Below are 57,671 nucleotides of genomic sequence, written 5' to 3' on the forward strand. Positions count from 1 at the left end.
TGAAGCTGTAAGGTCGAAAAACGACCTTACAGGCACGAACTGGGCCGCGCATGAAGCCGTAAGGTCGAAAAACGACCTTACGGGCACGAACTGAGCCGCGCAATACGGCCACATGGAAGGAGGGCATTCCGAAGATGACGGAAAGCCGCCAAGCCGCCCTTGAGACACTGCTGGCGGATTCGTCGCCGGCCGATCGTCGGCTTTACTACGGCGACGACGGCCAGGAGGCGTTCTGGGCGAACGTCCGGACGTCGCCGGCATACGAGCTTCCCGTACGGGAAATCCGGGAAGAAGGGGAGCGTCTCCGAAGGGAGCCGACGCCGGAATTGACGTACGGCCTGTTCTCGATCTATGCGAGGCGGGGAACGCGCCTGGAATATGAAAGCGTATACTTCGAACGCCGCCGCCGGTTGAACACGTTCGCGCTGCTCGCGCTGCTGGAGCCGGAGGAGCCCGCCTGGAGCGAGGCGCTGTGCGACGCGATCTGGACCGTCTGCAACGAATACACGTGGTGCCTGCCGGCGCACGTGAAGGGGAGCAGCGCCGACATTCGGGCGACGATCGATCTGTTCGCCGCCGAGACCGGGTTTACGCTCAGCGAGATCGGGCTGCTGCTGGAGGACCGGCTGCCCGCGCTGCTGCGGGAGCGGATCGCCGAAGAGACGGAAGCGAGGCTGTTCCGCCCCTATCTGACGATGGGGCCGCATTCCTGGGAGAGTGCCCGCCACAATTGGTCCGCCGTCTGCGCGGGCTCGATCGGCTCGGCGGCGCTGCTGTCGGTTCGGGAGCCCGGGCGGCTCGCGGAGATCGTCCGGAAGGCGCTGGGCAGCATCGAGTGCTTCTTGAGCGGATACGGCGAAGACGGGGCGTGCCTGGAGGGCCTCGGCTATTGGAATTACGGCTTCGGGTATTTCGTTTATTTCGCGGATTTGTTGAAAAAACGGACGGACGGAGCGATCGACCTGTTCCGGAGCGAGAAAGTCCGCACCATCGCGGCGTTTCAGCAGAAAGCCTATCTGGACGGCGACCGGACGGTCAATTTCTCCGATTCCGTTCCGCAGGCGCGGGTGCATATCGGGCTCGCCCATTACTTGAGGAGCGTGTACGGCGAGGAAGTGGAGCTCCCCCCGCTGACGCTGCGAGCCGCCTACACGGACGACCCTTGCAGCCGGTGGGCGCCCGCTCTCCGCAATCTGCTCTGGTTCGATCCGCGCAAGGGAGGGGAAGATTGGCGGGCTTCCGATTACTACTTGCCCGACGCGCAGTGGCTCGTGTCCCGCCATACTACCGGTTCCGGCCGATTCGGCTTCGCCGCGAAAGGCGGAAACAACGGCGAGCCGCACAACCATAACGACATCGGCCAGTTCATCTTGCTGGCGGACGGCGAGACGTTCGCCGCCGATCTGGGCAGCGGGGAATATACGCAAGCCTATTTCGGCGAAGGAAGGTACGCATATGGCTGCAACGGCTCGCAGGGGCATTCGGTGCCGATCGTGGACGGGAGGCTGCAGTCGGAAGGAGCGGAGAGCGCGGCCGTTGTGCTGGAAGCTTCGATCGGCGACGGCGAGGACCGGCTGAAGCTCGAGATGGCCTCGGCTTACCGGCTGTCTCATCTGAAGTCGCTCGTCCGCAGCTTCGTCTGGCGGAAAACGGCGCTTCCGTCCCTGGAGCTGACGGACGAATTCCGGTTCGAGCGCAAGCCGGACGGCATCGTCGAACGGATCGTCACGCGCATTCGCCCGGTGCTGGCCGAAGGAGAAGTGCTGCTCCGAGGAACGGGCGGCCGCTCGCTGGCGATCCGGTACGACGGCGCAAACCTCACGCCGCGCGTCGAGAGCCGTTCGTACCGCGATCATTTTGGCCGAGACGCCCGTTGGTACGCCATCGATTTCACGCTTGCCGGCACGGACTTGTTCCAAACCGTCAGGCTGCAATTCCAATTTCTATGACCGGGAGGAACGATCGGATGTCGAATACGGCGGCATTGGACTGGTTGGAAGAAGCATGGAGGCAAGCGGGCGCCAAAACGCTCCGCAACGGCGCAAGGATCGGCTCGAACTTTCCCCATGCGAGCCAAGGCGGGGTTTACGTCTGCGAAGAGCCGCATTGGTGGACCGCCGGCTTCTGGCCGGGAATGCTCTGGCTGTTCTATCGGGAAAACGGCGAGGAGACGCTCCGCCGTCTGGCGGAGGCGTGCGAGGAGCGGCTGGACGACGTGCTGCGGGAGTATACGAAGCTGGACCACGACCTGGGCTTCATGTGGACGCTGACGAGCGTCGCTTCCTACAAGATCACCGGGAACGCGGAGTCGCGCCGCCGGGCGCTGCAGGCGGCGAACTATTTGGCCGGCCGCTTCAATTTGAAAGGGCGGTTCATCCGCGCCTGGAACCCCTGGTCGGCGGGGCAGGACAACGCCGGGATCGCGATTATCGATTGCGCGATGAACGTGCCGCTGCTGTTCTGGGCGACGGCGGAGAGCGGGGACCCGCGCTACCGCCATATCGCCGAAGCGCATCTGGATACGGTGCTCGAGCGGTTCGTCCGCTCCGACGGCTCCGTCTATCATATCGTCCGTTTCGATCCGCTTACGGGCGACTTCGTGGAAGGAATCGGCGGCCAAGGCTACGCGCCGGAATCGGCCTGGTCGAGAGGGACGGCCTGGGCGCTCTACGGCTTGACGCTCGGCTACCATCATGCCGGCAAGCCGGCTTATTTGGACGCCGCCAAGCGGGTCGCGCATTTTTTCCTGGCCAATTTGCCGGAGGATCGCGTGCCGCATTGGGATTTCCGCCTGCCCCCCGAAGTGACGAAGTATCGCGACTCGTCGGCAGGGGCCTGCGCGGCCAGCGGCCTGCTGCTGCTCGCGGAGAAGGTCGGCCGGACAGAGGCGGAGCTTTACCGGGGCGCGGCGATCCGGATGCTGGAATCGCTGTACCGCAACTACGGGGCTTGGGACGATCCGAACGAGGAAGGCTTGATCCTGCACGGGACGAGCCATTATCCGGAAGGCAAAAACGTCGACGTGCCGCTCATTTACGGAGACTACTTCTTCGTGGAAGGGCTGTCGCGCCTGCGGGGCAACGATACGATTTTCTGGCAATAGACGGACGCTGCGGGAAGGCGGGCGTAATCGATCGGCAGCCTGATCTTGAAACCGGACAACGGGAGAGGGAACGACCATGGACAAGACGAGTTTGGCGATCGCGGACAACCCGCTGCGGACCCGGGACGATCTGAAGCGGGCGTTCGAGACGCTGTGCGAACCGCTCACAAGCCGCTACAGCGAAGGCCGGGCGAGATTGCGCCTGGGGGCGACCGGTGCGAGCTTCCCGCCCGAGGTCGCCGAGATGGAAGGCTTTTCCCGCGTATTATGGGGAATGGTCCCCTACCTGGCCGGGGGCGGCAGCCCGGAAGGGCTATGGCAGACGTGCCTGCAAGGCATCGTGAACGGCACCGATCCGGATCATGCGGAATATTGGGGCGACACGCGGGATTATGACCAGCGGCTGGTCGAGATGGCTGCCTTCGGCTTCGCGCTCGCGCTCGTTCCGGAACGGATCTGGGAGCCGCTCGGCGAGCGGGAGAGAAGCAACTTGTACGCTTGGCTGAATCAAATCAACCGCCGTCCGGTGTACGACTGCAATTGGCTCTTTTTTCAGGTGCTGGTCAACATCGGGTTTCGGAAAAGCGGGCTGCCGTACGACAGGGAGCAGACGGAGCGGAATTTGCGCCGCATCGACGATTTTTACATCGGGGACGGCTGGTACGCGGACGGGGTCGGCGGGCATAGCGATTATTATGTTCCGTTCGCCCTCCATTACTACGGCTTGCTGTACGCCAAGCTGATGGAAGCGGAAGACCCGGAGCGGGCGCGCGTCTACCGGGAGCGGGCGGCGGCGTTCGCCGGGCCGTTTCTGGCCTGGTTCGCGGAGGACGGCTCCGCCGTGCCGTACGGCCGCAGCCTGACGTACCGCTTCGCGCAGTCCGCCTTCTGGAGCGCGCTGGCGTTCGCGGGCGGCGGCGCGGTGCCGATGGGCGCGCTCAAAGGGCTCGTGCTCCGCAACCTGCGCTGGTGGTTCCGGCAGCCGATCCTGGATGGGAACGGCGTGCTGACGATCGGCTACGCCTATCCGAACCTCGTCATGGCCGAGCAGTACAATTCCCCCGGTTCTCCTTACTGGGCGCTCAAAACGTTCCTGCCGCTGGCGCTGCCGGAAGACCATCCGTTCTGGCGGGCCGAGGAGCTGCCCCTGCCGAAGACGGCGCCGCTGTCCGTCCAGCGGCCCGCCCATCTCGTCGCCTGCCGGCAGGAGGACGCCGATCACGTCGTCCTCTTCAACGCCGGCCATCCGTCGACGAACGAGCACGCGCACACTTCCGCCAAATACGAGAAGTTTGCGTACTCGACGGCGTTCGGCTTCAGCGTGCCGAAGGCCGAATGGGGGCTGAGCCAGGGGGCCTTCGATTCGATGCTCGCGCTCAGCGAAGCCGGAGACAACTTGTATCGCGTCCGCCGACGCAACGAGGAGACGGCGATCGGAGACGACGGTCATCTGTTCGCCCGATGGAAGCCGTGGACGGACGTGGAAGTGTGCAGCTGGATCGTGCCGGGATTGCCTTGGCATCTGCGGGTTCATCGGGTGACGACGGGGAGGGAGCTCGACGCCGCCGAGGGCGGCTTCGCCCTTGGGCTGCAGGGGGACACGAGGCTTGCGGTTTCGGACGGGGAGGCGACCGCGGCGGGTTCGCTCGGGGTTAGCGGCATCCGCAGCTTGCTCGGGTACGAGGCGGCGGACAACGTTCAGGCGCAGGCGAACACGAACGTTCTTCATCCGCGAACCGTTATCCCCACGCTTAAGGCGAGGTTGGGCGCCGGAACGCATTGGCTGGCGGCAGCGGTGCTGGGCCGGCCGGGCGGCGCTCCCGCTGTCCCGGAGAGCGGCTTCCGGGTCGTACCTGAAGCGGACGGCGTCCGCATCGAAAGGGCGGGTGCCCTCGTTGCGCGTCTAAATCGGGTATGTTAAGATAACACTTAAAGAAGGAGGCTGCGCCACAGCCTCCCCGCACAACTGCTTTGGCGGGAATGCCCCCCGAGCGGATCAGAGGAAATAACCCGTCACCTGGCGCGAACCTGGGCGGGTTATTTTCGTTTTAAGTACGTGAGCAACGCCAGGAGAAACATCCCCAGCATCATCACTTCCTGGAACGAAAATTCCATAGGCACCACCTCCTTTCGGAGGCAGCTTCTCCCGCCCAAGCGAGTTGCGCTTCTTCCATGATACCATTTTCCCCCAAGCGCCGCGAGGTTAAGAATTCGACACTCCGACATTCCGACGCGTTCTCGGAATCGGTTCAACCGCCGGATCTCCGTCTGTTTCCTTGTCCTCTCGAATATACTCGCTTCACAAGCCCAATATATCATGATATATTATTATGTATATAATGAATGCGGTTTAGAAACGGAAGGGGTGCGGGCCAAGGATGTCGGGGCCGATGTACGAGAAAATATACGATGCGCTCAAGGAAGAGATCCGGTCGGGGCAATACGGCATAGGCGACCGCGTACCGTCCGAGAAGGAGCTTGCGGATGCGTACAATGTCAGCCGGATTACGAGCAAGAAAGCGCTGGAGCTGCTCGCGGAAGCGGGCATCATCGTCCGCAAGCCGGGCAAAGGGTCGTTCGTGGCGGACCCGGAGGCGCGGCCGGCCGCGGCTTCGCCGTCAGCCGCCAAGAGCGGCGCCAGGGGCGGGGCTGACGCGAAGCTGCTGATCGGGCTCGTCATGACCGATTTCAGCGACAGCTACGGCACGGGGCTCATCTACGGCATGGAGGAAGCCTCCAGGCGGAACGACAGCTACCTCATTTTGCGGCGGACGTTCGGCATTCCCTCGTACGAGGAGGAAGCGATCAAAGGCTTGCGGGAGCTCGGGGTGGACGGGCTGATTATCTTCCCCGCGCAAGGCGAATATTTCAACGCGGAAATTTTGAAGCTGGTCATCGACAAGTTCCCATTCGTGCTGGTGGACCGCCACCTGAAAGGCATCTCGGCAGGCTCGATCAGCACGGACAACGTATCCGCCGCCAAGCGGGGCATCGATTACCTGTTCGAGCTGGGGCACCGGCATATCGCTTTGCTGACGCCGCCTCCGATGGACACGACCGCGGTCGAGGAGCGGATCGAAGGCTTCGTGCAGGCGCATGCGGAGAAGGGCGTCGTCGTCGACCGGGAGCTGTGGCTCGAAGACATTACATCGACGCTGCCAAACGCTTACACCGAGGAGAACAAGGCGAAGGATGTCGAGAAAATCAAGCGGCATCTGCTCGGGCATCCGGAGATTACGGCGATTTTCGCCATGGAGTACAACATCGCCCTGCTTGCCGCCGAGGCGGCCAAGCAACTGAAGCTGGACGTGCCGCGCGAGCTGTCGATCGTCTGCTTCGATTGTCCGGACAACAGCGGCGCGTTCCCTTTTACGCATCTGCGGCAAAATCAGGAGGAGATCGGCCGGCTTGCTTTCGAGCACGTGCTGCGGCTGAGGAAAGGCCAGACCGTTCCGAGCAAAATTGCGCTTGAGGCGGAGCTTGTCCTTGGAGGCTCGACGGCCGAAGCTGCGAAAAAGGTGCATCCGTAGGGCGGACGGGGAGGAGCGTTGGTGGGCGACGCTATTTTGCGTGGTAGGGTCGAAAACCGACCTTACAGCCTCGCTCGCGCGCCGGTTGCGCGCTGTAAGCCGCAGATGCCGGGTTACAACGCGGGCTCGCGGAGTTTGTGCTGCTGTAAGCCGCAGATGTCGGGTTACAGAGGCGGGGTGCGGAGTTTGAGCTGCTGCAAGCCGCAGATGTCGGGTTACAGGGCCGTGCTGCGGGGTTAGTGTCTCTGCAAGCCGCAGATGCCGGGTTGCACATCGTCAGGCAACGGAGCCTTCTTCAAGTACCGGTCCAGGCGGTGCTCAGCAATATGTTCCGAAAAAAAGGGGGTTAAACGGTTTTAGGTAGTGCATTAGGGCGAGTTTTGTAGCATCCTTATCTATGGTTCTCCTTATGATTAGGATTTGGACAGGACTACCTTCCACCTAATTATAAGGTTTTTTTATGCGGATGCCCCAAGAAATCCAATCTTGGGGTATTTTTCTTGCGGAATGGGGCTTGACAAAAGTAGAGCATAAATCGACTTTACAGCTCCGCACGGTTACGCGCTGCAGGGTCAAAAACTTCAGATCCTTGTCTCGTTCAAGATTCGATCAGAATATGCCTTGGCTCCTACGGACCTGGAATCCGTTATTTCACGCCTGGAAGCCTATTCCGAATTGTAACGGACACAGGATCCGTTATAGGCTTCAAACCGTACCCCCAACGAGGAAAATCCGACGCATAGCGGAACCAGGGTCCGTTACAATATCAAAAACGCGATTTTGGGACAAATAACGGCCCCTGTGTCCGTTAGCGTTCGGGGCCCTGCTCTGCTCGCCCGGTCATGCTCCATGAAGCCCTACAGACGCCAAAGGCGTTCAGACGGTCGAGAAAGTCCCGACCGTCGGCTTGGGAAAAAAAGCCGGACCAATCATTGGCAGCTCGAAAACCGACCTTACAGCCTCGCCGATAATCGTCCCCCTGCGCCCGTCGGGGCTTTTTTTTGTTTTTAAGCATATAAAATAATATATTGATATGTAAAAATAAACTTTATCCCGAAATAAATATATTGACATAAGGTTGTTATGACATTATATTTATCCTTGTAAGCGTTTTACATAAGCGCGAAGGGGATGATCTTTATGAAGCGGGCAAGAAGAAGGTTCGCGTGGCTGGCCGCCGTTCCGCTGCTGTCGGCTCTCACATTCCCGGTCGGACCCGGCAAGACGGAAGCTTTTACATCGGCCAACGCGACCGCGGCGATGAACAGCTTTCTGAACTCGTTCTACGATTCCTCTCAGCAATACTTCTACACGAACAGCGATCATCAGATTCACGCCCACGCCTCGGGGCCCCAGAACGGGCTTTACACCGATTACTGGTGGGAAGCCCAGCTGTGGCAGACGGTCATGGACGCCTACGAACGGACAGGGAGCCAGACGTATTACGATCTGATCGGCGATATTTACGACGGCTTCCGGAACGCTTATCCCGACTGGAGCGCGAATCCGTTCAACGACGATATCGGCTGGTGGGCGCTGGGCGCGCTCCGGGCATACGACATTACGGGCGACACGCGTTACAAGACGGTAGCCAAAGACATGTTCGACCACCTCTGGCAATCGTGGAGCAGCGACTTCGGCGGCGGCATCTGGTGGAACACGATCGGCCACGAGCCGCAGAAGAACGTCGCGACGAACGCGACGGCGGCCGAGATCGCGATGAAGCTGTATCGCATCTATAACGATTCCTCCTACTTGACCAAGGCGGAACAGCTTTACGATTGGGTCGAGGATACCCTCTATGCGGGCGATGGCTACGTCTACGACCAGTACCGGCAGGGCGAAGGGCTGAAGGACTGGGAGTTCACCTACAACTTCGGCATGTTCGCCGGCGCTTCGCTTGCGATGTACGAAGAGACGAACGACAGCCATTATTTGCAAAACGCCACCGACAGCGTGGATTGGGTCATCGATCATATGACGGCCGACGGGAGCAGCTTGTTGTACGAGGGAGAGGACGATACGGCGCTTTTCAAAATGATTTTCGCCCGCAACGTCCGCAACCTGATCGACGGGGCCAATCAGACCCAGTACGAGAGCTTCCTTACGTTTAACGCGAGCCAGGCCTGGAACCACCGGCGCGCGGCCGACGGCCTCATCGGGCCGGACTGGACGATGACGCCGGGCGGCGGCTTTATCCAGAGCAGCGCGGCGGGGGCGGGCGTCTCGATTCTGTTCCTCGCGAATCCCGACGGCGGGAGCGGAACGGTCGTCGGACCGGGCCCCTACGAAGCGGAGAACGCGCTGCGAACGGGCGTGCCGAACGAGCAGAACGCTTACGAGAACGCGGGGTACAGCGGAAGAGGCTACGTCGCCGGGTGGAACGCGAACGACACCTACGTGACATTCCCCGTCAACGTCCTGGCCGCCGGCAGCTACGATTTGACGTTCCGGTACAGCGCCGGAGCGGGCAACGCGTCGAGGGAGCTGAAGGTGAACGGAACGACGGTGCAGGCGGCGCTCGCTTTCGCCGGAACGGGCAACTGGACGACGTGGAACACGGTGACGGTGGGCGTTCCGCTGAGCGCAGGCACGAATCTTGTCCGCCTGGCGTTCGAGAACGCGTCCGGAAGCTCGAACTACCTCAATCTCGACAGGCTGACGGTTCAGCAAAATCAAACGTACGAAGCCGAAGCCGGCACGCTTCACGGCCTTGGCACGGAAGCGACTTACGCCGGATATACGGGAACGGGCTACGTGGCGGGCTGGAACGGCGACGGCCAATGGGTGGATTTTGCGGTCCAAGCGGACCGGGACGGCCTCTATATGCTGACCTTCCGCTACGCGGCCGGAGCGGGGGCGGCAAGCCGCTATCTTTATGTCAACGGCGCGAGCGTCGCGGCCAATCTGGCCTTCGCCGGAACGGCAAGCTGGTCGTCCTACGCGACCGTCACGGTCGGCAACGTTCCGTTGCACGCGGGCGGCAATACGGTCTCCCTGATCTACGACAGCTCCAAAGGCAGCGCCAACGATTTGAATCTCGACAATCTGAAGGTGACCTCCTGACCCTGCATGAAAGGATGAGCGACTTTGAACCTTGCGAATAACGCCCCCGTCTCCATCGCGCCCGAGTCTCTGAGAACGAGAGCCGAGACGGCGCAGGAAGAGCTGCTCTACAATTTCTGGAACGAAGAGCTCGGCATGATGAATCAGGTCGCTCCCTACAAGCCCGGCTGTAACGACCATTTCATTTACTGGTGGCACGCTCATGCGATCGACGCGCTCGCCGACGGCTACGAACGGACGAGAAACTCCGCTTACCTGGAGCGGATCGACCGGATCGTCGAAGGGGTTCGGAAGCTGAACGGCGGCACGCTGCTGCACAACTATTACGACGACATGGAGTGGATGGCGCTGGCGCTGCTTCGCGTCTACGACGCCGCCAAGCGGGAGAAAGACCGCAAGGACGTCGCCGTCCTCTGGGCGAGCATCCGGACCGCCTGGAACGGACACATGGGCGGCGGCATGGCCTGGAAGAAGGACCAGCTCGATTACAAAAATACGCCGGCCAACGCGCCCGCTTCGATTCTGGCGTCCCGCCTGTACCAAAGGTTCGGCGATCGGGAAGACCTCGAATGGGCGAAGCGGATCTACGACTGGAACAAGGCCAACCTCGTCGATCCGCAGACCGGCTTCGTCTGGGACGGCATGAACCGGCTCGGCGACGGCAAGATCGATTACGACTGGGCGTACACGTACTGCCAGGGCGTGTTCGTCGGGGCGGGCCTCGAGCTGTACCGCATCACGGGCCGGACGGACTATCTGGAAGACGCGATGCGCACCGCGCGGACCGCGATCGGACGCTTCGCCGACCCGGACACGGGGCTGCTTCCGGACGAAGGCAAAGACGATTGCGGCCTGTTCAAAGGCATTTTCGTCCGCTATTTGCGGGAGCTGCTGCTGCTCCGTCCCGAGCTGGCCGACGTGCGCCGGCTGATCGAGCGGAATGCCGACGTCCTGTGGCGGACGGGCCGCAGCGAACGCGGGCTGATCGCCAGAGCCTGGACCGGTCCCGTCGAGCCGCAGGTTCAGCTTTGCGCCCAGCTCAGCGGCTTGATGCTGCTCGAGATGGCGGCGGCTCTTCCGTTCGTCGCCCAAGAAGGCTAACATACCTAAACCTACCCGAAGGAGGCTGGCCGAGCATAGAACTCTCGCCCTCAACGTTAACCGCCCTGGAAGCGCTGTCCGACCGCATTCGCGAGCGGACGGCGGAGCGCCCGAGGCTGGCCCTCATTTTCCGCAACGCGCTGTCGAACACGCTCAAGACGACGGTGAAGCGAATGCCCGACGGGACGACCTTCGTCATTACCGGCGACATCCCCGCCATGTGGCTCCGGGATTCGGCCGCGCAGGTCCGGCCGTTCCTCGCCCTCGCGGCGGATTCTCCCGAGCTGGCGGACATGATCGAAGGGCTGGTGGCAAGGCAGATTGCCTGCCTGTCGGCGGATCCGTATGCGAACGCTTTCAACGAAGGTCCGACCGGTCAAGGCCATCAGAACGATCGGACCGACATGAAGCCGTGGATTTGGGAGCGTAAGTACGAGATCGATTCGCTTTGCTACCCGATTCATCTGGCTTATCTCCTCTGGAAGAAGACCGGCCGCACCTCCCATCTGGGTTCCGGCTTCGCTTCCGCGGCCCGCATCGTCATCGCCACCTGGCGAACCGAGCAGCATCACGGGACGAAGTCGAGCTACCGGTTCGAGAGGCGGGACTGTCCCCCTTCGGATACGCTGGAGCGCGAAGGAAGAGGGGCGGAGGTCGGCTATACCGGCATGACGTGGTCCGGCTTCCGGCCGAGCGACGACGCCTGCAAATACGGCTATCTCGTGCCGTCCAACATGTTCGCCGTCGTCGCGCTGCGGAACCTGACAGAAATCGCCGACTGCGTCCTGCGGGACGAACCGCTCGCGAAGGACGCCGCCGCGCTGGCGGCGGAGATCGACGCGGGCATCCGCGAGCACGGCATCGTCCGCCATCCGGACTTCGGCCCGATGTACGCCTACGAGACCGACGGCTTCGGGCGGCACCACCTGATGGACGACGCCAACGTGCCGAGCCTGCTGTCGATTCCGTATTTGGGCTACGCGCCCGCGGACGATCCGATCTATCTCAATACGCGCCGCTTCGTTCTCAGCCGCGCGAATCCCTATTACTACGAAGGCCGGGCCGCTTCGGGCGTCGGCAGCCCGCACACGCCGGCGGATTACGTCTGGCCGATCGCGCTGGCCATGCAGGGGCTGACCTCGCCGGACCCGGAAGAGAAGCTGCGGATGCTGGAGCTTATGGCGGCTACCGACGCCGGAACCGGCATGATGCACGAAGGCTTCCACGCGGACGATCCGACGCGGTTCACGCGGGCGTGGTTTTCCTGGGCCAACATGATGTACTGCGAGCTGCTTATGGATTACTGCGGCATCCGGATCGGCGATTGACCGGGTTTCAACCGGGGCTCGTCCCCGTTGGAATAGAGCAAAGATCAAAAGGGAGGCTTACCAAATGAGAAAATGGGTATCTCTGATCGCGCTTGCGGGGGTAACGTCCGCCGTTCTGGCAGGCTGCGGAAGCTCGGGCGGCAGTTCGGAAGGATCGCCGGCGGCGTCATCGTCCGCTTCCGGGGCGTCCGCCGCTCCTTCCGGGAGCAAATCTTCGGGCAAAGCGGTGGAGCTGACGTTCTGGGGCGACTGGAGCGGCGAAGGCCAGAAGCAGTTCCAGACGATGGTCGACGCGTTCAACAAGTCGCAGGATCAAATTCGCGTCAAATACGTCGTGCAGCAGGATTTGATCACGAAGTTTCTGACGGCCGCCACGTCCGGCGGATCTCCCGATATCATGCTGTGGGACCGGTGGCGCACCTCGCTGTACGCGCCCAAAAACGTCCTTCACCCCGTAGACGACTTCCTCCAGAAGGACGGCCTGAACAGGGACGACTTCTATGGAGAAGCGCTAAAGGAGCTTTCGTATAACGGCAAGCTGTACGGCCTTCCGCTGACGGTGGACGCGCGGGCGCTGTTCTACAACAAAAAGCTGCTGACGGACGCCGGCGTCTCCGCGCCGCCGACGAACTGGCAGGAGCTGGAGGAAGCCGCCGTCAAAACGACCAAATGGGACGGCAGCAAGCTTCAGGTCGCGGGCTTCTCCCTGGGCGACAACGGCCTTTTCAATATGTATCTGCAGCAAGCCGGAGGCACGATGCTGACGGATGACGGCAAGACGAACTTCAACAACGACAAGGGCAAAGCGGTGCTGGACTACTGGGATCGGCTGATGAATCAGGACAAGGTGTACAAAATCGGCTTCGAGAAAGGACTCGGCGAATCCACCGACGCGTTCGCGACCGGGAAGCTGGCGATGACGTACACCGGCCCGTGGATGCTGACGACGTACAAGAAGTACGGCAAGGATCTTGACTTCGGCGTCGTGCCGCCGCCGGCCGGGCCGAACGGCGACAAAGGCGCTATCATGGGCGGCTTCGGACTTGTCATTCCGGAAGCCTCGAAGCATCAGCAGGAAGCGTGGGAGTTCATCAAGTGGTGGACGGCGAACAAGGACAACGCGCTGCTGTGGGCCAAAACGAGCCTCAACATCCCGGGCTTCAAGCCGGCGATCGAAGATCCCTTCTTCCAGGACGATCCGTTCTGGAAGCCGTTCCTCGAGACGCTCGAGTTCGCGAAGATCCGTCCGCAGCATCCGGGCTACTCCGTCATGGAGACGGACGCGCTCATCCCGAATCTGGAGCTGTTCCAGCAGAACAAGCAGAGCGCCGAAGACACGCTGAAAAAAGCGCAGCAGCAAGGCGACAAGCTTCTGCAGGACAACGCGGAAGCGAAATGACGGGAAGGGAGGGCAGCCTCCCTTCTCGCGATCGTTCATTCGAGAGGAGGAACGCCGATGGCATCTTACGGCAAGCTGACCCGGCACCAGTCGCGCACGGCCTATCTATTCATCACGCCCACCATGCTGCTGTTTCTGGTGTTCACGGTCATTCCGGTCGTCATGGCGCTCTATTTGAGCTTCACGAATTACGACGTGCTCAGCCGGATGAAGTGGGTCGGCACGGACAACTACAAGCGGCTCTTCGGGGACGTCCTCTACTGGACGACGTTCAAGAACGTCGCTTACTACACCGTCGTCTTCGTGCCGCTCAACATTGCGCTGTCGCTTGGGCTGGCCATGCTGTTCAACTTCCGGCGTCCGGGCGTCCGGCTGTTCCGCGCGATGAGCTACATGCCGACGCTGACGTCGGCGGTGGCGGCGGCGACGGTATGGGTGTGGCTGCTTCATCCCGAATACGGCCTGGTCAACACCATGCTCGGCTATGTCGGCGTGACGGGTCCGGCCTGGCTCGCCCAGACCGAGACGGCGATGCTGTCGATCATTCTCGTGACGCTCTGGCAGACGGTCGGCTCCAACATGATCATCTACATCGCGGGGCTGCAGGGCGTTCCCGATTATTTGTACGAATCGGCGAAGCTGGACGGGGCCACCGCCATAGGCCGCTTCCGCTACATCACGTGGCCGCAGCTTCGGCCGACGACGTTCCTCGTCAGCACGATGTCGATCATCGGCGCGCTGCAGCTTTTCGACCAGGCGTTCGTCCTGACGCAAGGCGGTCCCGGCAACGTCACCAAGACGCCGGTGTACCTCATTTACCAGCAAGGCTTCAACCAGTTGCAAATGGGCTACGCGTCCGCGCAGGCGTTCGTGCTCGCGATCGCGATTCTCATTTTCTCGCTGATCAACATGCGCGTTAACAAATCCGAGGAATCGGTCGTATGAGGGGGAAAAACCATGAGCAGCAAATCCGCCGCCGCCATCGGCGTTTCCGCCGTCCGCAGCCCGTCGGTCCGGGCGTCGCGCACGCTGTGGAACGTTCTGTTCTACGCGGTCGCCATCGTCATCTCGGCCTTCATGTTCCTCCCTTTCTTCTGGAGCCTGATCACCTCGTTCAAGCCGGACGACGAAATTTTCTCCATGCCGATCCGGTGGCTGCCGTCGCGATTGACGCTGGAGCACTACCGGAACGCCTTCACGACCGTTCCCTTCGGCCTTTACTTCTGGAATTCGCTCGTGCTGGCCGTCGCCGGCGTCGTCGCCAACCTGTTCTTCGGCTCGCTCAGCGGTTACGCGTTTGCGAAGCTGCCGTTCCGGCTGAACAAGCCGCTGTTCCGAATCTTGCTCGCGGCCATGATGATTCCGGGCATCGTCACGATGATTCCGAGCTTCTACGTGCTGAAGCACTTCCCGTTCGTCGGCGGCAACGACTGGTACGGAGCGGGCGGCAACGGGCTGCTGAACACGTTCTGGGGCATCATTCTGCCGGGCGCTTCGGGCTCGTTCGCCGTCTTCTTCATGCGGCAGTTTTTCCTGACGCTGCCTTCCGACATGATGGAGGTCGCCCGCATCGAAGGGTGCCGCGAGTTCCGCATTTTCTGGAACGTCTACCTGCCCCTCACCAAGCCCGCGCTCGCCACGCTCGGCATCTTCACCTTCCAGGCCGGGTGGAACAGCTTCCTGTGGCCGATGATCGTGCTGAACGATCCGAACAAGGCGACGATTCAGATGGGGCTGCAGGCGTTCTCCTTCAACCATCAGACCGACTTCGGGCCGATGATGGCGGGAGCGCTCATCGCGGTGCTGCCCATTCTCGTCCTGTTCCTGCTGCTGCAGAAATATTTCGTGCAGGGAATTGCCTTCAGTGGCATCAAAGGGTAACGGTATGGGGCAGCCAGTGGCCGGGAAGAGGGGGAGCGGCGTGACGCAGCGGTCTCTAAGAGGGCAGAGAGTGGCGGAAAAGGAGCGGGGAATCACGCTCAGCGGCGTGAAGGCAGCGGCGTGACGGAAGCGGTCCGGATGAGAGCAGAGAGCGGTGGAAATGGAGCGTGACCTTCTGCGAGCGGCGGCGGTTGCGACGGAACGCCGGCGGAATCCGAAACGGCGCCGGGAACTGGCTTGCGAATCGCCGCGAATAAGGTCCGTCCGGTCTTCAAGTCCGCAGGGGATAGAGAAAAGATAGTGCGATCGGGGAGAGTGGACCATGTTGTGGAACGACCGGGCCGAGCAGGCTCAGCAAGCGCTGGAGCGCGAATTGTGGAATCCGTCCATCCGGATGTACAACATCGAGACGCCCTGCCCGAACGGGGCGTGCAACACGATTTTCCACTACTGGTGGATGGCGCATGCGGCCGACGGGCTGGTCGACGGCTGGCTCCGGACGAACGGAGCTCCGCCGTACGGGGCAAGGCTGGCCGAGCTGCACGACGGCGTTCGCGCGAAGAACGGCGGCGTTTATCCGAATTTGCTGTACGACGACATGGAATGGATGGCGCTCGCCTGGCTGCGGGCGTACGAAGCGACAGGCGAAGAGAAGTACCGGGAGACGGTCCGGGTCTTGTGGGAAGACATCAAGACCGGGTGGAACGACGTCATGGGCGGCGGCATCGCCTGGCACAAGGAGCAGCCCGGCTACAAGAACGCGCCGGCCAACGGGCCGGCGGCCATTCTTGCGGCGCGGCTCGCGAGGTCGGGCGGAGGCGCCGGGGAGCTGGAGTGGGCGGTGAAAATTTACCGCTGGCTGCGCACCCATCTCGTCGACCCGGACAGCGGCTTCGTCTGGGACGGGATGAACCGGCAGGGCGACGGCCGGATCGACAAGAACTGGCGATTCACGTATTGCCAAGGCGTGTTCGTCGGCGCCGCCGTCGAGCTTTACCGGGCGACCGGAGACGCCGCCTATTTGGCGGACGCGTCCCGCACCGCGGCGGCCGCCTTCGCGGAATGGGGCGCGACCGGCCTTCCCGACGAGGGCGACGGGGACGGGGGGCTGTTCAAGGGCATTTTCGTCCGCTATTTGACGGAGCTTGTCGTCGAGCAGCGGGCCGCCGGGCATGTTTCGCCTTACGCGGCCTGGCTGCTGCGCAGCGCTTCCGGCTTGTGGGAACGCGGCCGGGACGCGCGGCGGGGCCTGTTCGGCCCGGATTGGGAGCGGGTCCCGCCAGGACGGGTGCCGCTTAGCGCCCATCTAAGCGGCGTCTTCCTGATGGAACGGATGGCCGAGCTGGAGCGGCGGGGCCTTCTGCCCGCGGGCGGATAAGCCGCAACGGCGGTGACTATTGCCTGTGGGCGCATCAGCCGCGGCTTGGCGTTCCGTTCTTCGTCTGGGATGCGCCGCTCTCCCTCTTTTCTGCGGGCATGCAGGTCTCTAGAGATACCTTCCATTTTTTATCCCGGTAACGGACTCGGCAACCCAACAAGCTACTCTCCTTCGGAGGAGGGCAAACGTGTCGCTTGACTTTGAGTATACTCAAAGTCGTAAATTGAACTTTACAGCGAGCAATGGAGGCGCCGCGTAGGCTATAAAGACGATTTTCGACTTTACAGCGAGCAATGGGGTCTCCGCGCGGGCTGTAAAGACGATTTTCGACTTTACAGGGGGCAATGGAGGCGCCGCATAGGCTGTAAAGACGATTTTCGACTTTACAGCGAGCAATGGGGCCTCCGCGCGGGCTGTAAAGACGATTTTCGACTTTACAGGGGGCAATCGGGACGCCGCGGGTGGTGCAATTTCGATATTAGAGCGGGCACTCGGCGCGGTTCGGCGGTCGGACGGCCGTTGCGCCGCCGGACGAGGGCAATAACGAGGGGCTGTCACGCAGGTCTGTTCAATTCCTGCGGGACAGCCCCTTGCGCCTGTCAATAGCCTCGGCGATAGTCCACGAGGTTCGCTTCCGGCGCTCCGTTCTCGATATAAGCGCGCAAGTTGCGGATGAACAGCCCGGCCAACCGCTCCTTGTAGCGGTCCGTCAGACCGCCGATATGAGGCATGACGATGACGTTGTCCATCCCCCATAGCGGATGATCCGCCGGCAGCGGCTCCGGGTCGAACACGTCGAGTCCCGCCCCCGCAATCCGGCCGCTGCGCAGCGCTTCGACCAGCGCGTCGGTGTCGACCGAACGGCCGCGCCCGATATTGACGAACAGCGCGCCCGGCTTCATGCGCGCGAACCGCTCCGCGTCGAACAGCCGGTACGTCTCGTCCGTCGCCGGCAGGATGTTCACGACCACGTCGCTCTCCGCCAAGACGTCGTCCAGGCCTTCGAACGAGGCCATCCCGTCGAAGTGCTCCGTCTCCCGTCCCGAGCGGCGGACTCCCAGCGTCCGCATGCCGAAAGCTTGCGCCAAGCGGGCGACTTCCGTGCCGATCTGGCCCGCGCCGACGACGCCCATCGTCTTCCCCCGAAGCTCGCCGTACGCTTCGGCCTTTTCCCAGCGCCGCTCGGCCTGGTTGCGCACGGCATGGTGCAGGTTGCGCGTAAACGCGAGCAGCATCGCGAACGCGGTCTCCGCCATCGGCGCCGGATGCACGCCGCTGGCCGTCGTGACGACGACGCCGAGCCGCGCAAGCTCGGCAAGCGGCAAGTTGTCGACGCCGGCGGAACCGGTCTGCACCCACTTCAAGCGGGGCATCCCTTCCGCGAGCGCCTCCTGCGCGACGGAATGCCATCCGCAGACGACCTCCGCATCCCGAAGCAACGCCGGATCGATCCCCTCCGGCTTCGCGAACACCGCGTTCCAACCGGGCGCGGCCTCGCGAATTTCGTTCTCCTGTTCGGAAGAAAATCCGAACAAACTGACCAATGTGCACATGACGTTCGCCTCCTCGATTCTATTTTCCATTGTATCTTCCGGAAGGGCAATTCCCAAATGTGCCGCGTCGATGTGCCGCGGTGCGACTTTTGCACTACTTGTTCGTCAAATAGAGAAGGTTTTTGACAATGTCGAGTAGAATTGTAGGGCAGGGAGCGTGAGCGAGCGATGTACAAATTGATTTTGGCCGACGACGAAGCCGACGTCCGGGAAGGCGTGCTGCACGAGATCGACTGGGAGGACGCGGGCTTCGAAGTGGTCGACCGCGCGGAGAACGGGCCGGAAGCGCTGGAGATGGCCGAGCGCTGGCGGCCGGACGTGCTGGTGACGGACATTCGGATGCCGTTCATGGACGGCCTGGAGCTGTCGGAGCGCGTGCGGCGGTCGCTTCCGGGAACGAAGATCATTATTTTGACGGGATACGACGAATTCGAATACGCCCGCAAGGCGATTACGCTCGGCATCGAGGAGTTCGTCCTGAAGCCGTTCTCGGCGCAGGAGCTGCTGCAGGCGCTGCGCAAAGTGAAGGCGGAGCTGGACGCGGAAGCGCTGCAGCGGGAAAACATGGACAGCCTGAAGGAGCATTACCGCCGAAGCTTGCCGCTGCTGCGGGAGCTGTTCCTCGGCTCGCTTATGACCCGGGCGCTGACGGAGCGGGAGATCGACGAGAAGCTTGCGGGATACGGCTTGCCGCTGCGTGAACGCCGCCATCTGGCGGCCGTCGTCCGGCTGGATTTGCCGGCGGATGCCGAGGACGCGGAGCTGCTGAGCTTCGCGGTCCGCAACATCGCGGAAGAGATCGCCGGGCGCAGGGAATGCGGCCTCGTGTTCCAGCATGCCGGCTACGTCGTCCTGCTCGCCTCCGGCAGCGAACGGGAATCGCGCGAGGCGTTGTATGCAAGCGCGCTGGAGGCGCTCGAGGAAGTGCGGCGAAGCGTGGAGAACTACTTGAAGCTGACGGTTACGATCGGCGTCGGCACGGTTGCGGACCGGCTGCAGGAGGTCCGGTATTCGTACGAGGAGGCGGTCGCCGCCCTCGATTACCGGATGCTGCTCGGCAGCAACCGGATCATCCCGATCGGGGACGTGGAAGCCCGCAAGCCCGCGCCGTTTCGTTACGACGAGCTGCAGGAGCAGGAGCTGATCCGCTGCCTCAAGGTCGGCACGCCCGAGGAATTGGCGGAGACGGTGGAGAAGCAGTTCGCTGCGGTCATGGAGGCGGGGCCGGAGGCGTCGCTGCAGAACGTGCAGCTGTTCCTGCTGCAAATCGTGTCCACCCTGACGAAGGCCGCCCGCGACACCGGCATGGACATGCACGAGCTGTTCGGCGGCAACGCGAATTTGCTGGGCGAGCTGGCCCGGCTGCAGCATTTGGACGAGGCGAAGATGTGGGTCGTCTCTGTCTGCGGCAAAATGATGGGGCGGATCGCGTCGGACCGTCAAACCTCCTACAGCAGCCTGGTCGAGCGGGCGAAGGCGTACACGCGGGCGAATTTCGCCGACAGCGAGCTGTCCATCAACCAGGTATGCGCCCATCTGCATATTAGCGCCGGCTATTTCAGCAGCATTTTCAAAAGAGAGACGAAAACGACCTACGTTAATTACCTGCTGCAGCTTCGGATGGAGGAAGCCAAGGAGCTGCTCGCCACCACCGATCTGAAAGCGTTCGAGATCGCGGAGAGAGTCGGCTACGCCGATCCCAATTATTTCAGCTTCAGCTTCAAAAAATATGTCGGCGTGTCGCCGAAGGATTACCGCAGCGGCCGTATGCGGGGTGAAGCGCTGTGATCGGCATCCGCTTCCGGCATTACCGCTTCAAGAGCATCCAGTTTCTGATCGCCGTCTCCTTCACCGCGATCACGGTCGGCGTCGTTTTTTTCGTCAGTTACGTCCTGTACGACAAATTCACCCGCACGGCCGAGAACAACGCGGTCCGGAGCAACGAGCAGATCATCTATCAGGTGACGAAAAATCTCGAATATTACATTCGCAGCATGACGATTTTTTTCGGAGAGGTCGAAGCTTCGGTCCGCGAGGACGGGGATTTCGCCGGGGATCGGCTGCATGAGCAGTTGAACACGATTTTCCATACCCGGGAAGATCTCGTGACGATCGCGCTGTTCGATCAGTCCGGTCAGAAGTTGACAGCGCTTCCTTCCGTGCCGATGCGCTCGAACACCCACTTGACGACGCAGAGCTGGTTCCGGTCCGCCGTGGAAAATCCGAACCATCTGAGCTTCTCCGTCCCGCATGTGCAGAACTTGTTCAAGGGGCAGTACAAATGGGTCGTGTCGATGAGCAAGGGCATCAAGCTGAAGTCGGGCGGCCGGACGCGGGACGCCGTGCTGCTCGTCGACGTCAACTTCAAGATGATCGACGATCTGACGAGCAGCGTCAAGCTGGGGCAGAAGGGCTACGCCTACATTATCGACGAATCCGCGGGCAACATCATTTACCATCCGCAGCAGCAGCTCATCTACGCGGGAATCAAATACGAGAACGTCGAGCAGGCGCTCAAATATACGTACGGCAGCTATTTGGACGAATCGACGGGGGTTCAGCGGCTCATCACGATCCAGACGGTGTCGAACGTCGGCTGGAAAATCGTCGGCGTCTCCTACATGGACGAGATCGGGACGACGAAGCGGGAGATCGGCGGCTTCCTCGTCTGGCTGCTCGCGTTCGTGCTGCTGTTCGTCCTCGGGATCACGCTGTTCATGTCGGCGAAAATTTCCCAGCCGATCAAGCGATTGGAGAAGTCGATGCAGCTCGTCGAACGGGGGAACCTCCACATCGAAATTCCGATTCGCCGCGACGACGAGGTCGGCCGGCTGTCCCGGCGGTTCAACCTGATGGTGGGCCGCATCCGGGAGCTGATGGACCAGATCATCGCCCAGCAGGAGTCGAAGCGCAAATCCGAGCTGGAGGTGCTGCAGTCGCAAATCCATCCGCACTTCCTCTACAACACGCTCAATTCCGTCGTCCGTCTCGCCGGCACCGGGAAGAACGACGAGGTGATTACGATGATTACGTCGCTGTCGAAATTTTTCCGCATCAGCTTGTCGAAGGGGAAGACCGTGATTCCGCTGGCCGACGAATTGGAGCATATCCGCAACTACCTGATCATCCAGAAAATCCGCTACAAGAACAAGTTCGAGTTCGAACTGGCCGCGGGAGAGGGCACGGAATCGCTGCAAACGCTGAAGCTCGTTCTGCAGCCGATCGTCGAGAACGCCATTTACCACGGCATTGAGCCGTCGGTCGACGAAGGGCGCATCGCCATTCGCGCGGACGTCGTTCAAGGTAAGCTGCGGCTTCAGGTCGCGGACAACGGCGTCGGCATGAGCGCGGAAAAAGCGGCGAAGCTGCTGTCGGACGGAACCGGAGAAGGCGATGGAACCGGCATCGGCCTGCGCAACGTGCACGAGCGCATTCGGCTGACTTACGGAGACGGCTACGGTCTGCAAATCGAGAGCGAGAGAGAGGAAGGGACGATTGTGAGCGTCTGGCTGCCCATTCTGAAGGAGGAACGGTCCGATGAAGCTTAAGTCTGCAAGCCGGTGCGCCGCGGCCGCAGTCCTCGCGCTGCCGCTGCTGCTCGCCGCGTGCTCCCGCCAGGTCGAGATCCGGCCGGACGCCGAGACGCAGAAGCCCGTCGTGCTGCTCGTCAAAGACAAGAACGGCGATTATTGGAACACGGTGAAAATGGGGGCGGAGGCGGCGGCCAAAGATTTCGGGGCGAAGCTGACGTTCGACGGACCGGGCGACGAGAGCGACGTCGCCGGGCAGCAAGCGCTGATCCGCCAATATTTGGCGTACGGCATGGACGCGCTCATCCTGGCGCCCGACGATTATGCGGTGCTGGCCGAGGACGTCGACAACGTCGTCCGCAAGGGGGTGCCGGTCGTGGCCGTCGAATCCGAGGTGGCGTCGGAGCGGGTGAGCAGCTTCATCGGCATCGACAATTACGAAGCGGGCCGGAAAGCGGCGGCGAAGCTGAAGGAGCTGTCCGGAGCCAAAGGGCGATTCGTCATTCTAAGCTCCGCCCCCGGATCGCGCAACGCCCAGCAGAGGGAGAAGGGAATCGTCGACGAGCTGTCCGGCTCGCCGCGGATGCAGGTGGCCGATACGCTGTATTGCGGATCGGACGTCTCTCTGTGCGGCGTGCGGACCCGCGAGGCGCTCTCGGGCGGCGGCCGGCCCGACGGCATTCTGGCGCTGAACGCCGCCGCCGCGGTCGGAGCTGCGAGGGAGATCGAGCGGATGGGGCTGTACGGAACGGTGAAGCTCGTCGCTTTCGAGAATTCGCCCGAAGAGCTGGAGTGGCTGCAGGAGGGCGTCATTCAGGCGACGCTGATCCAGAATCCGTTCACGATCGGCTACCTGAGCGTGAAAACGGCTCTAGAGGCGGCCGGCCGGCAGAAGGTGGAGAAGCGGATCGTCACCGAGACGAGAGTCATCGATTCGGAGAGCATGTTCTGGTCGGACAATCAGAAGATGCTGTTCCCGTTCGTACAGTGAGGCAAGGACATGAGAATTTTCTAGAAAATTGATGAGGATTTTGAATTCGCTTTCAGCTTCGGAGACGCGATAATCAAGCATGTAAAGCTCAGACCACAATTTATCGGGGAGGGTCTTTGAAATGAGCAAAGCAAAGAAATGGATTCCGGTGCTCGTGGCCGGAGCCGTGGCGGTAACCGCCTTGTCCGCTTGCGGCAAGTCGAACGACAACCAGGAGAGCGGCGGCTCCGGAGGAGGCGGCGGCGGAGAGAAAACGATCGGCGTCGCAATCTACAAATTCGACGACACGTTCATGACCGGCGTGCGCAACGCGATCAGCGACGCGGCGAACGGGAAGGCGAAGGTCGACATCGTCGACAGCCAGAATTCGCAGCCGACGCAGAACGACAAGGTGGACCTGTTCATCTCCAAAAAGTACGACGCGATGGCGATCAACGCGGTCGACCGCACGGCCGCCGGCGTCATTATCGACAAGGCCAAGGCGGCGAACATTCCGGTCGTGTTCCTGAACCGCGAGCCGCTGGCCGACGACATGAAGAAGTGGGATAAGGTTTATTACGTCGGCGCCAAGGCCGAGCAGTCCGGCACGATGGAGGGCGAGCTGCTCGTCGATTACTGGAAAGCCCATCCGGAAGCCGACAAGAACAAGGACGGCGTCATCCAGTACGTCATGCTGAAGGGCGAGCCGGGCCACCAGGACGCGGAGCTGCGCACGAAGTTCTCCATCCAGGCCATCGAGGACGCGGGGCTGAAGGTCGAGAAAGTGGCCGAAGACACCGCGATGTGGGACCGCGCCAAAGCGCAGGACAAAATGGCGACGTTCCTGTCGGCGCACGGCGACAAGATCGAAGCCGTCCTTGCGAACAACGACGACATGGCGCTCGGCGCGATCGAAGCGTTGAAAGCCGCCGGCTACTTCAAAGACGGTAAATACATCCCGGTCGTCGGCGTCGACGCGACGGCTCCGGCGCTGCAGGCGCTGTCCGACGGAACGCTGCTCGGCACCGTGCTGAACGACGCCAAGAACCAGGGCGCCGCCACGTTCAAGCTGGCGCTCGCGCTGGCGAACGGCGAGACGCCTTCCAAGGACAACACGGGCTACGACATTACGGACGGCAAGTACGTCTGGATTCCTTACAAGAAAATTACGAAGGACAACATGGACGACGCCAAGTAAGCAAGCGCGAGGCGGGGCGAAGGCCGCTGGCTTTCTTTAACCCCGCCTCGTCCTATGACGGCGTCGGGGATCAGCAATTCGTCTCAGCAAGGGGGAACCAAGATGACGGAACCGACCGTCCTGCTGGAAATGGCCGGCATCTCCAAATCGTTTCCCGGCGTCAAGGCGCTGGACAACGTCACCCTGAAGGTGCGGGCCGGCACGGTCCACGCCCTGATGGGGGAGAACGGCGCCGGAAAATCCACATTGATGAAATGCCTGTTCGGCCTTTATTCGCCGGATGAAGGCGAGATTCGGCTGAACGGGGAGAAGGTGGACATCCCGAATTCGCAAGCCGCGCTGGCGCACGGCATTTCGATGATCCACCAGGAGCTTCATCCGATTCCGCGCCGCAGCGTCATGGAGAACATCTGGCTGGGGCGCTTCCCGATGCACGGCTTGAAGCTGGGGAACCGCCGCCTGCTCAGCTTCGTGGATCACAAGAAGATGTACGCCGACACGCAGCGGCTCTTCGAGGAGCTCGGCATGGACATCAAGCCGAATACGATCGTCGGCACGCTGTCCGTGTCCAAAATCCAGTCGATCGAGATCGCCAAAGCCGTGTCGTTCAACTCGAAAGTCATCGTTATGGACGAGCCGACTTCCTCCCTGACCGGCAACGAGGTCGAGCAATTGTTCCGGATTATCGGGGACTTGAAGCGGAAGGGCGTCGCGATCATTTATATTTCTCACAAAATGGAGGAAATTCTCCGCATCTCCGACGACGTCACCATTATGCGCGACGGCAAAAAGGTCGGTACCTGGCCGGCTTCGGAGCTGACGACCGACTTGATCATCTCGCGCATGGTCGGACGGGATTTGACCTCGCGCTACCCGGATCGGGAGAATAAGCCGGGCGACGTGGTGCTCAAGGTCGAAGGACTGTCCTCGCCGAATCCGCGATCGTTCCAGGACGTGTCGTTCGAGCTTCGGCAAGGAGAGATACTCGGCGTCGGGGGCCTCGTCGGGGCGCAGCGGACCGAGTTGGTCGAAGCGCTGTTCGGGCTTCGCGCCGTCTCGTCCGGACGCATCTCCCTCCGCGGCAAGCCCGTGCGCATCCGCCGTCCGGTGGACGCCATCGCCCATAAGATCGCCTTGCTCACGGAGGAGCGAAGGGTAACCGGCATTTTCCCCGTGCTCTCCGTTCTCGAGAACACGGTGATCGCCAGCCAGCGCCAATACGAGCGGTACGGCTGGCTGAACGACGCGAAGCGCCGGCAGGCGGCCGAGAGCAGCGTGCAGCGGCTTCGCGTGAAGACGCCGTCCGTCCGGCAGGCGATCATGAATCTCTCGGGCGGCAACCAGCAGAAGGTGCTGCTGGCAAGGTGGCTGCTGACCGACCCGGATATTCTGCTGCTCGACGAACCGACCCGGGGCATCGATGTCGGCGCCAAATACGAAATATACACGATCATCGCCGATCTGGCCAAGCAAGGCAAAAGCATCATCATGATTTCGTCCGAGATGCCGGAGCTGCTCGGCATGTCCGACCGCATCCTGGTCATGCGGGAAGGCCGCCTTACGGGAATCGTGGACGGCCGTACGGCGACGGAAGAAGAAATCATGCGGCTTGCCGCTCAGTCCTAATAAGGGGGAGCTACAACATGAAGTCAGCCTCAAGAGACATAGGCCAATTCTTCACCCAATACGCCATTTACATCGTTCTCGTCGTTCTCGTGATCTGCATCTCGCTTTACGATCCGAGCTTCCTGTCGGTGCAGACGCTGCACGATATTTTGCTGCAAAATTCCACGAAGGCGATCATCGCGCTCGGCGCTGCCTTCGTTCTGATCACGGGCGGCACCGACCTGTCCGCGGGGCGCGTCGTCGGCTTGACCGCCGTCATCTCCGCCTCCATGCTGCAGACGTCGGATTACGCCCGGCGCTTCTATCCCGATCTGCCCCATCTGTCGGTGGCGATTCCGATCGTCCTGGCCATCCTCGCGGGGCTCGTCGTGGGGCTGATCAACGGGCTCATCGTCGCCAAGCTGCGGGTGCCGCCGTTCATCGCGACGCTCGGCACGATGGTCGCCGTCTACGGCGCCAACTCTCTCTACTTCGACATGAAGCCGAACCAGTCGCAGCCGATCGGCGGCCTGCGCCACGACTTTACGGTGCTGGGCAGCGGCTTCATCGGCAAGCCGGGTCCTTACTCGATTCCCTATCTCGTGCTGATCGCCATCGCGATCGCGGCGCTCGTCTGGGTCATCTTCAATAAGACGCGGCTCGGCAAAAACATGTACGCGATCGGCGGCAACGTTCAGGCGGCGTACGTGTCCGGCATCAACGTCGGGCGCAATCTGATCTGGATCTACGGCATCGCGGGCTCCCTGTACGGCCTTGCCGGCCTGCTCGAAGCGGCGAAGACCGGCGGCGCCTCGAACAACTACGGCAACATGTACGAGCTCGACGCGATCGCGGCCTGCGTCGTCGGGGGCGTCTCGACGTCCGGCGGCATCGGCACGGTCCCGGGCGTTATGGCGGGCGTGCTTATCTTCGGCGTCATCAACTACGGTTTGACGTTTATCGGCGTAAGCCCGTACTGGCAGCTGATCATCAAAGGGCTGATCATCGTGGCGGCCGTCTCGTTCGACATCAGGAAATATTTGGCAAGACGATGAACCCATCAGCGAATAGCGGCAGAAGCCGCTCTTTTTGTTGCGTGAAGCAGGGGTCCTCTCCCCCGAACGCAGCGGAATCGGCATTCGAACCTCGCGCCCTCAACCATTTTGGCTTGGGCCGTCGAATCGAAGGTTTTTACAACCGATAGGAGGCGGAAATAGGTATGGGCCGAAAGCTGATCTTTTCGTTTATCGCCGTGTCGCTTATCGTGGCGTTGTGCAGCGCCTTGTCCTACGGGTTCATGCGGCAAACGCAGCGTGCGTACGACCGGCTGGCGGAACGTCAGAACGAAATGACGGAGCGGCTGTCCGCCATCTTGACCGGGACCGAGCGCCAGATGGGCTTGCTGTTCCGGTATTTGGCGGAGCCCGGCGAGGAGCCTGAGAAGGAGATGCGGGAAGCGAACGCGCAGCTCTCCGCCGACATCGCGGCGTTGGCCCGCGAATCGGCCGGCTACGGATCGGCAGTGGACGTCGGCAAGCTCGGAGATTCGAATCAGACGTTCGCGCGTCTGGTCGAGAAAGTGGTCGGATACGTTCGCGAAGGCAAGCCCGATATCGCCCGATCCGAAGCCGGGCAGTGGGCCGTGCCGACTTCGGAAGATTTGGCGCGGCAGGCGCTCGAGATCAAGAAGGCCGAATCCGGGGAGCAGCAAGCCGCAATGGACGCCAACCGGAACCGGGTTCGGCTGTTCAACGCCGTGCTCGTCGCCGTCAGCGCGGCCGCCGTTCTGCTCGCGATCGCGATCGGCTGGGCGCTGTCCCGGATGATCGTCAAGCCGGCCAAAAGCCTCGTCGCCGCGGCGTCCCGGATCGCCGAGGGCGATCTGTCCGGCGCGGACGTCGCGGTCAAGGGAAGGGACGAGCTGCACAGCCTCGCGGACGCATTCAACGCGATGAAAGCCAATTTGCGGCTCGTGATCCGGCAAGCGGTCTCCAACTCCGAGCAAGTGGCCGCCGCGTCGGTTCGGCTTCGCGCGAACAGCGATCGCGTGGCCGGGCTGTCGGAGCAGGTGACGGCGGTTATGCAGCAAATCGCGGCCGGGTCGGAGAAGCAACAGCTCCATATGGGGCAGGGCAGCGAGCGGATCGGCCGGATGGCGCTGTCGACGGCCGCGCTCGAAGAGAGCGCCGTGGCGGTTCAAGCCTGCGTGGAACGGGCCGGGGCGGCGGCGGGCGAGGGACGGCTCGCGATCGAACGGGCGGCGGGCCAGATGCAGGCGATCCGCTCCGGCATATCGCGGGTCGCGGAAGCGACGGAACGCCTGAGCCGGCATGCCGGGCAAATCGAGCGGATGGCCGCGCTGATCGTGTCGATCGCGAGGCAGACGAACCTCCTCGCCCTGAACGCTTCCATCGAGGCGTCGAGGGCCGGCGAGCACGGCAAAGGCTTCGCCGTCGTCGCGGAGGAGGTGCGGAAGCTGTCCGGCCAGACCGGGCAGGCCGCCGAAGAAGTGGCCGCCGTCGTCGCGGGCATTCGCGCGGAGATGGCGGACGCGTCCGCCGCTTCAGCCATGGGGGACCGGGAGGCCGAGGCCGGCATCGCCGTCGTCTCGCGGGCGGCGGAAGCGTTCGCGAGAATCGAGGAATCGATCGGGCAGGTAGCCGAGCGGATGAAGGAGAACGCGGTTCGGTCCGCGGATATGGCGCTTCATTCCCGGGAAGCCGCGGAGGCGATGGATCTCGTTCGCGAAGTGACCGACGCGACGTCCGCCGGCGCCCGCGGCGTCATGTCGGACGTCGAATCACAGCACGAAGCCATTCAGGAGATCGCCGCCGCGGCGGCGATGCTGACGGAAGAAGCGGAGCGGTTGCTTCAGAGGATTTCCCATTTTCGCGTTGCCGATGAACGGAGGACGGCGGGTTAATCCGTGAAGCGAAGCTTGTATTTGCCGGTGTCCCGAAGATGCAATCGAACGTAGACGCCGGCAAGCGAATCTTCGCGCAGGGGGAAGGCGTCCCCGGAGAAGTAACGCCTCCAGAGACGGGGGTTCTTATGATAGAGCGCGTTTCCCAACTGCAGAAGATCGACTTTGGCCTGCAACCCCTTGCGGTAAGTTTGGCGGATATCGTCCGCGATCGACTTGCGGGCAAGCGCCAGAAGGGTCGATTTGTCGACATTTTGCGGCAGCTCGTTAATGGATGCGTTGGCTGCGATGCGGATGTCGAACGCAAGTCTTCCGTTCCGTTCGCGCGGCTTGACGCTGTATTTCGGGCGAAGGATGACGATCGACGCGTCGCGGCCTGGGCCGACCGTCACGTCGATGGGAACGCGAACAGTCTCTCTCTCGATCCACCTCAATCCGGGAATATCCTCCTCGGAGAAGGCGGCTTTCCATTTTCCCCGGTAAACCGCATAGATCCCTTTGTCGAAAAGGAGCGGGTGCTCCTTTTCGTTTTCTCTCCATTGCGACTTGTTAATGTCCAGGATCGGAATCGAGGCGGTTACGGCGGGCTCGTTGTAAAGAGCGACGAAACGCTGAAACTGCAGCGGCGTCAAGTAGGAGCGCTGGCGGTAGATTTCCTTCGGCTGGTGCAGGATCGATTCCAGCGGCGACTGCTTGAAAAAGGGAGTGACGCTGAGAATGTCCTCCAGCGGACGATTCGTGGCGTACACCCACTTGGTATAGCGGAGCTCCCGATACCGGTTGGTCAAATCTAACGCTTCCTGCAGCCGGTTGGCCTTCAACAGCCGCTCGTGATAAATGACCGCGGTGGTATGGCCCCAGAAGATTTGCTCCTGCGATGTGGAATACAGATCCGTCATCGCGTTTTGAAGCGTGCGGCCGCGGCCTTTGCCCACCCAGACGGTGCCGGGCGTCGTTCGGACGGAGCCCGATTGCTTGGCGACGTTGGAAAAATCGAGAACCTGCACGTAGGCGACAAATTGCTGCTTCGAGTCGTCGTAATCGATTCCGAGGGTGGTGGCGTAGCTGATATATTGAATCTCTTTGGCGTCCCAGCATCCGGGAAGGAGGATGCCGGAGAGCAAGGCCAGGGCGATCGGATACGCGATCGACTTCACGGTCGTTGTCTCCTCTCTTCAGCCGAAGTCCCGGCGGCAGAGCGCGTCTGCGCGTACGCCCACTTCCCGGGAAGCTTCAGGAAACTTCTCCCGAATTGCTTCCATCTCAGCGGAGAGAGCGGGGCCACATACGGATAGCCGAACGAGTCGAGGGAAGCCAGATAGAGTATGACGGCAAACAAGCCGACGATGAAGCCGTAGAAACCCAGAACCGCCGCAAGGAAATAGACGCCGAGCCGCAGGATGGTCGAGATCCCGGACAGCATCTGGTTGACCAGCGTAGACGAACAGACGGCCGTAATGGAAGCGACGATGATGATGGTCGGCGACAGAATCCCGGCCTGGATGGAAGCCTCTCCGATAATGATTCCCCCGACGACCGTTACGGTCGGACTGATCGTTTTCGGCAGCCGAACCCCCGCTTCTCTGAACAATTCCATGATGATCATCATGAGCATCATCTCCGCCGAGGCGGACAGCGGCGTGCCGAGCCGGGACACCGTAACGGTGGCCAGCAGCGGGAAGGGGAGCTGATCCTGGTTGTAGACGGCAAGGGAGGTCCAAAATCCCGGCAGAAAGATCGAGATGACCAGACCGATGTACCGCAAAATCCGGCCGAACGACGTCATCAGAAAAGGGAGGTGGTCGTCCTCCGGGCTTTTCAGCAACAGAAGAAGGTTCGCAGGACCGATGACCGCTACGGGAGAGCCTTCCACGAGCAAGACGAATCGGCCGCGAAGCATGCAGTCGACGGCAAAATCGGGCCGGCCCGTATAATGGAACTGCGGAAATATGGAGAAGGGCTGACGGCCGAGCAAATCTTCGAGCTGGTTGGCCGATTGAAGGTTCTCTACCGATATCGAAGAAATTTTGTCCCGAACTTTCCGCGGCAGATCGGGCGCGATCGCGTCCTGAACGTAGAGCAGCAGAACCTTCGTTCGGCTTCGCTCGCCGATCGTGAACAGCTCGAAGCGGAGCGAAGTGCTTTTCAGACGTTTGCGCACGAGGGCGACATTCGTCCGCAGATCCTCCACGAAGCCGTCGCGCGGCCCGATGACGGAGATTTCGGCGTTGGATTCTTCCGTCGATCGTTTGGGAGAATCGTCGATTTGGAAGGAAATGAGCTGCATCCGCTCCTCGTTCCGGAGCAGCAGGAGAAGCTCGCCTCCGAATATGCGCTGCTCGATCTCGGACCAGGATAAGTCCAAGGGAAGCTTATCCTGCCGGATAAGCATCGGGACAGCTCCCGGACGTTCGGGACTGCTCGCCGGCAAAGGCCAATGCCGCAGCTCCGGCAGCACGTACCGGTCGATATCCTCGGCGCTGCACAAGCCTTCGCAATAGACAAGTACGGCATCGGTATCCGGCGTCAGGTCGATCTCCCGAATATGGACGTCCTGGCTGTGCGCGAAATGGGCCCGGAGCGAGGAGGCGCCGATGTCGGCTGTCCCCGTGCCCGAATGCTGCCAGTCGTTCATTCGCTAATCCCCCTTTTCTCCGCGGCCGTCATTTTTCGCAACCCCAAACAGGCCGTAACGGCCAGGATGCAGAGCGCCGCCGCCGCCGACACGGGAAAATAATAACGAGCGACAAAGGTTCGGAACAGCACCGGATCGATCGGAAGCGCCCCCGCACCGACGAGGGCGGCTCCGAACACAAGCGTCGTCCGGCTGGCGAGACGCGTGCGCTCCCCGAACAAATCCGCAACGAGATAGACCGCCAAGGAAATGCGAATCCAGGCGCCGCTAAGCCACTGATACAGCGAGAAGAAATCGACATGCTCGATATAGCGGCCGATTTGAACCAGTCTCCATTGCTCCCACGCAGGATATTTTTGTTTGGCGGCTTCGGGAGGACCGAATTCGGCGATCGCTCCGATGAGAGGCCCCGCCGTCAGCATGGCCAGCACGGCGGCGAGAGCGATCATGGACTTGATGGAAGGCGTCTCGCGCATCCGATGGGTGAGCAGCAAGAGGATGACCAGTTCCGCGTAACCTCCGAAAATGTAGATGCCTCCGCTGACGATCGGCCCCCAGCCGCGTTCCAGCACGGGAAGCAGAAGATCGTAATGCTTGTGAGGGGTATTGGCCGTCATGACGAACAGGCCCAGAATGACGACGAAGGGAAGCAGCACGCCTCCGACGATGCCGACGACCTGAATGCCCAGGCGGGCCATCGATACGCAGAGAACGGCAAAGACGACCGATACGAGCCATCTCGGTGTATAAGGAAGATAGACGAGCTGCAGCCAGTCCATCATATCTTTCATCGTAATGATCGCTATCAGCGCCAAGTATAATCCGAGAGCGGCCATAATCGTCCAGGTGAGGATAACATGTCCCCTGCGGTTCAAAAAAAGCTGCAGGCGGTCCGATCCGACCTTGCGCATCGTCAATCCGACGGCCGCCGCCCAAGCAGCGGCGGGCAAGGCGGCCACCAGCACGGATAGCCACGAATCCCTGCCGGCGACATCCAGCATGATCGGGATCAAGATTACGTGATTCATCAATCCCGTCGACAAGAGGATCAGCATGATCAACTGCGTACGGTTTAGCATGCTCGGATCACCCCTTCCATCTGCGTTAGTTTTTCCCAGAAGTGCGTCCGTTTTATACGAACGTCTCTTGCGGCTTTTGGCGCCGGCGCGCAATGCCCGTTCCGGTTGCGCAGGTTGCGTGCGTTCCCCCCTCGCCCGACCCGCAGTCGGCCGGAACGTGTGCATGGCAACGACCGCCCCGCTATAATGGAGAAAGATTGGTGGCTTGCGGCGGCTTCGCTGGCGGAAGGCCATGCGGGGAGCCGGAGGAGAGAGGAGAGATACGGGATGACGCGGCAGCCGATGCCGATTGATCAAGCGCTGCCCGAGCTCAAAGACGCGCTTCGCGGGCAGCGGCAAGCCGTGCTCGTCGCCGCGCCCGGCGCGGGGAAGACGACGCGCGTGCCGCTTGCGCTGCTGGACGAGCCGTGGCTCGCCGGCCGCAAAATCGTCATGCTGGAGCCGAGGCGTCTCGCGGCGCGCAACGCGGCCCGATATATGGCTTCGACTCTTGGGGAAAAGGTGGGCGAGACCGTCGGTTACCGCGTGCGCATGGATACGCGGGTCGGCCCGCGAACGCGCATCGAAGTGGTGACCGAAGGCGTGCTGACGCGCATGCTGCAGTCCGATCCGTCGCTGGAGGAGGCGGGGCTCGTCATTTTCGACGAGTATCACGAGCGGAGCTTGCAGGCCGATCTCGGGCTGGCGCTGTGCCTGCAGTCGCGGGAGCTGTTCCGGGAGGACCTGCGCCTGCTGGTCATGTCTGCGACGCTCGAAGCGCAACCCGTGGCGGAGCTGCTCGGAGGAGCGCCGGTCGTCGAGAGCGAGGGGCGGCTGTTCCCCGTCGAGACGCGGTACGCGGCGCGGCGGGCGGACGGGCCGGTCGAAGCGGCGGTGGCGCAGACCGTGCTGGAGGCGCTCGCCGAGCATGGCGAGGGCGATGCGCTCGTGTTTTTGCCCGGCGCGGCGGAGATACGCCGCGTCGAGGCGAGGCTGCGGGCGGCGCTGGCCGGCCGCCCGGTCGATGTGGCGCCGCTGCACGGCAGCTTGCCGCAGGAGGCGCAGGATCGCGCGCTTGCGCCGAGCCCGGCGGGGCGGCGCAAGGTCGTGCTGTCCACGTCGGTGGCGGAATCGAGCCTGACCGTGGAAGGGGTGCGCATCGTCGTCGACAGCGGCCTCATGCGGGTGCCGCGGTTCTCGCCGCGCACCGGCATGGCGCGTCTTGAGACGGTGCCCGTATCGCTGCCCTCCGCCGACCAGCGGCGGGGGCGCGCGGGCCGGGTAGCCCCGGGCGTCTGCTACCGCCTGTGGACCGAAGAGGAGCACCGGAGGCTCGCTCCGGCCGGCACGCCGGAAATTCGCGAAGCGGACCTGGCGCCGCTCGCGCTCGATCTGGCCGCCTGGGGCGCGGCCGATCCCGCCGAGCTGGCCTGGCTCGATCCGCCCCCGGCGGCGGCCTACGCGCAGGCGCGCGAGCTGCTCGCCCGCCTCGGCGCGATCACGGACGCGGGCGCGCTGACGCCGCACGGCGCCCTCCTGCCGCAGCTCGGCGTCCATCCGCGCCTCGCGCACATGCTGCTTCGCGCCGCGCCCCTCGGGCTCGCGGCGCTCGCCTGCCAGCTCGCCGCCGTGCTCGGCGAGCGCGACCTGCTGCGCGGCGACGCCTCGCGCAGCAGCGATATCGCGCAGCGCGTCAAGGCGCTGCGCGAAGGAAGCGCGCACGCCGACGAGCGCGTGCGCGAACGGCTGCTCGCCGAAGCCGCGGAGCTGCGGCGGGCGCTTGCCTCCGTCGCGGGCGGCGGGACCGGGTCCGCGGCGGAGGCTTGGGCGCCAGGCGGCGGCGATCTCGCCGCCTGCGGCGTCCTGCTCGGCTTCGCGTACCCGGACCGCATCGGACGCCGTCGCGGGCCCGGCCGGTACACGCTCAGCATCGGCCGGGGCGCCGCGCTGTCCGAGGACGACCCGCTCGCCCAAAGCGAATATATCGTCGCCGCCGAGCTGGACGACCAAGGCCAGGAGAGCCGCATCCGGCTCGCGGCCGCGCTCGCGGAAGCGGACTTGGAGGCGCGGTTCGCGGACCTCATCCGCGAGGAAGAGGCCGTTCGCTGGGACGCCGAAGCCGAAGCCGTCCGGGCCCGCGTCATCCGCCGCCTCGGAGCGATAACGCTGCAGGAGCGGCCGCTGGCGAATCCCGACCCGGAGCGAGTGACGGAAGCGCTGCTGGAAGGCGTCCGCTCGCTTGGCCTGGGTGCGCTGCCGTGGAGCCGTTCCGCCCGCCAGCTTCGGGAGCGCGTCCGGTTCCTCGGAAGCCATGCCGACGGCTGGCCCGACTGGTCCGACGAAGCGTTGACGGACACGCTCGCCGACTGGCTCGGACCGTACGTCGGCGGGATGAGAAGCCGCGCCGACCTGCAGCGGCTGAACCTTGCGAACGTGCTCGAAGCTTCGCTGTCCTGGGAGCAGCGCAGCGAGCTGGAGCGGGAAGCGCCGACGCATGTCGTTGTGCCGAGCGGGTCGCGGATTCCGGTCGATTACGCCGATCCGTCCGCCCCCGTGCTGGCGGTGCGGCTGCAGGAGATGTTCGGCCTCGCGGACACGCCGCGCATCGCGGGCGGGCGGGTTCCGCTGACGCTGCATCTGTTGTCCCCGGCCCACAGGCCGGTGCAGGTGACGCGCGATTTGGCGAGCTTCTGGCGGAACGCCTATTTCGAGGTGCGCAAAGATTTGAAGGGCCGGTACCCGAAGCATTTCTGGCCGGACGATCCGCTTCAGGCGCCTGCAACGCGCAGAGCGCGCCCGATGACCTAAGTCGCAGGCGCTTCGACCGGTGTATATGATAGGATGGGAGTAAGCGCCATTGCGAAGGGGAGGAGACGCGCCTTGAAACTCTTTTTCATATTCGGATTGTTGTGGTGGCTGCTCGGCAACCCGTTCCTGGCGCTCATCGTGCTTCTGGTCATCTTGTACGCGCTCGAAAGGCGGTTCCTCGGTCTGACGCCGAGCCTGCTGCGCCCGTTCAAACGACGGAGCGCCATCGCCAAATGGCGCCGCCAGCTGCAGGTCAATCCGCACGACGTATCGGCCAAATCCGAGCTTGCGCGCCTGTATATCGAAGGCAAGAAATTCAGGGAAGCCAAGGACATTCTGCTCGGCATCGAGCCGCAAATGGAACACTCCGCGGAATACTGGAGCGACCTCGGGCTTTGCGAATTGGCGTTGGGCCGGACGGAGGAAGGGGAGCGCGCCATGCTGCGGGCGCTGGCGATCAGTCCTCGCGTCAAATACGGCCTGCCGTATTTGCGCTTGGGCGAAGCGTTCGCGAAGACGGATGCGGAGAAAGCGTTGGCGTATTTGCGGAAATTCCAGGAGATCCATTCGTCGTCCTGCGAAGCCTATTATCGGCTGGGCAGCGTTTACGCTTCGATGGGGCGGACGGCGGAGGCGCGGGAGACGGATCGGGAGTGTCTGGCGATCTATCGTTCGCTGCCCCGGTATATGAAGCGGCGCGAGCGCAAGTGGGCGCTGAGAAGCCGTCTTCGGAGCCGGTAAGCGGGAAAATAGAAAGGGGAGCCTGCCGCTTAGGCCCCCTTTCCGGCTGGAGTTAAGGGATTAATCCGCCGAAGCTTCGTCTTCGGCTTCGCTAGCGACCGCTTCGGAACTCGCTTCTTCCAGCTCCGCTTCCAAAGCGGCTTCTTCGGCGATCTCGGAGGCCGCTTCAAGTTCGGTTACGGCTGCCGCTTCGGCTTCCGCCTCGTCTACCGTCTCTTCCAATTGGGCTTCCGCTTCTTGGGCTTCCGCAACCGCTTCCAGACCTTCTTCGACAATAAGCTCTTCGTTCGCGTCCATTTTTCCCATTCTCCCGGTTTCCCGATTCATAGAGGGACTGGCCCTCTGTCTTCAACTTACCATGAGAACCGGAAAGTGGAAACGGTGTTATTTTAGGGAACGGTGTAGAGTTTCGGCGAAACTCGAATTTGTAAACAAACCGTAATATAAGATGGCTTTTTTCGACAAATCCGGACCGTTCGAAAGCTGTTCATTCCGGTCGGAGGAAGGGGGTTCGGGGCGCAAGCTGCCGGAAGACGGGGCGCTTGGAAGCTGCGGGCCGGCACAAGTGAGCGGAGGCGCTTGCCGGCGAACCGGGCCGGTGCGAGTCGGCGGGGCCGCTAGGCAGGCGATGCGGTTCGAGTGCCGAATGTCTCGCGATGGGGTCCGAGTGCCGAATTGGCTGGCGATGCGGTTCGAGCGCCGAATGGCTCGCGATGCGGTCCGAGTGCCGATTGGCGTAAGGGGACTGCCGGACTGACGGATGCTATGCGTGCCTTCATTTGACATCCGGGATTCCATCCCGTATATTGTGGGGCGAAGACGAGAACGGAGTGGATCGACGATGAGAGGTGCCGGACGAAACCGGCCGCAGCCGGGCGCGGCCAAAGGAAGAGGCGATCGCGGACGCGCGGACGATCGCGGAGGGCGCCGCGACAAGCGCGGCGGACACGCCGGGCGGGCGGAAGCGCGCCATGGGCGGCCCGAACGCCAGGCCGACAAGCACGGAGGTTATGCCGATCGCTCGGGCGGCGCGGCATTCGCTTCGCACGGCCGCGGCCGTACGGCCGAGAGATTCGGCCCTTCCGGCGGCGCGAAAGCGGGACAAGCCCATTCCCGTCGCGCGGTTCCCGGGCAAGGAGCCGGAGCGGCACGTTTTGAACCGCTGAAGCTGGGGAGGCGCAAGGGCGAGTGGATGGAATTCCGTCTCCCGGAGTCGCTGGCGGGTGCGCCCGTTCAGAAGGTGATGCAGCATACGCCGCTTGCACCCAAGCTGGTGTCGAAGCTGCTGCAGACGAAGGGACTGGCGCTCCAGGGCCCGAATTTGAGGCTGCACCTTTTCCCCCGGGAGGAGCGCGATTTTCCGCCCGATTGGATGGAGCTGAACGTGCTGTACGAGGACGAGTTTACGCTTGTCGTCAACAAACCGGCGGGCATCGAGGTGCATCCGAGCGAGAAGGGGCAGCGGCGCACGCTGGCCCATGCGGTATCGGCTTATTACGAGATGACGAACCAGGACTTGCGCATTCGCCATATTCATCGCATCGACAAAGAGACGACCGGTCCGGTGCTGTACGCGAAAAACGAGTTCGCCCACTACCAGTACGACAAGGAAATGCGCGAGAAGAAAATCGAGCGCATCTATTTGGCGCTGGCCGAGGGCGTTCTGCCGCAGGACAAAGGCACGATCGACATGCCGATCGGCCAGGACCGGCACCATTCCACAAGGCGGCGGGTAAGCGAGACGGGAGACCCGGCCGTGACCCATTACGAAGTGGTGGAACGGTTCCCCGACTATACGCTCGTCCGGCTTCGCCTGGAGACGGGCCGAACGCATCAGATCCGCGTCCATCTGTCCGCGATCGGCCATCCGCTGGCGGGCGACGGACTTTACGGCGGCAAAAGGGGGCTCATCTCCCGGCAAGCGCTGCACGGGGAGCGGCTCATTTGGCATCATCCATGGACGGGCGAGAAGCTGTCGGTTCGGGCGCCATTGCCGGACGACTTCGCCGAAGCGCTGGCGCGCTTGCGCCAATAAGTCCCGGCCTTCGACGACCCTGCGTTAAGCCGACATCGTCGGCTTACGGCCCGACCAACCGCCGCCGCGGCCGCTGTAAGCCGCCATCGTCGGCTTACAGCACAGCCAACCGCCGCCGCTCACACCCCGACCCATCCTCCCATCCCAGCAGCTTGCTCATCCTCTCCCCCGGCGGAAGCGTCCCGCATTTTTTGCTTCGAAATACCGCTTCAATTCTTCGGTAATTTCCTTCTGGCGCTCCGGTTCGAACGGAACCCCGTAATGAAAGCCGTAGTTCGGAACGGCTCAGTGCGTTGAGAGGGTCATGCGCAACCAATCTCCAAATTCGACATCATGGGAGATGCCGGATCCTAATCTCCGAAAGTCGCTTTCCCACCGCGAACAGACCGATCCCACGCAGGCAGAAATATTTTCCACAGTGACTTGAATCACACTTGCAACTGTGTTATTTTAGTTGTCGAGAACCGATTGACCAAATTGTTATTTTGGTCAGTCGCAACGACAACGCGAGCCGGACAAAGAAAAGGAGGTCGAACGCAATCGCGCAGGAACGCAAAGCGCCCGATCGGCGCAAGCAGGTGACCGAAGCGGCGGCCCGCTCGTTCGCTACGTTCGGCTATAAAGGCACGACGATGGATCAGGTCGCGAAGCTGGCCAAAGTGGGCAAAGGCACCATTTACACGTTCTATGCCAACAAGGAGGAGCTTTTCAACGAGATTATGACCGGACTGATTCGGGATCTTCGCGAGGTGGCCGAAGAGACGCTGGATCCTTCCCTCCCCTTCGCCGACAATTTGATGAACGTGCTTCACCGGGTGCTGGATTACCGGGATCGCCATGCGCTGGCCGTCAAGCTGTCGCAGGAAGTGCGGGACATCGGAACGCCCGAAGCGAAGGAAGGCCTCGAGACGGTGGAGAGGGCGATTATCGGCTACATTGCCCGGCATGTGAAGGAAGCGGCGGACAAAGGCGAGATTCGGCCCTGTCCCCCCGAACTGACGGCTTATATGATGTTGAAAATGTATTTGGCGCTGACGGCGGAAGGCAATCATCTGCACGAGCCGCTCGGCCGGGACGAGGTGCTGAGGCATTTCCGGGTTTACTGCATAGAAGGGTTGGCGGTCCGCTGACGCTTTCTTTTTTGGACGGGAATGACCGAATGGGGAAAATGGTCATTGGGTATTTTTCGCAAAGGAGAGATAGAGAGAATGCAGGAGAAGAGAAACGGGACAGACGGTGCGATCCGCGGCGAGTTCCGGCGTTTGACCGGAAGCAAGATGGCCATGCTGTCCATGGTCGGGCTGCTCGTCATTCCGCTGCTCTATAGCGGCATGCTGATCGGGGCGTTCTGGGATCCCTACGGCAAGCTGGACGATCTGCCGGTGGCGGTCGTGAACGAGGACAAGGGCGCCCGGATGGAAGGCAAGCAGCTTCAAGTCGGCCGGGATTTGGTCGACGAGTTGAAAGGGAACGAAGACTTCAAATGGTCGTTCACCGACGAGAAGGAAGCGATGGACGGCCTGAAGGACCACCGGTATTCGATGGCGTTCGTCATCCCCGAGGATTTCTCGCAGAAGGCGACTACGCTGCAGGATGAAACGCCGCAGCCGGCCGAAATCCAGTATTACGTCGACGACGGCTACAATTATTTGACTTCCCGGATCGGCTCCGAAGCGTCGGAGTCGCTCAAAACGAAGGTCGGCCATGCGGTGACCAAAGCGTATGCCGAGGCGGTGTTCGAGTCGGTGGGGAAAGCCGCCGACGGCTTCCGCGACGCGGCGGGAGGCGCTTCGAAGCTGGCGGACGGCGCGAAGGAAGCGGAGGAAGGCGCGCAGCGTCTGCGCGACAATCTCGCGAAGCTGGCGAGCGGCGCAACGGAGCTGCACCAGGGCGTGACCAAGCTGGCCGGCGGCGCAACGAAGCTGGAGGACGGAGCGAAGTCGCTGTCCCGAGGCGGCGTGACGCTTGCCGACGGGCTTGCGCAATTGGCGGCGGGCAGCGGTCAATTGAAGAGCGGAGCCGCGGAAGCGGCCGCGGCCGCAGGCAAGCTGGCGGCGGGAGCCGGCCAGTTGGCGGAGAGCGGCCAAACGCTGGCGGCGGGAGCCGAATCGGCGAAGACAGGCAGCGCCAACCTGGCCGACGGAGCCGACAAGCTGGCCGCCGGGCTGAAGCAATACGCCGAAGCGCACGGCGGGATGGCGGACGACGCGGCGTTCCAGCAATTGCTTGCGGCCGCCGAATCCGTCGCCGCCGGCGCGGGACAGCTTAAGCAGGGAACCGCCGGCTTGGCGGATGGGGCGAAGCAGCTGGCCGGCGGCCAGAAGGATCTGGCGGACGGCGCCGGGCGGCTTCAGCAAGGCATCGCCGCACTGCAATCGGGCGCCGGTACGCTCGGCGGCAAACTGGCGGAGGCGCAACAGGGCGCGTCCAAGCTGGCGTCGGGAGCCAAGCAGCTCGCAACGGGCGCCGAGACGCTTCGCTCCGGCCTCGGTTCGGCGGACAGCGGCCTGCTGCAGGTCACCGAAGGCTCGTCGCAGCTGCAAAACGGCTCCCAGTCGCTGGCGAGCGGGCTGATCAAGCTCCAGGACGGCTCGAAGGAGCTGTCGGAGAAGCTGGACGACGCCTCCGCCCAAGCGGCCGAAGTGAAGGGGAACGACAAGCAGACCGACATGTTCGCCGATCCGATCTCGGTCGCCGAGCACAAGCTGGCCGGCATTCCGAACTACGGCACCGGGATGACGCCGTACTTCCTGTCGCTCGGCCTGTACGTCGGCGTGCTGATGTCGACGATCATTATCCCGCTGCGCGACGCCGCCGGCGAAGTGAGAAGCGGCTGGCGCTGGTACTTGTCCAAGCTGCTGCTGTTCGCGCCGCTCGTGGTGTTCCAGGCCGTGCTGGTCGATACCGTGCTGCTCGCCGGGCTGGGGCTGAAGGTGCCGAACGCTCCGCTCTTTTACGGGGTTAGCGTCGTGATCGGGCTGACGTTTATGACGATCGTGCAATTCCTCGTCACGCTCGCGGACACGGTCGGCCGCTTCATCGCCGTCGTCCTGCTGACGCTTCAGCTGGCCTCGAGCGCCGGCACCTACCCGAGCGAACTGCTGCCCGAGTGGCTGCAGCGCATCGGCGAGTGGATGCCGATGACCCATGCGATCAAGGCGCTTCGGCTTACGCTGTCGGGCGGCAGCGCGTCGGAGATCGCGGCGCAGCTGTGGACGCTGGCCGCTTACGCGGCGGTGTTCGTTGCGCTCGTGCTGATCGTGTTCGTCGCGCGCAGCCGCAACGCCGACCGCTGGCGCACGCAGGATTCTTCCGGTTTGGGCGGAACGGCTGGCTTGAACGCTTAAGACAGCGGCATGATCATAGACGAGAAGGAGACCTTTCGCCAATCGGGCGGCCGGTCTCCTTTTTTTTCGTTGAGCTACTTTCGGTTCATCTTCGTTGTTGACGGATTTCCGCAAATGCGGCGCGCCTGTTGAGTCCCATTTTCCCACGCTCTCGTCTAACGCCATCAGCAGCATACCGCACCCCGACGTCGCTCATGCTTCTGACCGAGCGCCGGTTGCGCTGCGAATCGATGTGAAACGCCGCTCGCGCATCCGACCGGATGCCGGTTAAGCCGAGAATCGCTCCTAAACGGCGCTCGTGCCCCCCTTTCGTGTCCAATAATGCGACTAACGTCCCGATTTTGTTCATATTGGTTCAATTTTCCGGTACTTTGGCCGTTATTAAGAAGGGAATGGAATTTTTGCTTTGGGAGGATACGCCACAAGATGAGCAGCTACCAGATGGAGAATAACGGACGGATATCAAACCGCAAATGGTCGATCGCCTACCGCTTCGTGGCGACGCTGTTGTTCGCGGCCCTCGTCTGGGGACAAGCGGGCGGGCTGGCGTCCGCGGAAGACACGGTGACGGCTGTTGAGATTTCGTCCAACACGCCCACCAACACGGTGTATGTGAACGAGGATTCGATCGCCATGACGCTGTGGGCGACGATCAGCGGATCGACGACCAAGAAGGACGTCACATCCGCCGCGACGTGGACGTCGTCCAATTCGGCCGTCAGCGTCACGGGCGGCGTCGTAACCGCCAGCGGCAGCGCCTCTTCGGCGGTCATTACCGGCAAGTACGGCGGCTACACGGCGACCATCGTCGTCAAGGCGATCTATAGGTACAAGTCCATCGAGATCCGGAAGGACGACACCGATATCGGGGCGAAAGCCAGCGTGCAACTGGGCAGCGATCTGAGCCTGAAAGCCGTCGGCATTGCGACGGAAGGCGGAGAGACGGATGTCACTGACGACGCTGCGTGGTCAACGTCCAACTCCAGCGTCGCCTCGGTGGACGGAGGCGAAGTGACGCTGAACGCTCCCGGCACGGCGACCATTACGGTGTCCTACCTGGGCCGTACGGATTCCGTTACGCTGACGGTCGCCTCTCCGTACACAAGCTTGACGCTGGATCAGACGGGACCGATCGAGCGCGAGGTGGACGACAAAGATTTGCAGCTTCACGCGACCGCCCAGCCCAAATCCGGCGGAGCCGACATCGATGTCACGTCGGAAGCGACCTGGACGAGCTCCAATACGTCGGTCGCGACCGTCGACGAAGACGGCCTCGTGTCCTTCGTCGGCGTCGGCACCGCGGACATAACGGCTGCCTATCTCGGCGCGTCCAAGTCCGTGACCGTTGTCGTGCGCACGCCGTACGAGGCTCTTCGCACGACGCCGGACAAGACGCTGAAGCTGTCGGTCCAAGGCGGCAAGACGGAAGTGAAGGCTTACGTGCTGAAGGATGCGGCGACGCAGGAGACCGTGACGACCGCGGCGACGTGGACGTCTTCCGACCTTGTCGTGGCTACCGTAAGCGTGGAGGGCGACAAAGCGTACATTGTGCCCAAGAGCGCGGGAACGACGACGGTCAAAGCGTCCTACAAGGGCTTGACCCGCGAGATCAAGGTTACCGTGTATCCGACGGTCACGTCCATCAAGCTCGCCAAGACGAGCGTGGATACGTATGTGGACGAGACCGGCTCGTTCCCGGCGGTTAGCGGCGAGGCGCTGTCGGGCGACACGGTCGACCTGTCCGACTCCGTCACCTGGTCTTACGCGGACGCTACGAACAACGACGTCGTGTCGATCGAAGATGGCGGGTGGAAGGCGCTCAAGACCGGAAGCGTCAAGCTGCAGGCGACGCTGGCGAACGCCGTCGATGCGAACGGGAACCCGCTCTCCGTCATTTTCACCGTCAACGTCAACAAGAAGGTGCATCTTCTTATTGCGGATACGGACAGCGTCAGCATCATTACCGGCCAGGAAGTGGATTACCCGACCATCCATGCCGTATACGAAGACGGGACCGAGGCGGACCTGACGAACCAAATCTCCTGGGAATCCTCTTCCGTCAACGTTTTCGTCAACGAGACGACATCGAAATGGAAGGGCCTCGTCGCCGCCAAGGCGACCATGACGGGCACGTACCTGAACGCGAAGGTCAAAGTGCAAGCGGTCGTCGAAGACGAGTACATTGCTTATACGATCGATCCTTCGTCGATCGAGCTCACGCTCAAAAAATCGAAAACGATCAAAGTGACCGGCAAGACGAAAAACGGCAAAAAAGTCTCGCTCGGCTCGCGGATCGAATGGACGTCTTCCGACGAATCGCTGCTCACCGTCAACGGAGCCAGCGTCAAGGCGGTCGCCGAAGGAACCGGCAAGCTGACGGCGACGTTCCAAGGGAAAACGCTCAGCGTGCCGTTCACCGTCAAGGCCAAGCTGACCAAGCTGACCGCTTCCAGCTCCAGCCTTCAACTGAGCCCGGGAACTTCGGCGACCGTGAAAATTACCGCGCTGTACGAGAACGGCAAGACGGTCGACGTCACTTCGGCCGCCGTCTGGACCGCCAGCGGCACGAAGGTGGCTTCGGTGAGCAAAGGCGTCGTGACCGCCATCGCCAAAGGCAGCACGACGGTCAAGGCGACATACGAAGGCAAGACGTTTACGGTAAGGATCAAGGTATCCTCGTAAGAATAAGGCCCTTTAGGGAAATGAAAAGAACGGTTGAGCGGGGAGAAGTTCTCCCTCCAACCGTTTTTTTGCTCGTTGCGGAACGCTTTGGATATAATAACCGGGATCGTAGGGCAACGGTGCGACTTACGAATGAATGAATGCGGTATTCAATTTGCTTCTGTATACGACCTGATATTGCAGGCCGTTCGCGACCGCCGCCAGCGGCACATAAGTCTTCTGCGTCTTGCCGACCGTCTCCAGGTAGGCGGGGGCCGTCAGACTGCGTGCGGTTCCGTTCGCCTTCATCGTTTTGGAGCCTACCGTGATCGATACTTCGCGCCCGTCCTTGCGGAAGACGGCGGTTCTCGTCTTGTTGTCCCAGCCGAGCTCGGCGCCCGTCGCGGCGGCGACGTCGCTTAAGGCGAGGAACGTCGTTCCGTTTTTGAGCTTCGGCTTGTTTGCCGTTGCGAGCAGGCGACCGTCTATGTAGATGGCCGGAGCGGCGGGGGAGGCGGGCGTTCCTTTGCCGGCGGCCGGGATGGCCGTGTAGCTGTTCCAGATCGATTCCGCGAACCGCTCGGCGATGGCCGAATAGCCGGCCTGATTGGGATGAACGTCGGTGTCGGTGAAAATGTGCGTGAGCGACAGCTCCTTGCCGACGAACAGGTCGCGAACGTGCACGATCTGAATGTCGACGCCTTCGGACGTCAAGTCCTGCGCAATCCCGTCGAGGCGATCCGCCAGATCGTCGGTCACCTGCTTGAGCCGGGCATAAAGCTCGGCATTGAATCGTTCCGGCAGCGGCAAGTATTGATCCGTCAGCTTGATCGACGCGCCGGGAGCCAATTCGTGGAGAAGCTTCAGCGCCGCGGACAGCTGTTCTGCATAATTATTCAATTTGCTGTCTATTTCCTCATCCAGGGAAGTGAGAGCGTCCTTCGTGTCAAGCAGGGCCAGCTCTCGAATGTAGTCGAGGAAATCGTTGCCGCCGATCGTCATCGCCACCAGGTCCGCCTGGGCGAGAGCCGCGTTTAATTCGGCCGTCCGGGCGGCAATGCCGTTCGCCTGCTCCAGCGCCCGCGGATCGGCGCCTGGGTCGAACGCCTGAAGCTGCGAGGCGGTCAGCGGCTTCTTGTCCTTCGCTCCTTGGAGCAACCGGGTCAAGCCTTCGGTCGTCAAGCCGAGAACGGCGTAGTTGCTCTCTTCCGCCCGGCCGTGAAGCAGAGCCTGATCGAGCAGCCGTTCCCCATAGCCGTAAATGTCCGCCGCGCTGACGATTCCGGGCTCGTAGCCGACGCTGACGGAATCGCCGAGCACGACGATCCGGTAAGGTTGGCCGGCCGTTGCGGCTGCAGCGGCGGCCGGAGCATTCTCCGCCCGCGCTTGCGGTCCCGCGGCGCTCCATACGAGCGTGCCCGCCAGAACGGCCGCGCCCAATAAACGAAATTTTCCGAGCATAACGTTCCTCCTCTTTGTTCTCCCTGGCGCTGCAGGAAACAATCGGTTATCGGCATCATAAAAATATTAAATTGCCATTCCTCGCGCGGTGGTGTTAAAATAATATAACTTACAAAAATGAATAATTATAAAAATAACGGGATGCCGGCCGTTTTGTTCGCGTCATGGCGCCGTGCGGGCGCCGGGCTTCAATGCCGAACGGGCGTTTATATTCGTTGATTGTACCAGATTGTTCAGTCGAATGGTGTTATTTTTGGAACGATTCGGGATGGATAGGCCCGCGGGCCGAGCTGTCCGCGGATCGTTTCCGGCGACTGCGGGCATTTCCCCCTCCTGCCGATACAGTCCGATGGTCCCCCTTCCATAACTCTTCCTAGAGAAAGGTGCGTTCATATGAAAGAGATCGTTAACGGGTTGCCTCCGAAACAGGGCTTGTACGATCCCCAATACGAGAAAGACGCTTGCGGCATGGGCTTCGTCGCCCACATCAAAGGCGTCAAATCGCACGAGATCGTCGAACAGGCCCTTTCCTTGCTGATTAACATGGAGCATCGCGGCGGACAAGGCAGCGAGCCCAACTCCGGCGACGGTGCGGGCATTCTGCTGCAAATCCCTCACGCCTTTTTCGCCGATGAGGCTTCCAGGCTCGGCTTCAAGCTGCCGGAAGAAGGGCAATACGCCGTCGGCATGGTGTTCCTGACCCCGGACGACGCGCAGCGGGCGAAGCATGAAGCGATGTTCGAGTCCATCGTCGAGGAGGAAGGGCTCTCGCTTCTCGGCTGGAGAACGGTGCCGACCCGCGACGACATGCTCGGCATCTCGGCCAAACGGGTGAAGCCGTTCGTCCGCCAAGTGTTCATCGCCAGACCGGCCGGTCTGGCGGACGACCTGGCGTTCGAGCGCAAGCTGTACGTCGTGCGCAAGCTGGCGGAGAAGGCGATCCGCTATTCCGGCATCGAAGGCGGAGAGACGTTCTACTTCAGCAGCTTGTCGAGCAAGAAAATCATTTATAAAGGAATGCTCACGACGGAGCAGGTCGGCCAATTCTACACCGAGCTGCACGATCCGAAGGTCGCGACGGCGATCGCGCTCGTTCACTCCCGCTTCTCGACGAACACGTTCCCGAGCTGGGAGCGCGCGCATCCGTTCCACTACATGATCCACAACGGCGAGATCAACACGCTGCGCGGCAACGAGAACTGGATGCACGCCCGCCAGACGCTGTTCGAATCGGAGCTGTTCGGCGACGACCTGGAGAAGGTCAAGCCGATCATCAACCACGACGGTTCGGACACCGGCAAATTCGACAACACGTTCGAATTCTTGTACTTGTCCGGCCGCTCGCTCGCCCACGTCGCCATGATGATGGTTCCGGAGCCGTGGCAGAACGACGAGCATATGGACGACGACAAGAAAGCATTTTATGAATATCACAGCACGCTGATGGAGCCTTGGGACGGCCCGGCCGCCATGGGCTTCACCGACGGCGTTCAGATCGGCGCGATTCTGGACCGCAACGGCCTGCGTCCCGCGCGTTATTACGTGACCAAGGACGACCTGATCATCATGGCGTCCGAAGCCGGCGTCATCGAGCTTCCGCCGGAAGACATCGTCCTGAAGGACCGCCTGCGTCCGGGCCGGATGCTGCTTGTCGACACGAAGGAAGGCCGCATCATTTCCGACGAGGAAGTGAAGAAGGCGATCGTCACCGAGCACCCGTACCGGGAATGGCTGAACGACCACCTGGTCGATCTGAATGACTTGCCGGAAGCGACGGAGCTTCCGGAGCCGGATCACGCGACCGTGCAGCAGCGCCAGCAGGCGTTCGGCTATTCGTTCGAGGACATCCGCAAAATTATCGAACCGATGGCGAGCAGCGGCGTCGAGCCGCTCGCTTCGATGGGCTACGACGCTCCGCTCGCGGTGCTGTCGTCTCGCCCGCAGCGGCTGTTCAACTACTTCAAGCAGCTGTTCGCGCAGGTGACGAACCCGCCGATCGACGCGATCCGCGAGGAGATCATCACTTCAACGTACACGACGATCGGACCGGAGCGCAATCTGCTCAAGCCGGAACCGGAGAGCTGCCGCCACATTCGCCTTCAGTCTCCGATCGTCTCGAACGAGGACTTTGCGAAGCTGCGCCACGTGCACCGTCCGGGCTTCAAGTCGATTACGCTGCCGATCTTCTTCCCCGCCGACCGCGGCGAAGAAGGGCTCCGCGAAGCGATGCAGACGCTGTGCGAAGCGGCCGACCGCGTCATCGCGCGCGGCCATAACATTCTGATTCTGTCCGACCGCGGCATCGACGCCGACAACGCGGCGATTCCGTCGCTGCTGGCCGTAGCGGGCCTGCACCATCACCTGATCCGCCAGGGCACGCGGACGAAGGTCAGCATTCTGCTCGAGTCCGGCGAGCCGCGGGAAGTGCATCATTTCGCGCTGCTGCTCGGCTACGGGGTCAGCGCGGTCAATCCGTATCTGGTGTTCGAGACGCTGGACGATCTCATTCGCCAAGGCATGCTGCGGAACATCTCGCACGAGAAGGCGGTCAAAAATTATTTGAAGGCCGCAAACAAAGGCGTCGTCAAGGTGCTGTCCAAGATGGGCATCTCGACGATCCAGTCGTACCGCGGAGCGCAAATCTTCGAGGCGATCGGCCTGAAGAACGAAGTGATCGACCAGTATTTCACCTGGACGCCGTCGCGCATCGGGGGCGTCGGCCTGGACGTCATCGCCGAAGAGACGCTCAAGTCGCACAACCGCGCGTTCGAGAAGCAGGAAGGAGCCGTTCGCGAGCTGGATTCCGGCGGCGACTATCAATGGCGCAAAGACGGGGAAGACCATCTGTTCAACCCGAAGACGATTCATACGCTGCAGATGGCGACCCGCTCGAACGACTACGGGCTGTACAAGAAATATTCGGCGCTCGTGCAGGGCGAATACGAAGAGATTCGCACGCTGCGCTCGCTGCTCGACTTCAAGTTCGACCAGCCTCCGGTTCCGATCGAAGAGGTTGAGCCGGTCGAATCGATCTTCAAGCGGTTCAAGACGGGCGCGATGTCGTTCGGCTCGATCAGCAAGGAAGCGCACGAAGCGCTCGCCATCGCCATGAACCGGATCGGCGGCAAGTCGAACTCCGGCGAGGGCGGGGAAGATCCGGCGCGGTTCAAGCCGGACGCCAACGGCGACTTGCGCCGCAGCGCCATCAAGCAGGTCGCTTCGGGACGCTTCGGCGTCACGAGCTACTACCTGGCCAATGCGGAAGAGATTCAGATCAAGATGGCGCAAGGGGCGAAGCCGGGCGAAGGCGGCCAGCTCATGGGCCGCAAGGTGTATCCTTGGGTCGCCGAAGTGCGCGGCACGACGCCGGGCGTCGGCCTGATCTCGCCGCCGCCGCACCATGACATCTATTCGATCGAGGATCTGGCGGAGCTGATCCACGATCTGAAGAACGCGAACCGCCATGCGCGGATCAACGTCAAGCTCGTCTCGGAAGTCGGGGTCGGCACCATTGCCGCCGGTGTGGCCAAAGCGCGCGCCGACGTCATTCTGGTCAGCGGCTACGACGGCGGCACGGGGGCATCCCCGATCGGCTCGATCCGGCACGCCGGCTTGCCGTGGGAACTCGGCCTCGCCGAGACACACCAGACGCTCATTCTGAACAATCTGCGCGACCGCGTCGTCGTCGAGACGGACGGCAAGATGATGACCGGCCGCGACATCGCGATCGCCGCGCTGCTCGGCGCCGAGGAGTACGGCTTCTCGACCGCCCCGCTCGTCGTGCTCGGCTGCATCATGATGCGCGTCTGCCAGCTCGACACGTGTCCGGTCGGCGTCGCGACGCAGAACCCGGAGCTGCGCAAGAAGTTCATGGGCGATCCGGAATACGTCGTCAACTATATGCGCTTCATGGCGCAAGAGCTTCGCGAAATTATGGCGCAGCTCGGCTTCCGCACCATCGAAGAGATGGTCGGACGAACCGACCGCCTCGATACGAAGAAAGCGATCAACCACTTCAAGGCCAAAGGCGTCGACCTGACCGCTTTGCTGCACATGCCGGAGCTGCCGGAAGGTTCGTTCCGTTATAACGTGAAGCAGCAAAACCATGACCTTGAGCAGTCGCTCGACCTGCAGACGCTGCTGGATGCGGCGGCGCCTGCGCTCGAGAACCGGCAACGCGTGGAAGGCACGTTCCCGATCAAGAATACCAACCGCGTCGTCGGCACGATCGTCGGCCACGAAGTGACGAAGCGTTACGGCAAGGACGGCCTGCCGGAAGATACGATCAACTTCCGCTTCGTCGGCACTTCCGGCATGAGCTTCGGCGCCTTCATTCCGAAAGGCATGACGCTGACGCTCGAAGGGGACGCCAACGACTACATCGGCAAGGGCTTGTCGGGCGGCAAAATCATCGTTTATCCTTCGCCGAAGGCTACGTTCAAGGCCGAGGAGAACATTATTGCCGGCAATACGGCGTTCTACGGAGCGACGAGCGGCGAAGCCTATATTCGCGGCATCGCGGGCGAGCGCTTCGCGGTCCGGAACAGCGGCGCGAACGTCGTCGTCGAAGGCGTCGGCGACCACGGCTGCGAATATATGACAGGCGGACGCGTCGTCATTCTCGGCAAGACCGGACGCAACTTCGCGGCCGGCATGTCGGGCGGCATCGCCTATGTGATCGACTGGGACGGCCAATTCGTCAATCGCTGCAATTTCGAAATGGTGCTCCTTGAGCGGTTGGAGGAAGCCGGCGAAGTTGAGCAAGTCCGCAGCATGATCGAGAAGCACGTCCGCTATACGGACAGCGAACTTGGCCGTCGGGTGCTGGACGAATGGGATCAATTCCTTCCGCGCTTCGTGAAGGTCATTCCGAAGGACTACAAGCGGATGCTGGAGCAGATCGCCAAAGTCGAGGCCCAGGGACTCAGCGGCGAGAAGGCGCTCCTGGCCGCATTCGAAGCCAACATGCGCGATTTGTCCCGTGTAGGCGGCAACTGACGAATCGTCATGCCAGGTTGTCGGAGCATGCGCCCAAGCGCATGTTACAAAACCATATGAAATGCAAAGAAGACCCTGACAGGGGTCTTCTTTGCATTTCAAGGACACGAGTGCGATGGCAAAAGGCCCCCATCGATTGGGGGCCTCGCTGTGAGGACGGACTTACGTCGACATCGCTTCCGCGTTCATTCGCGGCGAGTTGAAGATGCGAATCCATTTTTGGATCGCCGTGACCATAATGATGACGCCCAGCACCAGCATGACGATGGATAAAATCCCGTTGAGCACGTTATAACCGGAGGACGACGAGTTGAGGTAAACGTTCTTCACCATCCAGTACCCCGCATAGTTGACCGTTGCAAACAGATAGGCAAGCGGGACGAGACAAGTGAGCATATAAATGCGCTTGTCGGCGATATGAAGAATGACGGTCGCGCCGATAATGAGTCCGATCGAGGCCATCAGTTGGTTGGATACGCCGAACAGCGCCCATACGGAGCCGATATCGCCGGAGAACAGCAGATAGCCCCACAGAAAGCAGGCCAATGCGCTGGCGCCGATCGCGCCCGGCGCCCAGTCCACCCTTTTCAGCGGTCTGTACAGCTCCCCAAAGAAGTCCTGAATCAAGTAACGGGAGACGCGCGTACCGGCATCGATCGCCGTCAGAATGAAAACCGCTTCGAACATAATGACAAATTGGAAGAAGTAAGGGGCCAGATTTTCGAACCACGGAATTTTGGTGAAAATATACGACATCCCGACGGCCAGCGTAACGGCTCCGCCCGTTCTGCCTTCGAGATTCAGCCCGATCTCCTTGCTGAGCTCGGGCAAGTTGACGACGGACATGCCGAGCGTTTGAAACACTTCCGGCTTCGAGTTGATGGCAAAATAATCGGACGGGTGCAGCGCGGTTGCCGCTACCAGGGCCATGATGCCGACGACGCACTCGACCAGCATGGCGCCGAATCCGACCATCTTAATATCCGTCCAGCGGTTCAACATTTTCGGCGTCGTGCCGGATCCGATAAACGCGTGAAATCCGGAAATGGCGCCGCAGGCGATCGTGATCGAAATGAACGGCCATACGGGACCTGCGAGAACCGGACCGCCGCCGCCCGCAAACTCGGTCAGAGCAGGGAATTGAATCGCCGGATTAATGATAAATACGCCGGCAATGAGCGCGATGAACACCCCAATCTTCATAAAGCTGCTCAAGTAATCCCTCGGAGCGAGCAGCAGCCAGACCGGCAGCGCCGCCGCGAAAAAGGCGTAGGTCGGAAGAATGACGGCAAGCGTCTGCGTGTCGAACGTCAGCCATTCGCCGATGACCGTATGTTGAATCGAAGGCCCGACAAAGACGCCGAACATCAGCAAAATAAACCCGATCGTGGAAGCCAGCTTCAAGTTGCCGGTCTTCTTATAAAGCAGCCCGACGCCCATCGCAATCGGAATCGTAATGCCGACGGCGAACGTGCCCCACGGGTTGTTCTCCAGGGCATGAAGGACGACCATGGACAGGCCCGCCATCGTAATGGTGATGATGAAGAGCATGGCCAGACCGGTGCAGAAGCCGGCGATCGGACCGAGCTCCTCCTTGGCGACTTCGGACAGCGATTTGCCGTTTTTTCGCATCGAGGCGAACAGCACCACGGCATCGTGCACCGCTCCGCCGATCACCGCACCGATCAGCAGCCACAGCAATCCGGGAAGATACCCGAACTGCGCGGCCAGAACCGGTCCGACCAGCGGACCCGCCGCGGCGATGGCGGCGAAGTGGTGGCCGAACGCAACCCATTTATTCGTTGGGACGTAATCTTTCCCGTCATTCAACGCATGAGCGGGGGTCGGCGAAGCCTCGTTAAGCTTTAGCACCTTCCCCGCGAAAAACGTGCCGTACAGGCGATAAGCGATCATCAGGATGCAGATGGAGCCTATCACAATTGAAACCGCATTCATTTTTGCGCCCCCTTAAACGCTTTGATAGTCGTATCATACGTCACGAAACGGGCTGCAAGCCGTTTTTCAGGATAGACCGCAGCGGTTCGGGGATGAATCGCAAAAAACAAGAGATGAGCGGTAAACGATTTCATTGGCATTGGAGTAGCTTTACAGTCCGAGCATTTGCTTGAGGTTCTTTAAATACGTGCGGCCGACCGGTATGTTCCTCCCGTTTTTCATGATCAGGGTGAAGGTGGAATGGAACCACGGCTGAATCTCCACAATGGCGTCGACATTTACGAGACAGGCGCGATGAACGCGGACGATCGGGCTGCCCTGCAGCTTTTGCTCGAACGTGACGAGCGGCTCGCTCACTTTGTAGGTTTGGGCTTCCGTTGCCACCAGCGTCTTGCCTTCCTCCGCGGAGATATACAATATTTTGCTTACATTCACGAGGACGATGCGCTCATCGACCGCCACGGCCAATTTGTCCGTCCTTCCCGGAACGGAGGATGAGCGGAAGCTCTCGCGCTCCTGATTGTCGTGCCGGATTTCCTTCTGTTTGGCGAGCTTGGCTATCGTCTGCTGGATGCGGTCTTCGTCGTAAGGTTTCAGAATATAATCAGTGGCGTTCAGTTCGAACGCTTTGAGCGCATATTCGTCGAAGGCGGTAGCGAAGACGATATCCGGCCTGCGGTCCAGTTCTTGGAGCTGCTGTGCCAAATCCAAACCGCTCTCCTCCGAGAGCTGAATGTCGAGAAACACAACGTCGGGTGCCGTCTGCCCGATTAGAAGCGTCGCCTCCTCCAGCGATTCGGCTTCTCCGACGACCTCCACCCGTCTCGTGCGATGAAGAAGATAGGCCAATTCGTCCCTTGCGAGCGGTTCATCATCCACGATAAACGCTTTCAGCATCTTGCTCCCCCCTATAATGGCTGCTGATCGGCACCGTAATCATCACTTTCGTACCCGCATGCTTGTCGCTTTCAATCCGCAAACTCGCTTCTCCTCCGTAAATTTCCTCGAAACGCTTTTGAATATTGTACAAGGCCGTTCCGGTCCCTTTCTTGGATTTGACGATTTGGCCGCCGAGCGAGCCGAGCAAATCCGCGGGGATGCCGCAGCCGTTGTCCTCCGTTATTAAGAGCATCCGCTCCTTATCTTTGCGACCACGAATCGTCACCTGTCCGACGCGGTTTCTTGAAGATGGCCCGAAGGCGTGCCGGACCGCATTCTCCACGAGCGGCTGCAGCGTAAAAGGCGGAATGGGCACCTGCTCCAGCGACGGCTCAATGTCCAACCGGATCGAATATTTGCCGGGAAATCGGGCCTTCTCCAGCATTAAATACGCCTCGACATGTTCCAGCTCCTTCCGAAGCGGAATGAGCATTTCCCTGGCGCCCTGCAGGTTGCTGCGAAAAAAGACGCCAAGCTGCTGCAGCAGCTTCCTTGCTTGATCCGGGTCCGTGCGGCAGAGGGCGGATATCGTATTGATCGCATTGAACAGGAAGTGCGGATGAACTTGCGCCTGGAGCGCTTTAATCTCGGCATCCTTGAGCAGCTTGCGCTGCAGCTCGGCTTCCGCCAGTTCCAGTTGCGTGGAGAACAGCTTGCTCAGCCCTTCCGCGAGCTCTTGCTCGGCTTTGTCCATCTGCTGCGGGTTCGAAAAATACAGCTTCAAGGTGCCGACGGTCTGCCGGCGAACCTTGAGCGGAATGACGATGGCGGCCTGCAGCGGACACCCTTCGTGATTGCATTGAATTTGTTCCCGTGACGTTGCCTTGAGCAGGCGTCCTTGCTCCAATACATTGCGCGTCAATTGCGTCGACAGGCTCTGCATCGGAATATGATGGTCCGAACCGGTACCGATATGCGCCAGCACTTGATTGCGATCCGTAATCGCGATCGCATCCGCATGCGTCCATCTGAGAATGATCGCCGCGACCTCCTTGCAGGAATTCGCATTCAACCCTTGCCGGAAAAACGGCAAAGTCTGATCCGCGATATGCAGCACATTATGCGTCTGCCGCGCCCGTGTCCGCTCCTCCTCCTGCACGATCGATTGGGCGATCAGCATGAACAGCAGCGTACCGAATCCGTTGATCGCGATCATCGGAACGCTGATCACGTAGACAAGCTCCAGCGCCGCTTCAAACGGCCGGGCGATGAGGAGGATAATTCCCATCTGCACGCATTCCATGACGATACCGATCGCGGCCGCCCGCCACGGAGTGTTTTTGCCTTTGCGCCGCAGACGGACGCCAAGCAATCCCGCCACAATACCGGCCAATATGGTAGAGATGCTGCACGCGACCGACGTAAACCCGCCGAGCGTGAGCCGGTGCAAGCCGGCAATCAGTCCGGACCCGAGCCCGACAAGAGGCCCCCCCAGCAGTCCGCCGAGCACGACTCCAAGCACGCGCGTATTGGCGAGAGCGCTGTCATAATCGACGTCGGTTTGCCAAACCTGGGTTAAGGTGATGCCGTGATTAATCTCGATTCCGGTATAGTTGCTAATGATCCCGAAAATGCCGAAGATGGCGATGAGCGTCAGCTTCTCTTTCAACCGGTGCTCGTGTTGAATGATTTGCCGGAACGATCTCATTCTGGAGAGAAGAAAAACGACGATCAACAGGAGGCCGACCCTCTCCAGCATGAGAGGCAACAGATTGATCATTCGATTCACCTGCTTGTTTGGGGTCCGCATGATCCGGCAACGATTGCCGGCGGGTTGTAGTTCAATTGTAACGCTTGCGGGGCATAATCGAAAGGTATCCCAGTAAAGGAGGAAGAATAAACCGTTTGACATGCTGACAGCAGACCATTCCATATGGTACAATTCTCCCGTTATTGACAAAAAAACTCCAAAAATTAACTATATTGTCTCTATGAATCGACATTCTTCTAAGTGTTCATCGGCTATAATTAATCTATCTTTTGGAAGAGGGGATTAGGATGGAGATGGACAGGGATTTGAGGACGAAACGAACAGTAGATCCGCAACGATTGGAAATCGATATCTCGAAAATTCTCGCTCAGCTTGGCATCGGCCAAGAGAAATGGCAGCTCGCGCTCAAAGAACCTTCCGAACAACAACTTCGAAAGCAGTAAACATCCCCTCGTACCCGGATCTTTCACTTGAACTCACATCAACCCAATCGGAATGTGACGATCATTGCTTAAAACGGTTTCCTCACCGCCACCGGCGAAACCCTTCAATTTGACCCTGAACAACATAAGCAATCGCAAGTATGGATGCTTGTTGTTATACGATTTATCGCTGATTCTATTTCTATTACATAGTAATAAAACATCAAATTTAATAGGTTATAAGTCGTGGTAATTGCCCATTCGATTCTGGCGGCGGGGGAGGCGGCCGCCACGGCGGAGGCATGGGGGAGGCCGTCCGGGAGACCCGGGCGGTACGAATCCCGGTACCGGATTCCTAGGCTTGAAGAAGCAATATTCTGAAAAAAAGAAGCGGAAGAGCCTCTATACGACAGTCCTATAGGGGCTCTTTGCAAACAAAAGGAGTTCGAGCGCAGGACCCGCGAAGTTGGAAGCTTGAAGCTCAAGACTTTAGCGACCGCTCGGCGCGGATAAAGGCGATAAACCGTCTGGCTTCATCCGGCGTTAATTGGCGGCCGTCGACCGTCAGAGTGAAGCGCTTCAACAATTCGGCATCGGACAATTCCAGGTGATCGACGAAATGCCGAACATCCTCGTCCAAAGCCATCTTCGGCTGGTCCGTTCTCCCCACCAAATAATCTATCGTGACCTCGAACAAATCCGCCACCTTGCCTAACGTCTCGGTGTCGGGTTCTCTCCGATTTTTCTCGTAATGAGACAGAGCCGCCCGCGAGATGCCGAGGAACGCAGACAACTGTTCCTGTGTCCAACCGCGCTGCTCTCTCAGGTACGCGATCCGGCTACCGATGTTCATAATATCCCTCCAGTTTTTTAACTTTATATTAATATGGATACGCTTTGAATGCATGGATTGCAACAAAATGTCGCAAAACAAAATGGACAGGTTCCTCCAAGTATTCGCAATTCCAAAAAAACCTATACCAAGGGGGAATAAGCAAATCTATTGACAATGATACAAAACGTATTTATTCTAAATCTAAGGATACGAAAAGTATCGAAAAAAGGAGTTCGGAGATGAGCGACATGGAAGACCATCAGGCCATGTACCCTAGAAAGTTCGTACGAATGGGCCTGCATGAAGGGGTAATCGCCGAGATGAAAGTTCTTCGTGTCAATGGGTGTCGCGTAAATTCCAATCAAGGCAAAGTGGTCATAGCGGATATTAGTCCCGGAGGACTAAAATTTACGACGATGCTGAGGCTGGATCTTTCAGCGGTTTGGCGCGTTTGGTTTCAATTTATGCTTGAAGGAGAAACGTTAAGACTTATCGGATCCGTGCGATGGGGACGAGAGGATGAGAACGGCTGGTGGAACTATGGGGTAGAGTTGGATTCCGATCCGGTTATGCAATCGAATGTCATCGGCGTGTTAAATCGCAGATTGCTTAGGCTATACCCGGACAAACTGATTCACCATCAAATTTACAAGATGCAAGGCGAACTCGAAGGGCTGCGGGTCTACCCGCCCAGCGGTGATCAAGCATGATCGATACACATTGCCATATTCTCCCGATGTGCGACGACGGACCCGGCAATTGGGCGCAATCGCTGGCGATGGCCAGGCAGGCCGCCCGGTATGGCATTACGACAATCGTAGCAACGCCGCACCATCGCAAAGGGATGTATCTGAACGGTTCTGCGCATATTTCCACGCTAGTGAAAGGGTTGAACGAACGGCTGCAGGATGAGGATATCCCTATCCGAGTGCTTGCGGGACAAGAATATCATCTGACTTCGCTGTTTAAGGCTGACCTGATGGCGGGCGAGATTGTGAGCATCTCGGGGACGAGATATATCCTTATCGAATTACCTTCGCATTTCTATTCCTGGCAATTGACCGCTTCCATTCGCTTGCTCAAGCGAATGAACCGCTTGCCGATCCTCGTTCATCCCGAGAGGTACGGCCGATTCGTTCAAGATCCCGAAAAGTTGTTCAAATATGTAAAAGAGGGCGCATATCTTCAGTTAACGGCCGGATCGATCGTCGGTCAGTTCGGCCCTGAGGTGCAACGAACGGCTTATTGGATTGCCGGCCGCAACTGGGCGCACCTGCTCGCGTCCGACGCGCACGATACGTTCGAGAGGAGAAATCGGCTTCAGGAAGCCTACGCCAGGCTTGGTCGCGATTTCGGAACGGATGCGGTCGCCCGGCTTCAAAACAATGCCTCCTTGGTGCTCGGAGACCAGCCTCTATTCGTCGGTCTTCTCGGTTTGCCCCAACGTTCCGGACGTTTATGAAAACATCGTGAAAAAAAGGATTGACATGTTACGAAAT

38 protein-coding genes are annotated in these 57,671 nt (G+C 61.1%); 28 read left to right on the forward strand and 10 right to left on the reverse strand.

Annotated features, from left to right (window positions below):
* The first annotated feature begins 134 nt into the window (after nt 1-134).
* The 11 genes from G485_RS0118875 (at nt 135) to G485_RS0118930 (ending at nt 16,786) form a co-directional block, all read left to right on the forward strand.
* Complete coding sequence (locus G485_RS0118875) at nt 135-1,949, forward strand: heparinase II/III family protein (protein WP_027093804.1); 1,815 nt, start codon at nt 135-137, stop codon at nt 1,947-1,949.
* Between the two features lie 17 nt (nt 1,950-1,966).
* Complete coding sequence (locus tag G485_RS0118880) at nt 1,967-3,103, forward strand: glycoside hydrolase family 88 protein (protein WP_027093805.1); 1,137 nt, start codon at nt 1,967-1,969, stop codon at nt 3,101-3,103.
* 76 nt (nt 3,104-3,179) lie between these two features.
* Nucleotides 3,180-5,024, forward strand: coding sequence for a DUF2264 domain-containing protein (locus G485_RS27325; protein ID WP_035157257.1), 1,845 nt, complete (start codon nt 3,180-3,182; stop codon nt 5,022-5,024).
* A 469-nt stretch (nt 5,025-5,493) separates the two neighbouring features.
* Entirely contained in the window at nt 5,494-6,633 is a 1,140-nt protein-coding gene (locus G485_RS0118895) for a GntR family transcriptional regulator (RefSeq protein WP_027093807.1), read from the forward strand.
* A 1,140-nt stretch (nt 6,634-7,773) separates the two neighbouring features.
* On the forward strand, nt 7,774-9,699 hold the full coding sequence (locus G485_RS0118900; RefSeq protein ID WP_027093808.1) for a glycoside hydrolase family 76 protein: 1,926 nt from the start codon (nt 7,774-7,776) through the stop codon (nt 9,697-9,699).
* Nucleotides 9,700-9,723: 24 nt separating this feature from the next.
* Nucleotides 9,724-10,800 carry a glycoside hydrolase family 76 protein gene (locus G485_RS0118905; protein WP_240489207.1) on the forward strand — a complete coding sequence of 359 codons (1,077 nt, stop codon included), beginning with the start codon at nt 9,724-9,726 and terminating at the stop codon, nt 10,798-10,800.
* Nucleotides 10,801-10,835: 35 nt separating this feature from the next.
* Nucleotides 10,836-12,128 carry a glycoside hydrolase family 125 protein gene (locus G485_RS0118910; RefSeq protein ID WP_027093810.1) on the forward strand — a complete coding sequence of 431 codons (1,293 nt, stop codon included), beginning with the start codon at nt 10,836-10,838 and terminating at the stop codon, nt 12,126-12,128.
* Between the two features lie 64 nt (nt 12,129-12,192).
* Nucleotides 12,193-13,527 carry an ABC transporter substrate-binding protein gene (locus tag G485_RS0118915; protein WP_027093811.1) on the forward strand — a complete coding sequence of 445 codons (1,335 nt, stop codon included), beginning with the start codon at nt 12,193-12,195 and terminating at the stop codon, nt 13,525-13,527.
* Nucleotides 13,528-13,584: 57 nt separating this feature from the next.
* A complete protein-coding gene (locus tag G485_RS0118920; RefSeq protein ID WP_027093812.1) occupies nt 13,585-14,472 on the forward strand; it encodes a carbohydrate ABC transporter permease in 888 nt (295 codons plus the stop codon).
* Between the two features lie 12 nt (nt 14,473-14,484).
* On the forward strand, nt 14,485-15,408 hold the full coding sequence (locus G485_RS0118925) for a carbohydrate ABC transporter permease (protein ID WP_035157262.1): 924 nt from the start codon (nt 14,485-14,487) through the stop codon (nt 15,406-15,408).
* A gap of 322 nt (nt 15,409-15,730) precedes the next feature.
* Nucleotides 15,731-16,786 (forward strand): glycoside hydrolase family 76 protein, encoded by a 1,056-nt coding sequence (locus G485_RS0118930; RefSeq protein WP_027093814.1) that lies wholly within the window; start codon nt 15,731-15,733, stop codon nt 16,784-16,786.
* A gap of 599 nt (nt 16,787-17,385) precedes the next feature.
* Here the strand turns inward: G485_RS0118930 and G485_RS0118935 are convergent.
* Nucleotides 17,386-18,339 (reverse strand): D-2-hydroxyacid dehydrogenase, encoded by a 954-nt coding sequence (locus tag G485_RS0118935; RefSeq protein ID WP_027093815.1) that lies wholly within the window; start codon nt 18,337-18,339, stop codon nt 17,386-17,388.
* A 168-nt stretch (nt 18,340-18,507) separates the two neighbouring features.
* Between G485_RS0118935 and G485_RS0118940 the strand changes: the two genes are divergently transcribed.
* The 7 genes from G485_RS0118940 to G485_RS0118970 all read left to right on the forward strand — a co-directional run bounded on the left by G485_RS0118940 (nt 18,508) and on the right by G485_RS0118970 (nt 28,565).
* Nucleotides 18,508-20,127, forward strand: a complete 1,620-nt coding sequence (locus G485_RS0118940; protein WP_027093816.1) for a response regulator — start codon at nt 18,508-18,510, stop codon at nt 20,125-20,127.
* The gene (locus G485_RS0118945) at nt 20,124-21,887 is read left to right on the forward strand and encodes a cache domain-containing sensor histidine kinase (RefSeq protein ID WP_027093817.1); all 1,764 of its coding nucleotides are present in this window, start codon (nt 20,124-20,126) and stop codon (nt 21,885-21,887) included. Before G485_RS0118940 ends, G485_RS0118945 begins: the two co-directional genes overlap by 4 nt.
* The gene (locus tag G485_RS0118950) at nt 21,877-22,860 is read left to right on the forward strand and encodes a substrate-binding domain-containing protein (protein ID WP_027093818.1); all 984 of its coding nucleotides are present in this window, start codon (nt 21,877-21,879) and stop codon (nt 22,858-22,860) included. Before G485_RS0118945 ends, G485_RS0118950 begins: the two co-directional genes overlap by 11 nt.
* 121 nt (nt 22,861-22,981) lie before the next feature.
* Complete coding sequence (locus G485_RS0118955) at nt 22,982-24,037, forward strand: galactose ABC transporter substrate-binding protein (RefSeq protein ID WP_027093819.1); 1,056 nt, start codon at nt 22,982-22,984, stop codon at nt 24,035-24,037.
* A gap of 102 nt (nt 24,038-24,139) precedes the next feature.
* Complete coding sequence (locus G485_RS0118960; RefSeq protein ID WP_027093820.1) at nt 24,140-25,663, forward strand: sugar ABC transporter ATP-binding protein; 1,524 nt, start codon at nt 24,140-24,142, stop codon at nt 25,661-25,663.
* Between the two features lie 17 nt (nt 25,664-25,680).
* A complete protein-coding gene (mglC, locus tag G485_RS27330; RefSeq protein WP_035157263.1) occupies nt 25,681-26,697 on the forward strand; it encodes a galactose/methyl galactoside ABC transporter permease MglC in 1,017 nt (338 codons plus the stop codon).
* A 164-nt stretch (nt 26,698-26,861) separates the two neighbouring features.
* A complete protein-coding gene (locus G485_RS0118970) occupies nt 26,862-28,565 on the forward strand; it encodes a methyl-accepting chemotaxis protein (protein WP_027093821.1) in 1,704 nt (567 codons plus the stop codon).
* On the opposite strand, the gene G485_RS0118975 is transcribed toward G485_RS0118970, so the two are convergent.
* From G485_RS0118975 to G485_RS27340, 3 genes are read right to left on the reverse strand one after another with little or no spacing between them, the layout of a single operon-like run.
* Nucleotides 28,562-29,722: a Ger(x)C family spore germination protein gene (locus G485_RS0118975; RefSeq protein WP_084423394.1), complete on the reverse strand. Its 1,161-nt coding sequence runs from the start codon at nt 29,720-29,722 to the stop codon at nt 28,562-28,564. The genes G485_RS0118970 and G485_RS0118975 overlap by 4 nt on opposite strands.
* On the reverse strand, nt 29,719-31,200 hold the full coding sequence (locus G485_RS27335) for a spore germination protein (protein WP_051318410.1): 1,482 nt from the start codon (nt 31,198-31,200) through the stop codon (nt 29,719-29,721). Before G485_RS27335 ends, G485_RS0118975 begins: the two co-directional genes overlap by 4 nt.
* Complete coding sequence (locus G485_RS27340) at nt 31,197-32,279, reverse strand: GerAB/ArcD/ProY family transporter (RefSeq protein ID WP_051318411.1); 1,083 nt, start codon at nt 32,277-32,279, stop codon at nt 31,197-31,199. Before G485_RS27340 ends, G485_RS27335 begins: the two co-directional genes overlap by 4 nt.
* Before the next feature lie 267 nt (nt 32,280-32,546).
* Here G485_RS27340 and hrpB point away from each other — a divergent pair, with 267 nt between their 5' ends.
* Together hrpB and G485_RS0118995 are read left to right on the forward strand one after the other, a co-directional pair.
* Nucleotides 32,547-35,066, forward strand: coding sequence for an ATP-dependent helicase HrpB (gene hrpB, locus G485_RS0118990; protein ID WP_027093823.1), 2,520 nt, complete (start codon nt 32,547-32,549; stop codon nt 35,064-35,066).
* A gap of 72 nt (nt 35,067-35,138) precedes the next feature.
* Nucleotides 35,139-35,807 (forward strand): tetratricopeptide repeat protein, encoded by a 669-nt coding sequence (locus tag G485_RS0118995; protein ID WP_027093824.1) that lies wholly within the window; start codon nt 35,139-35,141, stop codon nt 35,805-35,807.
* A 60-nt stretch (nt 35,808-35,867) separates the two neighbouring features.
* On the opposite strand, the gene G485_RS0119000 is transcribed toward G485_RS0118995, so the two are convergent.
* Entirely contained in the window at nt 35,868-36,104 is a 237-nt protein-coding gene (locus G485_RS0119000; RefSeq protein ID WP_027093825.1) for a hypothetical protein, read from the reverse strand.
* Nucleotides 36,105-36,648: 544 nt separating this feature from the next.
* Here G485_RS0119000 and G485_RS0119005 point away from each other — a divergent pair.
* The 4 genes from G485_RS0119005 to G485_RS0119025 all read left to right on the forward strand — a co-directional run bounded on the left by G485_RS0119005 (nt 36,649) and on the right by G485_RS0119025 (nt 43,871).
* On the forward strand, nt 36,649-37,842 hold the full coding sequence (locus tag G485_RS0119005) for an RluA family pseudouridine synthase (protein ID WP_240489208.1): 1,194 nt from the start codon (nt 36,649-36,651) through the stop codon (nt 37,840-37,842).
* A gap of 539 nt (nt 37,843-38,381) precedes the next feature.
* On the forward strand, nt 38,382-38,972 hold the full coding sequence (locus tag G485_RS0119010) for a TetR/AcrR family transcriptional regulator (RefSeq protein WP_027093827.1): 591 nt from the start codon (nt 38,382-38,384) through the stop codon (nt 38,970-38,972).
* Nucleotides 38,973-39,050: 78 nt separating this feature from the next.
* Entirely contained in the window at nt 39,051-41,189 is a 2,139-nt protein-coding gene (locus G485_RS0119015; RefSeq protein ID WP_051318413.1) for a YhgE/Pip domain-containing protein, read from the forward strand.
* Nucleotides 41,190-41,615: 426 nt separating this feature from the next.
* Nucleotides 41,616-43,871, forward strand: coding sequence for an Ig-like domain-containing protein (locus G485_RS0119025; RefSeq protein ID WP_051318414.1), 2,256 nt, complete (start codon nt 41,616-41,618; stop codon nt 43,869-43,871).
* Between the two features lie 126 nt (nt 43,872-43,997).
* On the opposite strand, the gene G485_RS0119030 is transcribed toward G485_RS0119025, so the two are convergent.
* Nucleotides 43,998-45,311, reverse strand: a complete 1,314-nt coding sequence (locus G485_RS0119030; RefSeq protein WP_027093831.1) for a stalk domain-containing protein — start codon at nt 45,309-45,311, stop codon at nt 43,998-44,000.
* A gap of 393 nt (nt 45,312-45,704) precedes the next feature.
* On the opposite strand from G485_RS0119030, the gene gltB reads away from it, so the two are divergent.
* Nucleotides 45,705-50,309: a glutamate synthase large subunit gene (gltB, locus tag G485_RS0119035; protein ID WP_027093832.1), complete on the forward strand. Its 4,605-nt coding sequence runs from the start codon at nt 45,705-45,707 to the stop codon at nt 50,307-50,309.
* 162 nt (nt 50,310-50,471) lie between these two features.
* Here the strand turns inward: gltB and cstA are convergent, their stop codons facing one another.
* From cstA to G485_RS0119050, 3 genes are all read right to left on the reverse strand, one after another.
* A complete protein-coding gene (gene cstA, locus G485_RS0119040; RefSeq protein WP_027093833.1) occupies nt 50,472-52,265 on the reverse strand; it encodes a carbon starvation protein CstA in 1,794 nt (597 codons plus the stop codon).
* A gap of 150 nt (nt 52,266-52,415) precedes the next feature.
* On the reverse strand, nt 52,416-53,162 hold the full coding sequence (locus tag G485_RS0119045) for a LytR/AlgR family response regulator transcription factor (RefSeq protein WP_027093834.1): 747 nt from the start codon (nt 53,160-53,162) through the stop codon (nt 52,416-52,418).
* The gene (locus tag G485_RS0119050; protein ID WP_027093835.1) at nt 53,137-54,924 is read right to left on the reverse strand and encodes a sensor histidine kinase; all 1,788 of its coding nucleotides are present in this window, start codon (nt 54,922-54,924) and stop codon (nt 53,137-53,139) included. Before G485_RS0119050 ends, G485_RS0119045 begins: the two co-directional genes overlap by 26 nt.
* A gap of 278 nt (nt 54,925-55,202) precedes the next feature.
* Between G485_RS0119050 and G485_RS30130 the strand changes: the two genes are divergently transcribed.
* Nucleotides 55,203-55,358: a hypothetical protein gene (locus G485_RS30130; RefSeq protein WP_156922492.1), complete on the forward strand. Its 156-nt coding sequence runs from the start codon at nt 55,203-55,205 to the stop codon at nt 55,356-55,358.
* A gap of 460 nt (nt 55,359-55,818) precedes the next feature.
* Here the strand turns inward: G485_RS30130 and G485_RS0119060 are convergent, their stop codons facing one another.
* Complete coding sequence (locus tag G485_RS0119060; protein ID WP_027093836.1) at nt 55,819-56,190, reverse strand: helix-turn-helix domain-containing protein; 372 nt, start codon at nt 56,188-56,190, stop codon at nt 55,819-55,821.
* A 221-nt stretch (nt 56,191-56,411) separates the two neighbouring features.
* On the opposite strand from G485_RS0119060, the gene G485_RS0119065 reads away from it, so the two are divergent.
* Both G485_RS0119065 and G485_RS27350 read left to right on the forward strand, forming a co-directional pair.
* On the forward strand, nt 56,412-56,882 hold the full coding sequence (locus G485_RS0119065) for a PilZ domain-containing protein (RefSeq protein ID WP_027093837.1): 471 nt from the start codon (nt 56,412-56,414) through the stop codon (nt 56,880-56,882).
* The gene (locus tag G485_RS27350) at nt 56,879-57,634 is read left to right on the forward strand and encodes a tyrosine-protein phosphatase (protein ID WP_051318415.1); all 756 of its coding nucleotides are present in this window, start codon (nt 56,879-56,881) and stop codon (nt 57,632-57,634) included. The genes G485_RS0119065 and G485_RS27350 overlap by 4 nt, the downstream gene beginning before the upstream one ends.
* Nucleotides 57,635-57,671 lie beyond the last annotated feature (37 nt).

Origin of the sequence: Cohnella thermotolerans DSM 17683, from assembly GCF_000429825.1 — a bacterium.
GTDB classification, from domain to species: Bacteria; Bacillota; Bacilli; order Paenibacillales; family Paenibacillaceae; genus Cohnella; species Cohnella thermotolerans.

Coding starts and splice junctions, on each gene's coding strand:
- G485_RS0119000 (WP_027093825.1), bottom strand. CDS start 36,104: ATGGACGCGAACGAAGAGCTTATTGTCGAAGAAGGTCTGGAAGCGGTT.
- G485_RS0119050 (WP_027093835.1), bottom strand. CDS start 54,924: ATGATCAATCTGTTGCCTCTCATGCTGGAGAGGGTCGGCCTCCTGTTG.
- G485_RS0118935 (WP_027093815.1), bottom strand. CDS start 18,339: ATGTGCACATTGGTCAGTTTGTTCGGATTTTCTTCCGAACAGGAGAAC.
- G485_RS0119045 (WP_027093834.1), bottom strand. CDS start 53,162: ATGCTGAAAGCGTTTATCGTGGATGATGAACCGCTCGCAAGGGACGAA.
- G485_RS0118925 (WP_035157262.1), top strand. CDS start 14,485: ATGAGCAGCAAATCCGCCGCCGCCATCGGCGTTTCCGCCGTCCGCAGC.
- G485_RS0118900 (WP_027093808.1), top strand. CDS start 7,774: ATGAAGCGGGCAAGAAGAAGGTTCGCGTGGCTGGCCGCCGTTCCGCTG.
- G485_RS0118920 (WP_027093812.1), top strand. CDS start 13,585: ATGGCATCTTACGGCAAGCTGACCCGGCACCAGTCGCGCACGGCCTAT.
- G485_RS0119015 (WP_051318413.1), top strand. CDS start 39,051: ATGCAGGAGAAGAGAAACGGGACAGACGGTGCGATCCGCGGCGAGTTC.
- G485_RS0118940 (WP_027093816.1), top strand. CDS start 18,508: ATGTACAAATTGATTTTGGCCGACGACGAAGCCGACGTCCGGGAAGGC.
- G485_RS0119025 (WP_051318414.1), top strand. CDS start 41,616: ATGAGCAGCTACCAGATGGAGAATAACGGACGGATATCAAACCGCAAA.
- G485_RS0118930 (WP_027093814.1), top strand. CDS start 15,731: ATGTTGTGGAACGACCGGGCCGAGCAGGCTCAGCAAGCGCTGGAGCGC.
- G485_RS27325 (WP_035157257.1), top strand. CDS start 3,180: ATGGACAAGACGAGTTTGGCGATCGCGGACAACCCGCTGCGGACCCGG.
- G485_RS0118950 (WP_027093818.1), top strand. CDS start 21,877: ATGAAGCTTAAGTCTGCAAGCCGGTGCGCCGCGGCCGCAGTCCTCGCG.
- gltB (WP_027093832.1), top strand. CDS start 45,705: ATGAAAGAGATCGTTAACGGGTTGCCTCCGAAACAGGGCTTGTACGAT.
- G485_RS0118970 (WP_027093821.1), top strand. CDS start 26,862: ATGGGCCGAAAGCTGATCTTTTCGTTTATCGCCGTGTCGCTTATCGTG.
- G485_RS0118955 (WP_027093819.1), top strand. CDS start 22,982: ATGAGCAAAGCAAAGAAATGGATTCCGGTGCTCGTGGCCGGAGCCGTG.
- G485_RS0118880 (WP_027093805.1), top strand. CDS start 1,967: ATGTCGAATACGGCGGCATTGGACTGGTTGGAAGAAGCATGGAGGCAA.
- G485_RS0118960 (WP_027093820.1), top strand. CDS start 24,140: ATGACGGAACCGACCGTCCTGCTGGAAATGGCCGGCATCTCCAAATCG.
- G485_RS0119030 (WP_027093831.1), bottom strand. CDS start 45,311: ATGCTCGGAAAATTTCGTTTATTGGGCGCGGCCGTTCTGGCGGGCACG.
- hrpB (WP_027093823.1), top strand. CDS start 32,547: ATGACGCGGCAGCCGATGCCGATTGATCAAGCGCTGCCCGAGCTCAAA.
- G485_RS30130 (WP_156922492.1), top strand. CDS start 55,203: ATGGAGATGGACAGGGATTTGAGGACGAAACGAACAGTAGATCCGCAA.
- G485_RS27340 (WP_051318411.1), bottom strand. CDS start 32,279: ATGCTAAACCGTACGCAGTTGATCATGCTGATCCTCTTGTCGACGGGA.
- G485_RS0118895 (WP_027093807.1), top strand. CDS start 5,494: ATGTACGAGAAAATATACGATGCGCTCAAGGAAGAGATCCGGTCGGGG.
- G485_RS0118875 (WP_027093804.1), top strand. CDS start 135: ATGACGGAAAGCCGCCAAGCCGCCCTTGAGACACTGCTGGCGGATTCG.
- G485_RS0118915 (WP_027093811.1), top strand. CDS start 12,193: ATGAGAAAATGGGTATCTCTGATCGCGCTTGCGGGGGTAACGTCCGCC.
- cstA (WP_027093833.1), bottom strand. CDS start 52,265: ATGAATGCGGTTTCAATTGTGATAGGCTCCATCTGCATCCTGATGATC.
- G485_RS0119065 (WP_027093837.1), top strand. CDS start 56,412: ATGAGCGACATGGAAGACCATCAGGCCATGTACCCTAGAAAGTTCGTA.
- G485_RS27350 (WP_051318415.1), top strand. CDS start 56,879: ATGATCGATACACATTGCCATATTCTCCCGATGTGCGACGACGGACCC.
- mglC (WP_035157263.1), top strand. CDS start 25,681: ATGAAGTCAGCCTCAAGAGACATAGGCCAATTCTTCACCCAATACGCC.
- G485_RS0119060 (WP_027093836.1), bottom strand. CDS start 56,190: ATGAACATCGGTAGCCGGATCGCGTACCTGAGAGAGCAGCGCGGTTGG.
- G485_RS0119005 (WP_240489208.1), top strand. CDS start 36,649: ATGAGAGGTGCCGGACGAAACCGGCCGCAGCCGGGCGCGGCCAAAGGA.
- G485_RS27335 (WP_051318410.1), bottom strand. CDS start 31,200: ATGAACGACTGGCAGCATTCGGGCACGGGGACAGCCGACATCGGCGCC.